36 protein-coding genes and 1 tRNA gene are annotated in these 42,993 nt (G+C 52.1%); 15 read left to right on the forward strand and 22 right to left on the reverse strand.

Translation table 11 applies throughout. The features are described 5' to 3' along the window. Window positions 1-153 precede the first annotated feature (153 nt). The 4 genes from RIC19_RS16105 to RIC19_RS16120 form a co-directional block, all read right to left on the reverse strand. Entirely contained in the window at window positions 154-2,433 is a 2,280-nt protein-coding gene (locus tag RIC19_RS16105) for a T9SS type B sorting domain-containing protein (RefSeq protein ID WP_350179369.1), read from the reverse strand. Window positions 2,434-2,555: 122 nt separating this feature from the next. After that, on the reverse strand, window positions 2,556-4,175 hold the full coding sequence (gene glgP / locus RIC19_RS16110; protein WP_350179370.1) for an alpha-glucan family phosphorylase: 1,620 nt from the start codon (window positions 4,173-4,175) through the stop codon (window positions 2,556-2,558). A 316-nt stretch (window positions 4,176-4,491) separates the two neighbouring features. Next, window positions 4,492-6,162, reverse strand: coding sequence for a DEAD/DEAH box helicase (locus RIC19_RS16115; protein ID WP_350179371.1), 1,671 nt, complete (start codon window positions 6,160-6,162; stop codon window positions 4,492-4,494). A 187-nt stretch (window positions 6,163-6,349) separates the two neighbouring features. Continuing rightward, window positions 6,350-6,607 (reverse strand): hypothetical protein, encoded by a 258-nt coding sequence (locus RIC19_RS16120; RefSeq protein WP_350179372.1) that lies wholly within the window; start codon window positions 6,605-6,607, stop codon window positions 6,350-6,352. A gap of 210 nt (window positions 6,608-6,817) precedes the next feature. On the opposite strand from RIC19_RS16120, the gene RIC19_RS16125 reads away from it, so the two are divergent. Continuing rightward, the gene (locus RIC19_RS16125; RefSeq protein ID WP_350179373.1) at window positions 6,818-7,363 is read left to right on the forward strand and encodes a hypothetical protein; all 546 of its coding nucleotides are present in this window, start codon (window positions 6,818-6,820) and stop codon (window positions 7,361-7,363) included. A 183-nt stretch (window positions 7,364-7,546) separates the two neighbouring features. After that, window positions 7,547-8,434 carry an RNA-binding domain-containing protein gene (locus RIC19_RS16130; RefSeq protein ID WP_350179374.1) on the forward strand — a complete coding sequence of 296 codons (888 nt, stop codon included), beginning with the start codon at window positions 7,547-7,549 and terminating at the stop codon, window positions 8,432-8,434. 21 nt (window positions 8,435-8,455) lie between these two features. Here RIC19_RS16130 and RIC19_RS16135 read toward each other — a convergent pair whose 3' ends face one another. The 12 genes from RIC19_RS16135 to RIC19_RS16190 all read right to left on the reverse strand — a co-directional run bounded on the left by RIC19_RS16135 (window position 8,456) and on the right by RIC19_RS16190 (window position 21,188). After that, a complete protein-coding gene (locus RIC19_RS16135; RefSeq protein WP_350179375.1) occupies window positions 8,456-9,403 on the reverse strand; it encodes a nucleoside hydrolase in 948 nt (315 codons plus the stop codon). An 86-nt stretch (window positions 9,404-9,489) separates the two neighbouring features. Further along, complete coding sequence (locus RIC19_RS16140; RefSeq protein WP_350179376.1) at window positions 9,490-9,963, reverse strand: RrF2 family transcriptional regulator; 474 nt, start codon at window positions 9,961-9,963, stop codon at window positions 9,490-9,492. A gap of 33 nt (window positions 9,964-9,996) precedes the next feature. After that, window positions 9,997-10,308 (reverse strand): SUF system Fe-S cluster assembly protein, encoded by a 312-nt coding sequence (locus RIC19_RS16145; RefSeq protein WP_350179377.1) that lies wholly within the window; start codon window positions 10,306-10,308, stop codon window positions 9,997-9,999. A gap of 54 nt (window positions 10,309-10,362) precedes the next feature. Next, window positions 10,363-10,788, reverse strand: coding sequence for a SufE family protein (locus tag RIC19_RS16150; protein ID WP_350179378.1), 426 nt, complete (start codon window positions 10,786-10,788; stop codon window positions 10,363-10,365). Next, window positions 10,789-11,268, reverse strand: a complete 480-nt coding sequence (locus tag RIC19_RS16155; protein WP_350179379.1) for a PIN domain-containing protein — start codon at window positions 11,266-11,268, stop codon at window positions 10,789-10,791. Window position 11,269: 1 nt separating this feature from the next. Beyond that, entirely contained in the window at window positions 11,270-11,521 is a 252-nt protein-coding gene (locus RIC19_RS16160) for a UPF0175 family protein (protein WP_350179380.1), read from the reverse strand. A gap of 13 nt (window positions 11,522-11,534) precedes the next feature. After that, a complete protein-coding gene (locus tag RIC19_RS16165) occupies window positions 11,535-12,773 on the reverse strand; it encodes an aminotransferase class V-fold PLP-dependent enzyme (protein ID WP_350179381.1) in 1,239 nt (412 codons plus the stop codon). A 6-nt stretch (window positions 12,774-12,779) separates the two neighbouring features. Beyond that, window positions 12,780-14,120 carry a Fe-S cluster assembly protein SufD gene (gene sufD / locus RIC19_RS16170; protein WP_350179382.1) on the reverse strand — a complete coding sequence of 447 codons (1,341 nt, stop codon included), beginning with the start codon at window positions 14,118-14,120 and terminating at the stop codon, window positions 12,780-12,782. 108 nt (window positions 14,121-14,228) lie between these two features. Continuing rightward, window positions 14,229-14,990, reverse strand: coding sequence for a Fe-S cluster assembly ATPase SufC (sufC, locus tag RIC19_RS16175; protein WP_350179383.1), 762 nt, complete (start codon window positions 14,988-14,990; stop codon window positions 14,229-14,231). 72 nt (window positions 14,991-15,062) lie between these two features. Then, the gene (sufB, locus tag RIC19_RS16180) at window positions 15,063-16,508 is read right to left on the reverse strand and encodes a Fe-S cluster assembly protein SufB (protein WP_350179384.1); all 1,446 of its coding nucleotides are present in this window, start codon (window positions 16,506-16,508) and stop codon (window positions 15,063-15,065) included. A gap of 358 nt (window positions 16,509-16,866) precedes the next feature. After that, a complete protein-coding gene (gene gcvP / locus RIC19_RS16185; RefSeq protein ID WP_350179385.1) occupies window positions 16,867-19,752 on the reverse strand; it encodes an aminomethyl-transferring glycine dehydrogenase in 2,886 nt (961 codons plus the stop codon). Window positions 19,753-19,892: 140 nt separating this feature from the next. After that, window positions 19,893-21,188 carry an NAD(P)/FAD-dependent oxidoreductase gene (locus RIC19_RS16190; RefSeq protein WP_350179386.1) on the reverse strand — a complete coding sequence of 432 codons (1,296 nt, stop codon included), beginning with the start codon at window positions 21,186-21,188 and terminating at the stop codon, window positions 19,893-19,895. A gap of 575 nt (window positions 21,189-21,763) precedes the next feature. Here RIC19_RS16190 and bamJ point away from each other — a divergent pair. The 3 genes from bamJ to trmD all read left to right on the forward strand — a co-directional run bounded on the left by bamJ (window position 21,764) and on the right by trmD (window position 23,548). Beyond that, window positions 21,764-22,348, forward strand: a complete 585-nt coding sequence (gene bamJ, locus RIC19_RS16195) for a BamJ family beta-barrel-assembly machinery protein (RefSeq protein WP_350179387.1) — start codon at window positions 21,764-21,766, stop codon at window positions 22,346-22,348. 148 nt (window positions 22,349-22,496) lie between these two features. After that, window positions 22,497-22,808, forward strand: coding sequence for a DUF6122 family protein (locus RIC19_RS16200; protein ID WP_350179388.1), 312 nt, complete (start codon window positions 22,497-22,499; stop codon window positions 22,806-22,808). A gap of 56 nt (window positions 22,809-22,864) precedes the next feature. Next, window positions 22,865-23,548: a tRNA (guanosine(37)-N1)-methyltransferase TrmD gene (gene trmD / locus RIC19_RS16205; RefSeq protein ID WP_350179389.1), complete on the forward strand. Its 684-nt coding sequence runs from the start codon at window positions 22,865-22,867 to the stop codon at window positions 23,546-23,548. 46 nt (window positions 23,549-23,594) lie between these two features. On the opposite strand, the gene RIC19_RS16210 is transcribed toward trmD, so the two are convergent. Both RIC19_RS16210 and RIC19_RS16215 read right to left on the reverse strand, forming a co-directional pair. Continuing rightward, complete coding sequence (locus RIC19_RS16210; protein ID WP_350179390.1) at window positions 23,595-25,175, reverse strand: choice-of-anchor B family protein; 1,581 nt, start codon at window positions 25,173-25,175, stop codon at window positions 23,595-23,597. 4 nt (window positions 25,176-25,179) lie between these two features. After that, window positions 25,180-25,662 (reverse strand): DUF6495 family protein, encoded by a 483-nt coding sequence (locus tag RIC19_RS16215; protein ID WP_350179391.1) that lies wholly within the window; start codon window positions 25,660-25,662, stop codon window positions 25,180-25,182. A gap of 98 nt (window positions 25,663-25,760) precedes the next feature. Here RIC19_RS16215 and RIC19_RS16220 point away from each other — a divergent pair, with 98 nt between their 5' ends. From RIC19_RS16220 to RIC19_RS16230, 3 genes are read left to right on the forward strand one after another with little or no spacing between them, the layout of a single operon-like run. Continuing rightward, entirely contained in the window at window positions 25,761-26,603 is an 843-nt protein-coding gene (locus tag RIC19_RS16220; RefSeq protein WP_350179392.1) for a TerC family protein, read from the forward strand. Window positions 26,604-26,643: 40 nt separating this feature from the next. Next, entirely contained in the window at window positions 26,644-27,654 is a 1,011-nt protein-coding gene (locus RIC19_RS16225) for a DNA cytosine methyltransferase (RefSeq protein ID WP_502930843.1), read from the forward strand. After that, a complete protein-coding gene (locus tag RIC19_RS16230; RefSeq protein WP_350179394.1) occupies window positions 27,651-28,511 on the forward strand; it encodes an NgoMIV family type II restriction endonuclease in 861 nt (286 codons plus the stop codon). The genes RIC19_RS16225 and RIC19_RS16230 overlap by 4 nt, the downstream gene beginning before the upstream one ends. 71 nt (window positions 28,512-28,582) lie before the next feature. Here the strand turns inward: RIC19_RS16230 and ilvN are convergent, their stop codons facing one another. From ilvN to ilvD, 3 genes are read right to left on the reverse strand one after another with little or no spacing between them, the layout of a single operon-like run. After that, window positions 28,583-29,122 carry an acetolactate synthase small subunit gene (ilvN, locus tag RIC19_RS16235; RefSeq protein ID WP_350179395.1) on the reverse strand — a complete coding sequence of 180 codons (540 nt, stop codon included), beginning with the start codon at window positions 29,120-29,122 and terminating at the stop codon, window positions 28,583-28,585. Window positions 29,123-29,179: 57 nt separating this feature from the next. Then, on the reverse strand, window positions 29,180-30,934 hold the full coding sequence (ilvB, locus tag RIC19_RS16240; protein WP_350179396.1) for a biosynthetic-type acetolactate synthase large subunit: 1,755 nt from the start codon (window positions 30,932-30,934) through the stop codon (window positions 29,180-29,182). A gap of 44 nt (window positions 30,935-30,978) precedes the next feature. Continuing rightward, window positions 30,979-32,658: a dihydroxy-acid dehydratase gene (ilvD, locus tag RIC19_RS16245; RefSeq protein ID WP_350179397.1), complete on the reverse strand. Its 1,680-nt coding sequence runs from the start codon at window positions 32,656-32,658 to the stop codon at window positions 30,979-30,981. 553 nt (window positions 32,659-33,211) lie between these two features. Here ilvD and RIC19_RS16250 point away from each other — a divergent pair. Then, window positions 33,212-33,928, forward strand: coding sequence for a hypothetical protein (locus tag RIC19_RS16250; protein WP_350179398.1), 717 nt, complete (start codon window positions 33,212-33,214; stop codon window positions 33,926-33,928). On the opposite strand, the gene RIC19_RS16255 is transcribed toward RIC19_RS16250, so the two are convergent. After that, window positions 33,896-34,588, reverse strand: coding sequence for a hypothetical protein (locus tag RIC19_RS16255; RefSeq protein ID WP_350179399.1), 693 nt, complete (start codon window positions 34,586-34,588; stop codon window positions 33,896-33,898). The two genes, RIC19_RS16250 and RIC19_RS16255, sit on opposite strands and share 33 nt — an antisense overlap. A 167-nt stretch (window positions 34,589-34,755) precedes the next feature. Between RIC19_RS16255 and RIC19_RS16260 the strand changes: the two genes are divergently transcribed. The 6 genes from RIC19_RS16260 to RIC19_RS16285 all read left to right on the forward strand — a co-directional run bounded on the left by RIC19_RS16260 (window position 34,756) and on the right by RIC19_RS16285 (window position 42,859). Beyond that, window positions 34,756-34,827 (forward strand) — tRNA-Arg (locus RIC19_RS16260). A gap of 1,099 nt (window positions 34,828-35,926) precedes the next feature. Further along, window positions 35,927-38,683: a pyruvate, phosphate dikinase gene (gene ppdK, locus RIC19_RS16265; protein WP_350179400.1), complete on the forward strand. Its 2,757-nt coding sequence runs from the start codon at window positions 35,927-35,929 to the stop codon at window positions 38,681-38,683. Window positions 38,684-38,972: 289 nt separating this feature from the next. Then, complete coding sequence (locus RIC19_RS16270) at window positions 38,973-39,980, forward strand: hypothetical protein (RefSeq protein ID WP_350179401.1); 1,008 nt, start codon at window positions 38,973-38,975, stop codon at window positions 39,978-39,980. 5 nt (window positions 39,981-39,985) lie between these two features. Continuing rightward, the gene (locus RIC19_RS16275) at window positions 39,986-41,446 is read left to right on the forward strand and encodes an AAA family ATPase (RefSeq protein WP_350179402.1); all 1,461 of its coding nucleotides are present in this window, start codon (window positions 39,986-39,988) and stop codon (window positions 41,444-41,446) included. After that, on the forward strand, window positions 41,436-42,230 hold the full coding sequence (locus RIC19_RS16280) for a hypothetical protein (protein WP_350179403.1): 795 nt from the start codon (window positions 41,436-41,438) through the stop codon (window positions 42,228-42,230). Before RIC19_RS16275 ends, RIC19_RS16280 begins: the two co-directional genes overlap by 11 nt. Window positions 42,231-42,439: 209 nt before the next feature. Then, window positions 42,440-42,859 carry a hypothetical protein gene (locus RIC19_RS16285; RefSeq protein ID WP_350179404.1) on the forward strand — a complete coding sequence of 140 codons (420 nt, stop codon included), beginning with the start codon at window positions 42,440-42,442 and terminating at the stop codon, window positions 42,857-42,859. The last annotated feature ends 134 nt before the right edge of the window (window positions 42,860-42,993 follow it).

Below are 42,993 nucleotides of genomic sequence, written 5' to 3' on the forward strand. Positions count from 1 at the left end.
CTAATATATAATTACGAGAGCTGCTTATTGTTTGGACGTTCAATAGTAATAAAGTCACAAGTCAGGGCCTGTTCTGGAAAGTACTGGACCGCAGAAGCTCAGCAAACCTAAGGCTCCAAGTGCGAAATACGCTGCACTATTTCCGACATGATGCTAGCGGAGCAAATGGATCATTCCGGACTGCACTTGTTTTTGGCCGGCTTGTTCGTAAGTTAGTTGCCAAATAAAAGCCCCGGGGTTCATGGGCTCGCTGCCGAACTGACCGTCCCACCCTTGTCCGGGTTGGTCGCTGCTGTACAGGAGTTCCCCCCATCGGGAAAAGACCTGCAACTGGTAGTTTTCCACCGGGCACAAACCGATGGGCATAAACCGGTCATTTACGCCATCTTCATTGGGCGAAAAGGCATTCGGCACATAGTAGCAGTTCTCGCACCCAATGGGCTGAAGGTCAACGCTATCGGTGGCCATGCCGCAAGTATTGGTTACGGTCACGGTGTAGATGCCGGGCTCCGTGAATGTAGATAGGGCCGCGGTGCTCCCATTTGACCAGGCTATTTCATTTTCAGGGGCTGTTGCGGCTTCGAGTTGTACCGTTCCACCCGGGCAGAGGGGGCTGTCCCCTTGTATTTCCAAAGCCGGAAAAGTAAGGCTATCCACCATAAATACGGTGTCAAACTCTCCGCAACCGTTGGTGACGGTAATGTGGTAGGTGCCGCCACCCGTGAGGCTGACACTGTCGCCCACGCTGCCATTAGACCAGGTATAGGCGGTAGCACCTTCCGAAAATACGGTAGCGGGCGCACTTTCATCCGGGCAGAGAGCTTCCGGGGCATCAAGCAGTATCGGGGGCACATCCAATACATTTAGCAGGAGGGTATCTGTAGCCTGCCGCCCGCACAGATCCGTAAACAGTACGGTATACAGCCCGCTATCGGTCACCTGAATACCCGGCAGGGTGTCGCCGGTCGACCACTCGAAAGCACCGGAAATATTAGCGACAGCGGTAAATGTAGCGGTGTCGCCGGTACAGAGGGTAGCCGGGCCATTGATGCTGACCACTACGCTATCTGTCAGTTCTTCTACTTCAATAGTATCACTGATCATGCCACAATCGGCAGTGACGGTCAGGCTGTATGTCCCAGGCTCGGTGACAGTCAGACTGGTATCCGTAGAGCCATCCGACCAAAGGAAAGTATCACCGTTGGTTTGGGGGATCAGTGTGATAGGCCCGTTGTCGCAACTGAAGGTTGTGTCTGTGCCGAGGTCAACGATAAGCGTTTCCTGGGTGTCAAAGATGTAGTCCATGAAGTTGGGGAGCCCCAGGAAGGGCTGATCCGGCGTCTGGAACGTAAAAACCTCTTCCTCCAGATTGGCTTGCTCGGAATTAGGGCAGTTGATGGCATGAAGGTGGGTAATCTCCGGCGCATCTTCATCGTAGGAGACGAAGTAAATCCGCCCATCCGGTGCCAGCTGCATTGCGCCCAGGCGCTCATTGGGCCCGGAATCCAGAATTGTCCTAGAGCCCAGGATACCTGCATTCAGGGGGTCATAGCGAACCAGTAGGGAGCCGCTTACAGTAGGCTCCATCACGTACAGGTAATTGCCGTTGGGCGAAAAAGAGTAGGTAATGGAATTCACCGCGCCCGGTATCGTCCGCGAATTGGAAATATTGCCATTGTTGGGGTTGAAGTTATAGAGTACGCCCCCTACAAAAATGCGGTTGCGCGCTGGTGATATTTTAATGGGGCCAGACAGAGAATCGACGACCTCCCGTGGCTCCAAAGTAGGCCCCAGCACTTCTGTTGGTGTAACGCGGTAATTGAAAAAGTCACCGGTGTTGTCATCTACGATAATCACCCAAAAATCGGTGTCGTTGCCATGCAGGGTGCCGCTCAGCGCCTCAAAACTGGGCACGTGCAGGCGGTCATCTTCAAAGACGGTGCCGCCCAGCCCGCCATTCAGGGTACGGTTGAGCAAAAAGTGCGTCAGGCCACGCCCTTGCAGCTGCCCGGAGGGGAGTCCATCACTGGCGTATTCCCGTTCTTCCATGGTAAAGAGGTAGTGCTCATCGGCATTCCCGGGGTTGGGGACAAACAGCGCAGATTGTACAGCTCCAAAGCCACCGCCCCGGAGCCCTTCCATATCGTAAAGCACCGTGTGGTTGCGGTTCCAGACGGTCCCTTTAGGCTGCCCGGCTGTCGTGCGACCGCCACCATTGGTGTAGTAAAGCAGGTTGCCTGCTTCATCGCAAACTGCAGCACAACCTTCGGTCGTCTGCAGGGCCCCATCGCTAATTAGTGCGGGGTCTCCGGAAGAGAAGTCAATACCTTGTTGGTTGCCAAAGTACCAGATGTTGCCTTCGTTTTGGCTCAGCGCGGCAAAAGACAGGAAAAGTAAGGGGAGGATCAGGCCAGCAAAGGGCGTTTTTTTCATACGGCACGGTTTTGCCCAAAAGTAAGGGTAACCGACCAATTTTTAGGTCGGTTACCCTTCAATACTGATTTTTGCAGGTTGGGACAGCGTTAAAAAAAACTGCTCTGTCGGCCTGTTTTGCGTTACGCGGTGTACAGCAAATCGTAGTATTCTTCCAGCATCCGCTTGACCCCAAAGGCATCGCGGGTACTCTGAATGCTGGCGTGCATCATCTTCAGCCATTTTTGGCGGTCATCGTAGTAGGTAGGGACCACTTTGTTGAGGAGCACATCGTAGAGTGCTTCCCGGTCGTTGTCATCCTGTTCTATCACGTTGTCGCTCTCAAAAGCATTGCCAATTTGCCAACCATTGACGCCATCTTCGCAAGCCTCGGGCCACCAGCCATCGAGCACGCTAAGGTTGAGGACGCCATTCATGGAAGCTTTCATACCGGAAGTTCCACTTGCCTCCTTAGGGCGGCGTGGGTTGTTGAGCCATACATCGGAGCCACGGGTGATGGCGGCACCAATTTCCATGTCGTAGTTTTCCAGGAAGACCACCGCATTGGGGTAGAGTTTGGACATGCGTACGAGATTGGCTGCAATCGCTTTGCCGGTATCATCCAGGGGGTGGGCACGGCCGGAAAAGACGAGCTGAATCTTACCCTCCTTCAGGTAAGGCTCAATAACTTCTGGCTTAGAGAAGATCAGGTCGCTTCGCTTGTAGGGCACGGAGCGGCGGGCGAAGCCGATGATCAGCTTTTCTTCGTCCAGGGTGACGCCGTTTTTGCGCTTCACCAGCTCAATGAGCGCCCGCTTATTTTGAAGGTGGGGTGCCCAAAGGTCCTTACCTGCTTCAGCAGCATCAAGCATGGCCTGGTCTACCCAGGTGCCCTGATGTATACCGTTGGTGATCGCGACGATCTCGGAACGGTCATGGATGTGCTTCCACATTTTATTGGCAGTTTGCCCATGCAACTGAGCGACTGCATTCGATTTTTTAGAAAGGCGCAATGCCCCCACGGTCATATTGAAGGGGTCGCCGGCCAGGCGGCGAAGTTGGCTGGGTTTCATGCCCAGGTTAGCGCCCATATACATCAGGCGGTCGATGGGGTGAGATTCGTTGCCCTGAATGACGGGGGTATGCGTGGTGAAAACGATTTCATTCTTGCTGGCTGCCCAGGCTTCCTCAAAGGTCATACCATCTTCCATCTTTTCGCGCATCAGCTCGAAGCCGGCAAAAAGCGCATGGCCTTCATTGAAGTGGTAAACATCAGTTTCTATGCCCAGCGCGCGTAATGCCCGGACACCACCAACGCCAAGCACCAATTCCTGTGCGATACGTTCTTCACCAAACCAACCATAGAGCTGCCCGGTAATCCAGGCGTCATCGTTGCCAGGTACATCGGTATCCAGCAGGTAAAGGGGGGCGTTGTCAAAGGCTTCCAGCTTCCATACTTTGCAGGCAACATTTCGTCCACGTATCTCTACGTTGACCATAATGCCTGTATCTTCCATGAAGTCGTACTCGTAGTTCTTGTAGGAGTCATAGGGCTTGCCATCCTCACCAATGAATTGATCGGTGTAGCCTTGCTTCCATTTGAGGCCAATGCCGACAATAGGATAGTCGTATTGTTTTGCGCCTTTCATATAATCGCCTGCCAGGATGCCCAGGCCTCCGGCGTAAGCTTTGAAGCGATTGTCAAGACCGTACTCCATACAGAAGTAGGCTACGCGTGGCATGCTGCCGTTGGGGTCTACCATAATACTATGTTTTTTTTCTGATTTAACACCAGTTTGGATTTTAGCCAGGATCATGGCCATCTGTACTTTTGCCTATACGCGGGCTGCAAAAAGAGCTCGTCGGCAGCAGATACCGTTCGGTCAGGATACCAAAACCCAAACAGGCTTATCGTTTATACAGTGGGGTACGAATACCCCATTAGTCCGCAACTAATATAGCAGAAAAGCCTGAACTTGTCTAAAAATTCACGTTTACTTCGTAGTGCTGCGATAGTAAAAATCTGGCTCAAAAGGACGATGCCGGACATCGCGATTGGTTTTTTAAGACCGATTCTTACTAGCTCTTTTTGCTGTACTTCTTTTTGCTTTTACCGTACTTTGGGTATTGCCGGCGTTTCTTGTTGGACGCTGTGGGTTGGGGGCCACCGTCATTGACACGGAGGGTACGGCCATTATAAGTATTGCCATCGAGGCGGTTGATCAATTGTGTGGCGGCCTGTAATTCGACCTGCACGAAGGCGTGCTTTCTCTGAAGGTCAATTTTACCTACCGCGGCACCGGTGATGCCGCCCTTTTCGCAAAGGTAGGAAAGGAGCTCACCTTTACCGTTGATATCAATCATGCCGATATTTACAAACACCCGCCGGGACTCGGAGGGCTTGAGGAAGCCTTTATCTGCACTTGCTTTTTGCCCGATTGGTTTGCTCTTAGCGTAAGCCTGCATTTTTTCAGGCATCGTTGCCGTGGCCATTTTCAGCAGCAGGTCTTCTCTGGATAGCCCTTCAAAGGTCGTCATGATCTGAGGGAGGTATTCCAGCAGTGCGGGGTTAGGCTCAACCGCATTGATTTTATCGAAAAACCGCAGTAGGCGGCGCTCGAAAATATCAGGTCCGGAGGGAATTTCCACAGACTCAAAGGAAATCTTAGACGTCTTTTCGAGCCTGCGCAGCAGGTGGCGGTCTTTGGGGTGGGCAAGGACGAGGCTGATGCCTTTATTCCCTGCACGCCCGGTACGGCCCGAGCGGTGGGTATAGAAATTGAGGTCGTCCGGGATATTGAAGTGGAATACGTGGGTGATATTGTCCACATCAATACCTCTGGCGGCCACATCAGTAGCCACAAGCACGCGTAGCCGGCGGTCTCTGAACCCCTGCATGACGCGGTCGCGCTGTGTTTGATTGAGGTCTCCGTGGATGGCATCGGCTTTGTAGCCGTCCCGGGAAAGGCTTTCGGCCACTTCGGCAGTCTCCCGGCGGGTGCGGCAAAAGACCAGGGCGAAAAGGTTGGGCTCCATATCGAGGAACCGGCGCAGGGCTTCGTAGCGTTCAGCGGGCCGTAGCACCACAAACTGATGGCTAATATCTACGTTACCTGAATTTTGGGTACCGACAGAAAGCTCAAACGGATTGTCCATATAATCTTCCGAAATCCGGCGGACATCCGGTGGCATGGTAGCTGAGAATAGCCAGGTGCGCCGCTGTTCGGGCACGGCTTCCAGTATTTCGTCAATTTCCTCCTTGAAGCCCATATTGAGCATTTCGTCGGCTTCGTCGAGCACGACTTGCTGCAGGTGCGTGTAGTCCACTTTACCGCGGCGCATGAGGTCTCTCAGTCGACCGGGCGTAGCTACGAGCACCTGAACGCCTTTCTCCAGGGCTTTGATTTGACGGCGGATATCTGCACCACCATAAACCGAAAGGATTTTTAGTTTGGGTTGATTTTTAGCGAAGGATTCCAGCTCGCGGGATATTTGCAGGCAAAGCTCCCGGGTAGGGGCTAGTACCAGGGACTGCACAAAGGGCAGTGAAACATCGGTCCGGTCCAAAAGCGGCAGGCCAAAGGCAGCAGTTTTGCCGGTGCCGGTCTGAGCCAGGCCAACAAAGTCTTGTTCACCCGCAAGTAGGTGGGGGATCGCTTGTTCCTGTATAGCAGTAGGGGTTTCGAAGCCAATTGCAGTTACGGCTTCCGTAATAGGCTGGGAGAGGCCCAGCGATTCAAATGTACTCATGTTCAGTTGTTAAGCTGCACTCCGTAGCAGCAGTAATGAGTAGCATTTGAGCTTACAGATAGGGGCGGAGCAACACCGTTCCTGTGCAGGTTTTTGGACCTGCGTTTTGAGCACAAACTCAACTTGTGCGGTCATTTTAAGCTTTCGCTACTCGAAATCGGGGACAAAGGTAAGTTTTTTTTGAAAATTAAACGGGCAATTGTTCAATCATTTGCCAGAGCCCCTGACTAAGCTGAAGCTTCAGGCGTTCGGTCTCCTGATCGGTGCGGGCTTGCCCCTGCATGCGGCGGTGGAGCTCCTGCCAGCGCTGATAGTAAAGAACAGCATCATTCATGAGCAGGTTGTTGCCGATTTGGTCAGACAGGGTAATGAGTGATTTGATGACCCCCTCAAAGTCTTCTTCCAGCAGTCGTTTTTGTAGCGCTTCCTTAAAGGTATGACGCATATCATTGTAGTTTTCCTGAATTATCTTTATATTTGTCGTAGTATTGTCACATCACATCACGCAAACACTATAATGACACCCCGGGTGTTTTGGTTTATCCCCAAACCACCGCTCAGCGCTTTGCACTGCCCTTACGTCTTTCAAGACAGTCGGGCAGGATGCTAAGTCTCCTAATACCCTTTTGAAAACTTCTGTCTACCCAAAACCAGTATGAAAAACCTATTTTGTATCATTTTGTTTGCATTGCTTGCCGCTATGCCGGAGCAAACGGTAAACGCGGCTAGTACGCCTGCCAGAGAAAAAGACAACAGTGCACCACTGGTCAGCGATCGTTTCTACGCTTCCACCAGCTCCCGACTGACGCGATCAGCCATGGGGTCCGAGGACCTTCTTCCACTGAGCAGCTTTGTCGCGAAACCTCATCATGTATCTGTCTTACTATCGTGGGTGATTGCACGCCCGGCAGAACATGCTTCCTTTATCATTGAACGGGCTCTTGAAAACGCTCCCTGGGAGAAAGTCGGCATCGTCCACGCCGCGGATGGGCAGCGTGAGTTTAGCTTCTGGGATGTCCGGGTACAGCCCGGTGCCGCTTATCAGTACCGATTGGTCAACGAGGCGGGCGAAGGGGGGATTCAGACTTCAAAGCCGGTGCTGCTTGAAGTGGATACACCACTAGACGAGTACCTGATAATATTGAGCCTTATCGGGTTTATTGGCTACCTGGCTTATCAGGGGCGTAAGATCGTGCACTGAGTACACAGTAAAGGAGGGTTAGATGCTCAACTCCTGCATTATGAAGGCAGTGGGAGCCTATCCTTTTTTCCTGATGTGCGGTAATGGTACCTTCAGTTTCATTTTTTTCATTAGCTTTATTGCGCAAGCGTTTGCTAAAGCGGCAAACTGTTTTTTGGAGACTGAAACAAACGATACCAACGAATGAATGACGAAATCATTAATACTCTGCGCAATTGCCAAGAGCTTTCGAATTTGAGCGACCCTGAGCTCAGCCAACTGTCGGGGGTGGTCCGTCTGGTTGATTATGAAGCCGGGCATGAGGTGTTTTCTATAGAACAAAAAGGAGAGTCTTTTTATATCGTCCACTACGGCCGGTTGATCCTTTATCTATCACGCAAGGAGCCCAAGTCTTACACCAAGGGGCAGCTGTTTGGCGAAATCGCCATCTTCAATAAAACTTCCCGTCTCGGTACTATCCGGGCTACAGAGCCTTCCAAACTTATCGTTTTCGATAAAGCCAAGGTATTTGATGGTAATAACATCCCGGAGGAACTGAAGCTTAAGCTATCCTGGGCACTGACCCAAAAAATTATCACTTATCTGGTGGCAGACGAATCGGCCAACAGCAAGCGGATTATCGATAAAGGCGAAAGCGATATGGTGGAGTTCAAAGAGTCGATTGACAAGTACCACCGGGACAAAATCATTCAGACCCTTTCGGCTTTCATGAACCTCAATGGGGGGACAGTATTCTGCGGCGTGAATGATGAGGGGAAGATCATCGGGCTGGATGCGACCACTTCTGATATCGATAATTTCAAGCGAAGCATCACGAGTGCGGTACAGCGCAACCTGGGGTCTTTCTTTGCCACTCAGCTGTCCTTTGATATTGAGAAGATTGATGACCACATGATTTTCCGGATTGATACACCGCCGGCCAAGTCTCCGGTCTTTTTCCGGGATGTGGACAAAAAGGGGAATGAACAGGAATTTTTTTACATCCGTACCGGCTCAGCGAATATCAAGATTAAGAAGAGCAGTGAAATCATTAAATACGTTGAGGACCGCTACCGCTTTTCCGGGCAATAGGTTCAACTTCCCTGCTTGCTGTTAGGGAGCCTGCCAGCTCAGTAGCGCCTCCCAAAAGTTGGCTTCCATAGCAGGAGCATTGATTTGCGTGTAAACCTTCACTCTGCGGCGGGTATTTTCCGGTGGCGTCCTGACCGATTTGGAGGTAGCGAACTCGGGGTGAATTACCGCTTCAATTAGAGCGAGGTCCCACATAATCCAACTAGTGCCTGCGCCGACTTCTTCCCACCGGCTTGTGAGCCGCCGGCAGAGCGGAGTGCTGCAGGATTTGATCTGCTGAAAGGTAGCTGCCCGCTGAAAAGTGAGCGCTCTAGCCACATTGGCAGGCATCACCCAGAGCTCCAGGTCTTTGTGGTTCAGCAGCAGGTCAAATGCATTTAAGTCATTCCGGATATTGAATTCATTTTTATCCCAGGCTTTTGTTTTAGCGTCGTACCGGGCACCGAGGAGGTAGACCTTTAGGTTACCGGCAATTTCCGGGGCTACAGCAAGAGCCGCCGCTACATTGGTGGAAGCGCCCAGGCAGATAACAGGGAGTTTGGCATCCGGGCTTGCTTTGCGGGCTTGCTCAATGATAAACCGGGTAGCCGGGCTGCTCGGTACCGGTGCGCCCGGATAGTACCCCCAGGCAAAACCCAGCATTTGATCGCACCCGCTGAGGGCGGGCAGCATCCATTGGCCACACTCGGCTTTGAGTTGTTCGTTGAGGCCTTGACTGATTTCCAGGGTGTTGATGCTGTCGGTAGGGTAGCTGTTCCAGTAAGGGTCGGTGAGCAGTTGTACGTTGTTGAAATGAGCAGACTGCAGGGACAGGACCTTCAAGCCATCTGGTGACAGGGCACGGGCAATGGCGTAGAGGTCGTCCATTTCATTGCCGGTATCAGCATCAAGGATATAAGCGGCAGGTTGGGCAGTAAGGGTAATGACCGATAGCATGGTCAGCAGGAATAGGTATAACCGGTACAGCATGGGCGTGTGTTTTCTCTGGCCCAAAGATAGGATTTTTGCTGTTTAAGAGCGGTTTGGATGTTAAGACAGCCTCCTCCAGGTATTTTTTAAGCCGGATTGGGTTGAATCTGTGCCAGTATTTGCTCCAGTGCTGAATTGGTGATTTGCTCGGAAGCCAGTAAGTCCTTTAGGCTGATTTGGCCCAGCACATGATCAAGCGATTGCTGTACCACCCGCCACAGGGACCGCACGGAGCAGTCTACCGAGTTGGTGCATATTTTGAACCCGGCAGCGTGCTTATTGCAAAACCCTTCATCAAAAAGGGCACCTCCAAGGGCACGAAGTACTTCGCCTACATTAATTACTTCGGGAGGTTGCGCCAGCACATAGCCGCCTTTCTGCCCCCGCGTACTCTCGATGAAGCCCGCCAGGCGCAGCGTACGGGTTAGCTTGCCTACGTAGCTGTCCGACATGCCTTCCAGTTCACTGATTTGGGGGATGCTAAGCCCTTCCTGCTCATCGGCTTGCGCGATGCGGATTAGGATGCGCAGTCCGTATTCATCTTGGGCTGAAATTTTCATATGCTTTTGCGATTAAGATGAAGGGACAGTGATTTAAAACATGTCTAATGCAAAGCGGGCTTCTTCGCTCATCATTTCTTTGTTCCAGGGCGGATCGTAGACGACTTCCAGTTCCACATCATTTACTCCTTCAACCATACCGATCTTCTGCTGTACTTCCAACGGTAGAGAATCGGCTACCGGGCACATAGGCGTTGTGAGCGTCATTTGCAGGTTAACGACGCCCTGATCGTTGATGCCGATATTGTAAATGAGCCCCAACTCGTATATGTCCACCGGGATTTCCGGGTCATAAACGGTCTTGATGGCTTCAATAATTTTAGCTTCAAATGCTGCTTTGTCCATGATTGATCTCCTTTGACGGTACTTGTGCTAAAGGGGGGCGGTTGACTTGCCGATTTACTGATTTTTCGAGTTAATAGCCAGCCCATACATTTTCATTTGCTTCACCATACTGACCAGACCGTTGGAACGGGTAGGCGAGAGGTGCTCCTTTAGTCCGATTTTGTCTATAAAGTACAAATCGGCACTGGCAATTTCAGCAGCTTGCTGCTCTGAAAGTACCCGGATCAGCAAAGCAATAATGCCTTTAGTAATAACGGCATCGCTATCAGCGGTAAACCGGACTTTGCCTTCCGCCTGATCGGCATGCAGCCATACCTGGCTCTGACAGCCCTTGATCAGGTGGCTTTCATCCTTGTATTGCTCTTCAATGATCGGGAGTGACTTGCCCAAATCGATGATATATTCGTACTTCTCCATCCAGTCCCCGAAGAAGGCAAACTCCTCGATGATTTCGTCTTGTATGCTGTTGATTGGGTTCATTTATAATTCATTTAACTGGAAGAGGACATCCTTATAAAGCTTTTCGCTTACAAAAAAGTTAGCCTTTTCAATAAGTTGTTCTAATAAGTTTCGAACCTCTTTAATAAGCCCTTTTCGTTTTGATTCAACTAAAATACCAACAAGACCAATTTTGCGTAAGCCATAATCTTCTGCGATTTTTCGCCCCTTTTTTTCATCAATAATGATAAAATCGGCGTCTAGTTTAAGGGCAAGTGTAATTGCCTCAGATTCTCCGGGGTCTAGAACCTCTTTGAGGTTTCTAGTGATGTCGTTTTCTTTGACTTCTTTTATTTTAATCCAGCTAAGTGATTCAATTATCACTTTGTTTTTTGTGTCTGAAACCAACTCATCGTACACTGCCTGAGGAATGATAATATTTTGATACACTTCTCTTAGCAACCAAAGATGATCTATTTGGATCAAGTTGGTAATTGCAGAGGTATCACTAACTACAATCATCTCAAGAAGAGGGTTTAGGATTAATGCCTAGCGTTTTTAGATCCTCGTGAAATTCATCTATATCATAGTTCAAAGATACCCCTCTGTCTTTCAATGCTTTTTGGAAACCTAAATGATCTAATCCGGCAAGAACTTTAGCTTGCCCAAAAGAAAGCGACCCTTTATCGTAAAGCAGTACTGCGAGTTCAACTTTGAGGTCTTCTTCTTTGATATTCATGCGTTCCAGCATGATATCAGGAATCGTTAATGTCATTGGTCGATATTTTTTACTTTAACATCAAAACCGCCCTGTTAATTCCCGCCACCAGCGCATCAATATCCGCTTTGTTGTTGTAGAAGGCGAAGGAAGCCCGCACCGTACCGGGGATTTCATACCGCGCCATGAGCGGCTGCGTGCAGTGGTGCCCGGTGCGTACGGCAATACCGAGCTTGTCCAGGATAGCACCCAGGTCATAGGGGTGCACACCTTCCACGATGAAGGATATCACGCTTGCTTTCTCCTTAGCGGTGCCAATGATGCGCAGGCCCTCAATTTGCTCCAGCTGTTCGGTAGCGTAGACCAGCAGCTCGTGCTCGTGCCGGCTGATGTTGTCGTACCCTACTTCCTGCATATACTTCACAGCTTCGCCCAGGCCAATGACCCCGGAAATATCCGGCGTGCCGGCCTCGAATTTATGGGGCAGTTCGTTGTAGGTGGTTTTCTCGAAAGTAACGGTTTTAATCATTTCGCCACCACCGTGGTAAGGCGGCATTTGCTCCAGCCACTTTTCTTTCCCATAAAGGACACCAATGCCGGTGGGCCCAAACATTTTGTGCCCGGAGAAGGTGTAGAAGTCTGCATCCAGCGCCTGCATGTCCACCTGCCCGTGAGGAATAGCCTGTGCGCCATCCACAAGGACCGGGATGCCCAGTTCGTGGGCCCGAACGATGATGTCTTTAACCGGATTGATGGTACCCAGTGCGTTGGAAATATGCACCAGAGATACGATCTTGACCCGCTCGTCCAGCAGTTCATAAAGCGCATCCATTTCCAGCTCGCCCGCATCGTTGACCGGCGCCACACGGAGCTCAGCGCCCCGCTCTTCGCAAATCATCTGCCAGGGCACGATATTGGAGTGGTGCTCCATCGCTGTAATCAGCACCGCATCGCCGGGATTGATGAACTTGCGCCCGTAGGAGGACGCCACGAGGTTGATCCCTTCGGTGGAACCCCGTACAAAGATGACCTCCTTTTCAGAAGGGGCATTGATAAACTGACGGACCAGCTCCCGCGCCTCCTCAAAAGCAGTGGTGGCTTCCTGACTCAACTGATAGACGCCCCGGTGCACATTGGCATTCCCGGTACGGTAATAATCATTGAGCCGGTCGATAACCTGTGCCGGCTTTTGGCTCGACGCTGCACTGTCCAGGAATACAATGGGCTTGCCATTCATTTCCTGTTCCAGCAGCGGGAAATCCTTCCGGATTTTATCGATATCAAACGCTTTTTGAGCGGTAACTTCCATGTTAATCTACTGTTCGAATTTCTTGTTGATCAGCATTTCCGCGAAATCACGGATTTGCTCATGCTTAAAGTACTCCAGTACTTCAGCAATAAAGGCATGCTGCAGCATGGCCCGTGCCTGATGATCGTTGAGGCCCCGGCTACGCAGGTAGAAGACAGAAGACTCGTCCAATTGCCCGATCGTGGCCCCGTGGCTGCACTTTACATCGTCGGCAAAAATTTCCAACTGCGGCTTGCTGTCCATTTCAGCTTTGTTGGACAACACCAGGCTGCTGCTTTGCTGGAAAGCATTGGTCTTTTGCGCATCCTTGCGCACCATCACTTTGCCATTGAATACGCCACGGGCGCTGTCCGTCACGATGCCTTTGTAGAGCTCGTTGCTCTGGCAGTGGGGTACAGCATGATCGATAAAGGTATGGTTATCAATATGTTGCTGCTCCTTGCCAAAGTAAACGCCGTAGTAGTTGGTGGTGAGGTTGGAGCCCTTGTGCAGGGTGTTCAGGTTGTTGCGCACGATACGCCCACCGAGGTCTACGGTATAGTTGGAGAACTGACTGTCGCGCTCCTGTTCGGCATCCACCCGGTTGATGACGTAGCCCTCTGCACCTTCCTGCTGCAGGCAATAGTGGTGGATATGGGCATTGGCACCTACGGAAACCCGGTTGTAGATATTGTTGAAGTAAGTGCCTGTTGCGCCTGGTTTCTCAAACTGCCCTTCGATATAAGCAAATTCGCTACCGGTCTCGGCCACAGCAATATTCATGTGGCTGTTGAGGATTGGCGTCTCCGCGTTGGTCGAAAGGTGCAGGATGTAAACAGGCAGTTCGCAGGCTACATTCTTTTCGCTGTACAGGAAAAGGCTGTGCTGAGAGAATGCCGCATTGAGCGCCACGAAGATGTCGTCCTGCCCTTCGAGAATGGCATCAAGTTGTGCGCGGGCGATTTGGCCGAATTGGTCGCTGTCCAACGCATCGCGCAGGAGCATTACATGCATGCCTTCCGGCAAGGCTTCGAAGTGGGACAGTTGTTCGCTGAGCTGCCCGTTTACAAAGACAATCAGGTGCGCATGCATGCCTTCCGGCATAAAAGACTTGATGGTGTCTGCGCTGATCTCCTGCAACTGCCCGATATGGTAATCCGGCTGCAAGATCCGGTTGACACTTGTGTATTTGTATTCCTCCCAACGACGGGTAGGAAAATCCAGCCGCCCGGCCAGGTCCATGGCACGCTGACGGTACTCGTCGAGCGGGTGGGAGGGTTGCTGATTGGCGGCTTCCGTTTGCTGAAACAGCGACTGAAATTTTTCTTTTTCAGCAGCATATCTGTCCTGAGCTACGGTTGATGACATGTCGTAAGCTTTTATTTGTAGTTCGGCTTGATGGCTGCAAGCCTACTGCATAAGTTCTTGAATGGATTCTGACGCTGTGCCCGGGTATTGCCGCCCGGGCAGGAAAGGTTATACTGCTAAGGCATCTACTTCTTCCTTGATCCAGTCGTATCCTTTGTCTTCCAGCTCCAGTGCGAGCGACTTATCACCGGACTTCACGATGCGGCCGTTGTACAGCACGTGCACAAAATCAGGCTCGATGTAGTTGAGCAGGCGCTGATAGTGCGTCACGATGATGAAGGAACGCTCCTGTGTGCGCAGCTTATTGACGGCTCCTGACACAATACGGAGGGCGTCGATATCCAAACCGGAATCGGTTTCATCCAGAATAGCCAGTGCCGGCTCCAGCAGCGCCATTTGCAGCATTTCGCTACGCTTTTTCTCTCCACCGGAAAAACCTTCATTGAGGGAGCGGCGCAGGAATTTCTCATCCATGCCGACCATCTCGATTTTCTCCCGGATAAACTTGAGCATCTGCATAGCGTTCAGCTCTTCTGCTCCGCGGGCTTTGCGATTGGCATTCACGATGCTCTTCAGGAAGTTGGAGGTACTTACGCCGGGGATTTCCACCGGGTACTGAAAGGCCATGAAGATACCCGCCAGGGCACGCTCGTCGACCTCCATTTCCAGCAGGTCCTGACCTTTGTATTCGATGCTGCCGCTTTCCACTTCGTAGTCTTCCCGGCCAGCGACAACGTTGGCGAAGGTGCTTTTGCCGGAGCCGTTCGGGCCCATGATGGCGTGCACTTCGCCCGGCTTTACTTCAAGGTTGATGCCGTTAAGGATGGTTTTATCTTCAACCGAAACTTTAAGGTCTTTTACAGTCAACATTATGGTTTAGTGTTTTTTTGTCGTGATCAAAAAGGGTGATGAAGAGCAGAACGCCCTTCCATAATCAGGGGTTTAGCCCACACTGCCTTCGAGGCTGATTGCGAGCAGTTTTTGCGCTTCTACGGCAAACTCCATCGGTAGCTCATTGAAGACTTCCTTGGCAAATCCGTTAACAATCGTATTGACGGCATCCTCTTCGCTCAGGCCGCGCTGCATGAGGTAAAACAGCTGATCTTCCCCAATCTTCGAGGTCGTGGCCTCGTGCTCCACCTTAGCGGTATTATTTTGCACTTCCAGGTAAGGGAAGGTATGCGCACCACACTTATCGCCCATCAGCAGGGAGTCGCAGACGGAGAAGTTGTGGGCATTTTCTGCCTTCTTACCGATTTTTACCAGTCCGCGGTAGGAGTTGTGGCTATACCCCGCAGAGATCCCTTTGGAAATAATGGTACTGCGGGTATTTTTACCGATGTGGGTCATTTTGGTGCCGGTGTCAGCCTGCTGCCGGTTGTTGGTAACGGCTACAGAGTAGAACTCGCCGACGGAATTGTCGCCCAGCAATACACAGCTAGGGTACTTCCAGGTCACCGCAGAGCCGGTCTCCACCTGCGTCCATGTAATCTTGGAATTGGTGCCTTTGCACAGCCCGCGCTTCGTGACAAAGTTGTAAATCCCGCCTTTGCCGTCCTTATCGCCGGGGTACCAGTTTTGTACGGTAGAATATTTGATCGTGGCGTCGTCCATCGCTACCAGCTCAACTACAGCGGCATGCAACTGATTCTCGTCGCGCATTGGTGCCGTACAGCCTTCCAGGTAGCTCACGTGGCTGCCTTCTTCGGCAACGATCAGGGTGCGCTCAAACTGACCGGTATCGCGCTCATTGATGCGGAAATAGGTGCTGAGCTCCATCGGGCACTTCACGCCTTTGGGGATGTACACGAAAGACCCATCGCTAAATACAGCAGAGTTGAGTGCGGAAAAGTAATTGTCGTTGGCAGGGACAACTGAGCCGATATATTTTTTGATCAGTTCCGGATGCTCGTGCACCGCCTCGCTGAACGAGCTGAAGATGATACCCAATTCGGCCAGTTTTTTCTTGTAGGTGGTTTTGACAGACACGGAGTCGATCACAGCATCTACCGCCACGCCCGCCAGCATCTTTTGCTCATCGAGCGGAATGCCCAGTTTGTTGAAGGTTTCGAGCAGCTCAGGGTCTACCTCATCAAGGCTGTTGAGTTTTTTCTTCTTTTTGGGCGCAGCATAGTAAATCATATCCTGAAGGTCTATCGGAGGATAATCTACGTTAGGCCACTTCGGTTCGGTCATTTCCAGGAACTGATGATAGGCTTTCACCCGCCAGTCCGTCAGCCACTCCGGCTCGTTCTTCTTGGCAGAGATGGCACGGACCACATCCTCACTCAGCCCTTTGGGCAGTTTGTCGGTCTCAATATTGCTGGTAAAGCCATATTTGTAGTCGCTCTTGGTATGTTGCTCCAGCGTCTGCATGGAATCGCTCATAATCTATGCGGTTTTTACTACTCGGGTTATTTAGACTAATTCTAATGCAAAGGTCTGGAATTTATACAAAAAAGTACAAATAAGGTTTAGGGAATATTACACCTTTTTAGGTATTGGGTGATTTGAGGTGTTTGGGGAGGTTAGGTATTTAAGAGTAGGCGTGGTACTTTATACGGCTATTAGTGCATCTGCCATCTATTGATTTGGTGTATTAGTGATTGTAAACCTATTGATTGGGGTTATTGAAAGTTCTTATTTTAGGATAGGTGATACCTATGATTAGGTAGTTTGCAATAATAAATCACCCCCAGATCTAACAAAGACCTGAGGGTGACCTGACATTCGTTGGAGGGTGACCTTACCTCATCGCATCTTCCTCATACGCCTCCATCGGCGGGCAGGTACAGACCAGGTTACGGTCGCCAAAAGCATTATCCACCCGACCAACGCTGATCCAGAACTTATGCTCGGTGCGCAGGTACGGCAACGGATAAGCCGCTTTAGACCGCGAATAAGGCAAAGTCCAGTCGTCAGTCGTGATGAGCTGCAGGGCGTGGGGGGCATTGACCAGCACGTTGTTGTCCTCGGCTGCTTCGCCCCGGGCAATCTCGTCGATCTCTTCCCGTATGCCGAGCATGGCATCGCAGAAGCGGTCGAGTTCGTCCTTGCTTTCGCTTTCCGTTGGCTCGATCATAATCGTACCGGGCACCGGCCAGGAAAGGGTAGGCGCGTGGAAGCCATAATCGATCAGGCGCTTCGCTACGTCCTCTGCGGAAGCAATAGACTTGTAAGGGCGCAGGTCAATGATCAGTTCGTGGGCAGAATGCCCTTTGGCACCGGTAAAGAGCACATCGTAAGCGCCATTCAGCCGCTCCTTGATGTAGTTGGCGTTCAGTATTGCCACCTTTGAGGCATCTGTCAGCCCTTTTTTACCCAGCATTTTGATATAAGCGTAGGAAATCAGCAGGATGCTGGCGCTACCAAATGGCGCAGCACTAACCGCTCCGATGCCCTGCTTGCCACCAGTTTGCAACATACTGTGGTTGGGCAGGAATGGCTTTAAGCTGTCATTTACGCAGATGGGGCCCATACCGGGGCCACCGCCGCCGTGCGGGATCGCGAAAGTCTTGTGCAGGTTCAGGTGGCAAACATCTGCATCGATGATGCCCGGGCTGGTCAGCCCAACCTGTGCATTCATATTGGCACCGTCCATGTAGACTTTGCCGCCGTTGTCATGGATGATTTTACAAATTTCCTGAATCTCCGTCTCGAACACCCCGTGGGTGGACGGGTAGGTCACCATCAGGGATGATAGCTCATTGCTGTGTTTTTCTGCTTTTGCGCGAAGGTCTTCCAGGTCAATATTCCCCTGGTGATCGCATTTTACAACCACTACTTTCATACCCGCCATTACAGCACTTGCGGGGTTAGTACCGTGGGCAGAATCGGGGATCAACGCCACATTGCGGTGGAAATCGCCATTGGCTTCGTGGTAGCCGCGGATCGTCAGCAGCCCTGCGTATTCGCCCTGTGCACCGGAGTTGGGCTGCAAAGAACAAGCCGAAAAACCGGTGATTTCGCTCAGCCAGGCTTCCAGTTCGCGGAAGATTTGGAAGTACCCGGCGGCCTGATCGACTGGCGCGAAGGGGTGCAGGTTGGCAAATTCCGGCCAGCTGACCGGGATCAGTTCCGTAGCAGCGTTCAGCTTCATGGTACAACTGCCTAAAGGAATCATGGAGTGCATCAGGGACAAGTCTTTGTTTTCCAGAGACTTGAGGTAGCGCATCATGTCGGTTTCCGTATGGTAGCTGTTGAACTTCGGATGGGTGAGGTATCCCGACTCCCGTTTGAGGGCAGCTGGGGCGTGTAATCCTTCCGCTACTTCGGTGGAGAAGACCAGAGACTGCTCTTTCACCTTAGCGAAAAGGGCAGTCAGGCGCTCTATTTCCTGCAAATTAACGGTTTCGTCGAGGCTGATCTGAATGCTGTCGTCGGTGTACCAGAAGTTGGTTTCCTGACCGAGGGCTTCCATTTTCATCGCCTGAATCAGCTCCGCATCAGCTTTGATGCTCAGGGTATCAAAGTAGTGTTCGTTTTGCTGCTCGTAGCCCAGTTGCTTCAGGTTGTGATCGAGTATTTTTGCCAGTTCGTGTACCCGGCGGGCGATAGCTTGTATGCCTTTGGGGCCGTGGTAGACTGCGTACATGCTCGCCATGACAGCCAGCAGCGCCTGTGCAGTACAGATATTGGAGGTCGCTTTCTCCCGGCGGATGTGCTGTTCGCGTGTCTGCAAGGCCATACGGTAAGCCGCATTGCCATGCCGGTCTACAGAAACACCAATGATTCGTCCGGGGATTTGGCGTTTGAATTTTTCACGGGTCGCAAAGAAAGCCGCGTGCGGGCCACCGTAGCCCATCGGTACTCCGAAGCGCTGCGTATTGCCGACTACCGCATCAGCGCCCCATTCGCCCGGAGGGGTGAGCAGCGCAAGGCTGAGGATATCAGCGGCAACGGTCAGATAGATCTCTTTGTCGTTGGCTTGCGCTGCCAGAGCGCGGTAGTCTTCCACCTTGCCTTCCCGGTCGGGGTATTGCAACAGCATACCAAACACCTTGTCGGTCAGCTCGAAGGACTGCCAGTTGCCCACGACTACTTCTATGCCGAGAGGCTTGGCACGAGTCATCAGCACCTCAATAGTTTGGGGGAGGACCTTATCGGAAACCAAAAACTGATTGACCGCTTCCTCTTTGTTGCGTTTGTTCTTTTGCGCATGGAACATCGTCATAGCTTCCGCTGCCGCCGTGCCTTCATCCAGCAAAGAAGCGTTAGCGATAGGAAGACCGGTCAGGTCGCTCACCATCGTCTGGAAGTTGAGCAGCGCTTCCAGGCGGCCCTGGGAAATTTCGGCCTGGTAGGGCGTATACTGAGTATACCAACCCGGATTCTGGAAGACGTTGCGAAGGATAACGGATGGCGTGATAGTGCCATGGTACCCCATGCCAATATAAGTCTTGAACACCTTGTTCTTAGCAGCGGTCTGCTTGAGTTCATTGAGGAAGTCGAATTCTGTCAGGGCTCCGGGCAGGTCCATTTCCCTTTTCAGGCGGATTTTTTCCGGTACGGTTTCGTCAATGAGCTGATCCAGTGATTTCACGCCAATGGTCTTGAGCATTTCCGGCAAGTCCTTGTTGGAAACCCCGTTGTGGCGGTTGACAAACTGATCGAAGGAGGTGGTATGTTTCATTATCCGTCGCTTGTGGTGTTTTGTCGGTTAGGTCCGGCATGCGAACCGTTTGGATTGAAGCCGCAAATGTACGACTTTTTTCTGTCCGCCTAACAAGCGATTTGGGTTTTGAGTTGGTCCTTTTTATGTAAAAAACCGGGCTAATCTTTCGCAGCCTTAATTGGCCCTTCTTTCGGACGGATAATTAAGCGCAGGGACTGATCGTAGGTCAGGTAATTCCATACCCAGTTGATGAAGATGAATACCTTGTTTTTGACACCCAGGATTTGGAACAGGTGCACGAATAGCCAGATCAGCCACGCAAAGGCGCCCTGGAATTTAAAGCCCGGCAAATCTGCTACCGCCCGGTTGCGGCCAATCGTGGCCATAGATCCCAGGTCTCGATAAGCAAAGGGCTGCATGGAGGTCCCTTTAGCCAGGCGCTTGAAGTTTTTGCCCAGGTTTTTAGCGTGTTGCATAGCTGCCTGTGCCACTTGCGGATGGCCTTTCGGGTAGTCCTCCTCTTCCATATAGGCGATGTCACCGATAGCGAATATCCGTTCAGTGCCCGCTACCCGGTTGAAGCGGTCCACGGCCAGGCGGTTGCCCTTAGCAAGGGCTTCTTGGGGCAGGCCCGGCATTTTGTTGCCGGTTACGCCGGCTGCCCAGATCAGCTTGTGGGCGGGGATCTGAGACCCATCGCTCAGGGTAGCGACTTCCCCATCAAACCCGGTAACCATGGTGTTGAGGCGGACTTTCACGTCCAGCCCTTCTAGAAACTCCTGTGCTTTGCCGGCAGCTTCGTCCGACATGCCCAGCAACAGGCGGTCAGCCCCTTCTACCAAGTGGATGTCAATTTCATCGGTAGGGAGCTGCGGGTAGTCTTTGGGGAGTACGTAGCGCTTCATCTCTGCTAGTGCCCCGGCTACTTCCACGCCCGTTGGCCCGCCGCCTACGATTACAATATCGATTAGTTGTTGCCGGCGCTCGTAGTCGGTCACGGACAGCGCGATCTCGAAGTCGGTCAGAATGCGGTTGCGTAGGCTTAGGGCTTCCGATACGGACTTCATCGGCAGCGCCTTGCGGGCAATTTCCTCGTTGCCGAAGAAGTTGGTATCCGCGCCAATAGCCAGTACCAGGTAGTCATAATTGCAGAGCCCCAGCGGGGTGTGGAGCTGCTTTTTTGCCGTATCTACTCGTTCTACCTCGGTTACCCGGATGAAGATGTTTTTTTCGCCCTGGAAAGCTTTCCGGAAAGGGAAAACGATAGAGCTGGGCTCCAGGCCCGCCATAGCCACCTGGTAAAACAGAGGCTGAAACTGATGGTAGTTGTTTTTATCGATCAGTACAACCTGATAGTCTTGCTTTTTGAGCTCACGGGCAAGGGTGAGGCCAGCAAATCCGCCGCCGACAATAACGATGCGCTCCTGATCTGATTCAGGGATATTGATTTTCATAAATGAGGTCTGTTGTGAGTAAGTCTGCACCTTTTATAAAGGCTTATTCCAGCCAATGTTTGCAGCTTCCCTACTTCGGGTTATGAATAATGTTTATTACGCGCTGCTAAAAACTCAAGATTACTATACTCCCCTCGGTCACGAGAGGTGAAATTTTGACGACTTTATTTTGTGGCCTGCAAGGCAAAACCACGATGGCACTCGCTGTGCAGAGCAAAGTAGACGCGAAGCGAAGGCGTAGCCACACGAAGAAAGGGGATTAAGAGGCCCCTTTCTGAAGTCGGCGTCCCGGTTAACCAGGATTAACGCCGCAGGGCGCAAAAAGAAAAAGTCAAAAACTAATTATTGTGCCCCAGGGGAGTGTATATGCATCCACCCGCTCGAAGCGCTGTCTCTTCAGACCGCATTTCCGGCGCTGCCTTCATTTTCCACGTAATTTGTCCAAGAAGGATAATTTTCTTTTCTTCGCAGCGTTTCAGCAAAAAAAGAAAATCAAGGAATTTATGAATAAAACAATTCTATCGGCCCTTATGTTAGCAGGGCTGTTCACAATGACTACAGCAAAAGCGCAAGAAATGGATTCACTTAGTTACGCATTGGGCGTACTTCTGGCTCAAAACCTGCAAAGCCAGGGCTTCGACAATCTGGACGAAGCATCAATGACCTCCGCCATCCACGATGTACTGGCGGGCAATGAGCCAAAATTCACTGCTGAAGAGGCCAATCAGGTCGTTCAGCAGTATATGATGAAAAAGCAACAGGCACAGCATGCCGACGCAATAGAGGCCGGCAAGGCTTTCCTGGCTGAGAATGCCAAGCGGGAAGAAGTAAAGGTCACCGAAAGTGGCCTGCAGTACGAAGTCCTCAAAGAGGGCAGCGGCCCTATGCCTGCCGAAACCAGCAAAGTGACGGTGCATTACCACGGCACGTTAATGGACGGTACGGTATTTGATAGCTCGGTGGAGCGGGGAGAGCCGACTTCCTTTGGGGTGAACCAAGTGATCAAAGGCTGGACGGAAGCGCTGCAGCTCATGCCACAGGGTTCTAAGTGGAAGCTTTTTATCCCGGCTGACCTGGCGTACGGCCCTCGTGGTGCTGGTGGGAAAATCGGCCCCTATGAGACCTTGATCTTTGAGGTGGAATTGCTGGAAATCCAGTAATCGGTCTGGTTTGAGCTTGTTGGGATTTTGCTTTTGGAGCGAACGCAGCCCGAAGTGTAAAACCCCAACAAGCTCCTGGTAAACAAAAGGCGTTTCCGGATAGACTGGGAGCGCCTTTTGTATGCCTATTGTCTTTATATCTTTCGATATGTCAATACTTCAACCGCTGGTCCACTACAGCATGCATTTTTTGGTCCCCGGGCTGCTGGCCTACCTCTTTTTCCGCTCGCAATGGCAGCGGGCCTGGCTTATTATGATTGCTACGATGCTAGTCGACCTCGACCATTTGCTGGCAGACCCGATTTTTGACCCCGGGCGCTGCAGCATCGGTTTTCATCCGCTGCATTCTTATCCGGTGATTGGGGCATATGTGCTGCTCTTGTTTTGGCCCAAGACCCGGATCATAGCCGTAGGACTGCTCTTCCACATGCTGACCGATTATCAGGATTGTTTATGGTAGCCGTTTGGTGAGTTTCACTTCCGCCCGAATTGCTACATTTGCAAAAAAAAGGGAACATGCGCATTGATATCATCACAGTACTCCCGGAATTGCTGGAAAGCCCCCTCAGCCACTCTATCATGCAGCGGGCGCAGGACAAAGGGTTGTTGGAAGTGCACCTACAGAACCTCCGCGAATACGGAATTGGCAAGCACCGGCAGGTTGATGACTACCAATACGGTGGCGGTGCCGGCATGGTGATGATGATGGAGCCCCTCGTCAACTGTATCGAAGATTTGCAGGCAGAGCGTACCTACGACGAAGTCATCTACATGACCCCGGATGGGGAACGCCTGCATCAGGGGCTGTCCAACCGCCTTTCTCTGAAAGAAAACCTCCTGATCATCTGCGGGCACTACAAAGGCATCGACGAGCGTATTCGTGAGCACTTCGTGACGATGGAAATATCCATTGGAGATTTCGTCCTTTCCGGTGGCGAATTGCCGGCTGCTGTGCTGGTGGATTCTATTGGCCGGCTGTTGCCCGGGGTGCTGAACGATGAGACCTCTGCACTCTTCGATTCCTTTCAGGACAACCTGCTGGCCCCGCCTGTATATACCCGCCCGGAAGAATTCAGGGGCTGGAAGGTACCGGCAATTCTCAAGTCTGGCAATTTTAAAAAGATTGAGGAGTGGCGCATGGAAAAAGCTATGGAGCGGACCCGGTCGCGCCGCCCTGATTTGCTGGAGGGAGAAGAGTAGGGGGTATGCAAAGTTCGCGGAGTGTTCCTGGAGCGTGGCTTTGGGATTATTGGAAGACTACGGGTTGCGTTGTCAATACCTGCCCTGTCGGGCTATACAGGACGAATAGGTATTTTCCGGCAGGGGTATGACCCCGCTCAATGAGGAGTAGATTGGTGTTCAGTTCCTGCCAGCTTTGTACGGGCTGCCCCTCCATTGAAAGTAAGATAGCGGTGGTGCCTTTGGGCAAATCAGGTAGGTTGACTTGGACCGATTGCTGAGCCGGAGTGGGGTAGAGTAGGACGGTTTGATCTTCGAGGGGCATTGTAGTTGCGGTAGCAATGGGGCGGAGGGCTACGGTGATATTCGTGCCGGTGCCCGATTGCAGGGACACTTCCACAGTTTTGCTTTCATAACCACTGCGCTCAACCGTAAGGGTGACAGCATCGGATAAGGAGCCGCCATTAAAGGCGCCGTCAAAGTCAGTGGTTTGAGCAAGACCGGGGTTATCGGCAAGTGTGACCACCGCATTCACGATAGGCGCGCCGCTCAGGCTGTCGATGACCTGACCGTAGTAGCGCCCGGCTTTGGTGTTGTTGAATGCCCAAACATAGAGCCCATCCTCTCGGTTGCCGCCCAGTATTTTGCCGGAAGGCAGATAGGGGCATGCTGACCAAAGGCCGCTGAACCCACCACTCTGCCCGGCGTAGGTGTCGAAATAGCCCACTTCCACCGGTACTGCCGGGTCGGTAATGTCGAGCACCCGCAGTCCCTCGGTATTGTGGGTAATGAACATGAAATCGCCCCGGATGTAGGGGTTGTGCACCAAGCTTTGCAGGTTAGCGGTATAGGTGGCCACCTGCACGGGCTCCGTGAGGTCGGTAATGTCGTACATTCGGGCGATAAGGCCGTCCTGCTCATCGCAAAGGAAAAGGTAGTCCATATCCAATGTAGTGGACATGCTGTGGGTATTGCCCCCCGGGTAGGACATGCGGTTGAGGAGCACAGGATTGGCAGGGTCGGAAATATCCAGGATATCCATAGTGCCTTCGTAGAAAGCAGCGGCAAAGAGGATGTTCCCTCTGACGTGGCAATCGTGGATGTAGTACCCCGGTTGGTACAAGCCCACTTGCTGCGGATTGGCGGGGTCGGAAACGTCAATGATGTGGACTCCTGAAGTCGTGGTGGTGCCGCAAACGTAGACATAGGGCTGATCTTCAAAAATAGCTTTCTGAATGATATGCCCCCGGTTGAACGCTGTATTGAAAGTGGTGGACAGGGCGGCACTTTGGGGCAAGTTGCTGAGGTCGATTACCTGCATGCCCGGGTGAGGGCTGCCACTGCCTTCGGTCACTACGTAGGCATGATCGCCGACAACAGTGATTTCACGCCAGTTGGAAGGCGGGCCCGGGATAAACGCCCGTTCGGCAAGGTCTCCACCGGTGCCAATTTCCAGAATAGCGGTCCCGGTTTGTGCGCCCAGGAGGGCATACTCCCTACCGTCAGCCCCCACATAACTCCAGGAGCCGGAAGCCCGGCCATCACCGGGGTTGTACTGTCCGAGCAGATCGACGTTAAGGGTGTTTTGAGCAGGCAGAGGGGCAAAGGCCCACCACAAAAGAGCAACAAACAGGGTACGGTACGGCATCAGGTTAAGCTTTTAGTGATTCCAGGGATTTGAAGAGGGCACCATCGCGGGAAATCAACGCGCCGTTTTCCATCAGGAGGAAAATTTCCTGCTTTTTGGACTCGGCATACTTTTTCTCAGCGCTATAGAGCTTGAGCTTGGCCCCGGTGAGCTGCAGCTGCTGTAACATCTGCTGTGGGTTCTGCTGCTCAGTCAGGTCTACCTGGGAGTCTCCTTCAATTTTCAGCCCATTCATTTCGGCCTGCGCTTCCCCAAAGCGGAAGGCTTTGAGATCGTGGGGTGTTTTGTGCTCCAGGTACTCCACATCTTCCAGGACCCGGTCGAAGACCATATCGCTGAAGATTTCAATCAGGCGGTCGGCCTTATCGTTTTCTTCCCCTTTAATGCGCTTCCAGTCCTCTGCGGTGACCTGATTGGCAGCCAGGAATTTGATGAATTCTTTTTCCAGTTCTTGCAGCTCGTCGCTTTGCAGGCGGCGGTACTTCATGGTATTGATTTTTTGCAAAGGTAACAAAATGAAAGAGGGCTGTTCCTACTTGCTTGCCCGGATTTTCGTAAACTTGCGGTCAGAAAAACTGACGCACCATGGATTTTATCATGCCCGATTTTGCCAGCGGAGCCGTTTGGATGAGCCTGCTGACGCTGACGTTCCTGGAAATTGTACTGGGGATTGACAACATCATCTTCATTTCCATTGCTTCCGGCAAACTGCCTGAAGAAGAGCGCCCCAAAGCCACCAATATTGGCCTGGTCCTGGCAATGCTGCTGAGGATTGTGCTGCTTTTTGGCGTGTCTATTCTGGTGGCGATGGAAGAGCCCTGGTTTGAGATCCATACTTCCTGGGTGCAGGGAGGCTTCTCCGGGCAGAGCATTATCCTCATCATAGGCGGGCTGTTCCTACTGTACAAGAGCACGACTGAAATCCGCCACAAGCTGGAAGAAGAAGACCCGCACGACACCGAACCCAAAGGCAAATCTTCGCTCACGAACGTTATCATTCAGATTACGCTGATCAATATTGTCTTTTCCTTCGACTCTATCCTCACTGCAGTTGGTATGACTAACGGGGTGAGCGGTGCGCTGATCATTATGATTATTGCGGTGGTGGTATCGGTGCTGATCATGATGCTGTTCGCCAACCCGGTCGCCAACTTTGTGAACAAGAACCCAACCATACAAATGCTGGGCATGGCCTTCCTGATCCTGATCGGCTTCATGCTACTGGCGGAAGGTGCCCACCTGGCTCATTTGTCGGTAGGCGGCTCAGAAGTGGGCACCGTACCCAAGGGCTACCTGTACTTTGCCATTTCGTTCTCCCTATTTGTAGAGTTCCTCAATATGCGGCTGCGGGCCGGGCGTAAAAAAGGGTCGGTGCAACTGCATGGTTATACGGAGGATGCGAAGCGGCAGGGTATATTGAAAGATTGATTTTTGAAACAAAAAGTGTATATTAGCCGAAATGTTTTAAATGAGCGCAATGGGTAACAGGCTAACCTCCTTGGAAATCTGTGCGGGTGCGGGCGGTCAGGCTATAGGTCTGGAAGCTGCGGGATTTGACCACCTGGCGCTGGTTGAAGTTGACCACCATGCCTGCAACACTTTACGTTTCAATCGTCCTTCGTGGAATGTTATTGAAATGGATGTCCGGAAATTTGATGGTAAACCCTACGAGGGTGTAGACTTCTTTGCAGGAGGAGTACCCTGTCCGCCTTTCTCTGTAGCAGGTAAGCAGTTAGGTTGGGATGATGAACGCGACTTGTTCCCTGATGCGTTGAGGTTGGTTGAAGAGACCCGCCCGAAGGCTGTAATGATCGAGAACGTAAAAGGTCTTATGAGTAAGAAGTTTGCCAATTATCGAAAGCAGATCTTGCGAAAGCTCAAAGAGCTGGGGTATTTTGGGGACTGGAAGCTCATTTACGCTGCTGATTTTGGCGTTCCTCAGTTGCGCCCGCGTGCAATCCTGGTTGCTCTTCAGGAAGCTTACTGGCCGTACTTTGACTGGCCTTGTGTTAAACCGGGGGAAAGGCTCACTGTTGGTGAGGCGCTGTATGATCAAATGGCAGCAAACGGATGGGAAGGTGCAGAAGCCTGGAGCGGAAAAGCCAATAGCATTGCTCCTACGCTCGTAGGAGGTTCTAAAAAACATGGAGGTGCCGATCTGGGCCCGACAAGAGCAAAGAAAGCCTGGCTGGAATTAGGGGTGAATGGGAAAAGCCTGGCCAATGAGGCACCAATGCCTGATTTTGAAGGTATCCCCAGGTTGACTGTTCAAATGACTGCTACGGTTCAGGGCTTCCCCAAAGATTGGGTGTTTACCGGAAAAAAAACAGCATCTTATCGTCAGATAGGAAATGCCTTCCCCCCTCCTGTTGCCAAAGGGGTGGGGCGGGCTATTGCGTCTGCACTCAGAAAGGAAAAATTATTTGATAAGCCAGGTATCGTATTGGAATTAGCTTTCTCTGAAACTACGAAGCGATGAGCCAAGGCTATCTCTCTTTAGCAAGAAGTGCTTTTCATCAAGAACTATTGGATCAGATCATCCACACTGATCAAGAAGGCGTGCCCAACTTCGCAGATAGTAGTCAGCTTTTCAGCAGAGAAGTTGCCAGGCATATTTACTCGGCCATAGGTGGAAAGCTGAGAAAAGGGCGACTTTCCGGTCAAACACTGGGCAATCAATTTGAATTAATTACTTCCAAATACATTGAAGAAACCTTTTTGAAGTTAGGTCACCTAAGACCTGGCAATTGGACCATAGAACAGATTCGTTCAAGGTCGTCAAATGCGATAGCCCGGTTTGAACAGTACACCCATTTGATTGACCTTAAAGCACTTGCTGACAGTAATCAGGTGTTGGCTGCTGCTTTGGGCAATGACTATGCTATTTCTCCGGATATTGTAGTCTTACGCGAACCTGAAGAAGACGACTCTATTAACAGAAAAGAGATTTTAGTAGATCGGGATTCCAGCAAGCAAAGTACAATCAGAAAAATAGCGAATGCGGTCCCGGTTTTACACGCAAGTATTTCTTGCAAGTGGACTCTTCGGAGCGATCGCGCTCAAAATGCCCGATCTGAAGCGCTCAATCTTCTGAGGAACAGAAAGGGACGCTCCCCTCACATCGTTATTCTGACCGCTGAACCAACGCCGAGTAGAATAAGCTCCATAGCCCTCGGGACTGGAGATATTGATTGCGTCTACCACTTTGCGCTTTATGAACTTCAGGAAGCGGTGAGAACCTATGGCAATGATGACAACAACCACCTGCTTGATATCATGATTGAAGGCAAACGCCTGAAAGATATTTCTGACCTGCCTTTAGACCTGGCGGTGTGATTGGTTATTTGCAGTTTCAAACTTGATAGAGCACTAGCCGAACTAGGGCGCTATATCTGCGCCCCCCCCCTTTACGATACAGCATTGTCCTCCTCCAGCTCCTGCAAATACCGGTTTAGCCGCTCCATAGGTTTTACAATAGCCACCCGGCCGGAGCGGACAAACTCGTAAATGCCGATTTTTTCCAGCTCGTGGAAGAATGCCGTCGTTTCATGCTCATGGCCGGTCTTCTCGAGTACAATGAATTCCGGCTCAATCACCAGCACCCGGGCATTGTGCTTGCGGATGAGGTGCTCCACGTTTTCGCTGTTGCTGAACACGTGGGTGGGTACTTTATACAGCGCAATTTCCTGGTAGACGACCTCCGGAGCGGTGTAGTAAAAGGCCTTCAATACGTCGATCTGCTTCTCGAGCTGGGCGACGAGCTTTTTGACCATCTCTTCCGTCACCTGCACCACGATGGTAAAGCGGTGGATGTCCGGTTGGGAAGATTGGCTGGTGGTCAGGCTTTCAATATTGATGTGGCGGCGGCTGAATACAGAAACCACCCTAGACATGAGGCCACTGTAGTTTTCTGTAAAGACCGTTATGGTGAATTCTTGCTTTTCCATAGTCATTTTGCTTGGCCGGGCAGCTGTAGCCGGGCAGGTTCATAAGGCGTGGGGGCGTCAAGATTTGGGCTGGGGTTCCAGGACGATCTCATCCACGGCAGCGCCTGAGGGCACCATGGGAAAGATGTTGGTTTCCTTTTCCACCTTCACATGCAGCAGGTAGGGGCCATCGTGGGCGAGCATTTCCGCAATCGCATCCGGGAGCACAGCCGGGTCTTCTATCGTTTTGCCCGCCACGCCAAACCCTTCCGCAATCTTGACGAAGTCCGGGTTCTGGAGTTCCACAGAGGAGTACCGGTGTTCGAAGAAGAGCTCCTGCCATTGCCGGACCATCCCCAGGAAGTTGTTGTCGAGCAGGACGATTTTCACTGCCGTGTTCATCTGAGCGCAAAGCCCCAGCTCCTGAATGGTCATCTGGAACCCGCCATCGCCCACAAAAGCAACCACCTCCCGTTCCGGTTGCGCCAGTTTAGCACCGAAAGCCGCTGGCAGCCCGTAACCCATCGTCCCAGCCCCGCCGGAGCTGACCCATTGGTTGGTGGACTCGTACTCGTAGTAGCGGGCGGCTACCATTTGGTGCTGGCCGACATCGGTGGCCACCACCGCCTGCCCTTTGGTCTGACGAGACACCTCACGTACCACCATGCCCATCCGGATTTGCCCGTCTGGCGAAGGCTGCATATCGTGCTGAATGACTTTCACTTCTTCCTCGGCGTCCATTTTCCGGAACCGCGCGACCCATTCCGGATACTGCTTCTCCTTAATCATGGGCAGCAGTTTTTCCAGGGCTTCTTTGGCATCCGAAAGGACCGGCACATCCGCCGGCACGTTTTTATTGATTTCAGACGGGTCAATTTCAATATGGATGACCTTGGCCTGTTTGGCGTATTTTTCAAGGTTGCCCGTCACGCGGTCATCGAAGCGCATACCGATGGCAATGAGGACATCGCAGCGGTTCTGCATCACATTAGGGGCGTAGTTGCCGTGCATGCCCAGCATCCCCATGTGGAGGGGGTGGCTGTTGGGAATGCTGCTCAGCCCGTGAATGGTGCAAGCCAGCGGGATGCCCGATTTTTCCACAAATTGCCGGAAGGCATCCTGGGCATGGGCGATCTGTATGCCATGGCCAGCGAGGATGAGGGGGCATTCTGCCGCGTTGATGAGTGCGGCAGCGGCGGTTAGCGCAGAAGTGGAAGGCTTGGGCTTTGGCTTGTACGAGCGGATAGGCCCTTGCGCTTTGTAGCAGAAATCCAGCATTTCAATCTGCGCATTCTTGGTCACATCAATGACAACAGGCCCCGGGCGGCCGCTATTCGCCACATAGAACGCTTTAGCAAAGACCTCTGGGATTTCCTTTGCAGAGGTGATCTGGTAATTCCACTTCGTGACCGGCATGGTGCAGTTCATCACGTCCGTTTCCTGGAAGGCATCGCTGCCCAGCAGGTGGTAGTAGACCTGCCCGGTAATGCAGACGAGGGGTACGGAGTCGAGCATGGCATCCGCCAGCCCGGTAACGAGATTGGCTGCGCCGGGGCCCGAGGTAGCCATACAAACCCCAGTTTGCCGTGTTACCCGGGCGTAGCCCTCAGCGGCGTGGATGGCGCCCTGCTCATGGCGGGGCAGGATATGTCGGAGCTCTTTCTCATAGTGGTACAAGGCATCGTATACCGGCATGATGGCACCGCCGGGATACCCGAAGATGGTGTCCACCTGCTCTGCAATCAGGCAGCGTAGTATAGCTTCAGCGCCAGACATATGCTCCGTCTTTGGTGGCTGCTCGATGGTGTCGGTTGAGGTCGCTTGCTGTTTCATACAAGGTCGTTTTTCATGGTCTGAATGGAAAGGGGCTGGTCGGACTAGAGTTGGTCAGTCACGCAGCCTTCACTAGCGGAAGTGACCGTCTTGGCATACTTGCGTAAAATACCGTGCTTCGCCCGCAGCGGTGGCTCCTGCCATCCGGCCCGGCGTTTTTCGATTTCGGCTGCCGAAAGTTCCGCTTTCAGGGAGTTGTTGACGGCATCGATGACGATGGTGTCTCCATCCTGCAGCAGGCCAATGAGCCCGCCGGCTTGTGCCTCGGGCGTAATGTGGCCCACCACAAAGCCATGCGTGCCTCCGGAGAAGCGGCCATCGGTGATGAGGGCGACCTCCTTGCCCAGCCCTTCGCCCATAATGGCAGAGGTCGGCTTGAGCATCTCCGGCATGCCCGGTGCACCCTTCGGACCACAGTAACGGATGACCACCACGTCTCCCGCTTTGATCTTTTTCTGGCTGATGGCTTCGTTGGCCTCCGCTTCGCTCTCGAACACTTTGGCGGTGCCTTTGAAATACTCACCTTCCTTACCCGTAATTTTGGCTACTGCCCCCTGTTCGGCCAGGTTGCCATAGAGGATGCGGATGTGCCCCGTTGGCTTGATCGGGTCAGATACGGGGCGGATGATTTCCTGCCCCTCCTTTAGCTCGTTGATGCCCTCCAGGTTTTCTGCCAGGGTCTTTCCGGTCACGGTCATGCAATCGCCGTGGAGGTAGCCCTCCTGCAGCAGGAGCTTCATGACGGCTGCCACACCGCCTACTTCGTAGAGGTCCTGCATCACGTACTTCCCGCTCGGCTTGAGGTCGGCGATAAAAGGCGTGCGGTCACCGATTTCCTGGAAGTCATCTATAGAGAATTCGACCTCCGCCGCCCGTGCAATAGCGATCATGTGCAATACCGCATTGGTGGAGCCCCCCAGGGCGGTAATAATAGTCACTGCATTTTCGAACGCCTTGCGGGTCATGATATCCCGGGGTTTAAGGTCTTCCTTCAAGAGGTGGTGGACCGCAGCGCCCACCCGGTGGCATTCCGCCTGCTTTTCCATGCTTTCCGCCGGGATGCTGGAATTGTGCGGCAGGCTCATGCCCATAGCCTCAATTGCAGAAGCCATAGTATTGGCCGTATACATGCCTCCGCAGGCGCCCGGGCCCGGACAGGCCTTTTGGATCACTGCTTTGAAATCGGCTTCCGCTATAGTGCCGGCAATCCGCTGCCCGTAGGCTTCAAAAGCTGAAACGATATCAAGCTTCTGATCTTTGTGGCAGCCCGGCGCGATGGTGCCGCCGTACACAATAAGCCCGGGGCGGTTGAGGCGCGCCAACGCCATCATAGCGCCCGGCATATTCTTATCGCAGCCTACTACGGGCACGACGGCATCGTACCACTGTGCAGAAACGACCGTTTCGATGGAGTCGGCAATAATATCACGGGAAGGGAGCGAAAACCGCATACCCTCAGTGCCCATCGACATGCCGTCGCTGACGCCAATGGTATGGAAGATCAGCCCCAGCAGCCCCTCGGCCTTAATGCCCCCTTTGATTTCGGTAGCCAGGTCATTGAGGTGCATATTGCAAGGGTTGCCTTCCCAGCCCGTACTGGCAATGCCTACCTGTGCTTTCTTTAGGTCTGATTCGGTCAGGCCAAGGGCATAAAGCATCGCCTGTGCCCCCGGGCGGGTATCGTCTTGCGTCAGTTCTCTGCTGTATTTGTTAATTGCTGCCATCTTTATTTTTACTTTAAAAAAACAAGCCGAAACACGGGGCTGAGCTTATGTTTGATTCTAATTACAAAGGATTTCAAATGTAAAGGGGGCAGGTGCCAAATGCGAATTAAAAAGGGCGTACTGCTACGGTTTGTTAGTGGAGGTTTTGTAGGGTAAGTGTATGGTTAGCAGTGTCTTGGGGTGTATTGGCTTACGAAATTGGGGAAGGCTGCTGCGCCAAAGTTGGAGGTAAACTGAGAAGGTGCAAACAGGCATTAGATGGCGCAGGGCAACCTGTCCTGTTGGAGCTTGTGCGGTTTGGTGCGCTCACAGCACTTTCCTGCACGAACGGCAATTCAGCGGGCTATCGTACCTTTGCGCCTCACCAAAATACAGCCCGATGCGGATATCTATGTTGGTTTCGTTACTATTTTGTAGTAGTCTTTTACTCAGCCAGAATTTTCTGAGCAATAAAAAATTTAAATTAAGCGAAGAAATTTATGAGGCATCAGGTGCGCATCTGCAGAGCGCTGACAGTTTGTGGTGGCTGAATGACAGCGGCAATGCGCCCGTTTTGTATCGAACAGATGGGGGAGGGGCGCTACTGGAAACGTACGCGGTAGCAGGTGCGGTCAACCGCGACTGGGAAGACCTGGCCGCTGCCCCGGACGGCCGTGTGTTTATCGGTGATTTTGGCAATAATGCCAATCGGCGGCAAGACCTGTGCATCTACATTTTGGAGCAAGACGGCAGCCTCGACAGTATCCGGTTCAATTACCCGGACCAATCGGCTTTCCCGCCACCGGAAGGGCAGTGGCAATTCGATATGGAAGGCTTTTTCTACCATCAGGACAGCCTGCACCTGTTTTCGAAAGACAAATCGGCGGACAGCTATCTGACCAAGCACTACAGTTTGCCCGCCCGCCCCGGACAGTATACCGCCAACCTCAGAGGGCAACTGCAATTGCCCAAGCGGATTGTCACCGGTGCGGCGATCAGCCCCGACGGGGAGACTGTTGTTTTGCTGGCCTACCGATTCAAGATGCTGTTGGGTTTTTTCCCACTCACGCCAGCTGACATTTTCGTGTTCCGGGGTTATACCGGCACCGACTTTCTGGACGGGAGTATGCAGCGCGTCCGTGGTGCCCGTTGTTTGATGCCCACACAGTACGAGGCGATCGACTTTACCGGGCCGCGCACAGTGTACATCGCCTCGGAGCGTACACCCTTATTCCACCAGAAAGCTAAGCGCAGGAAGCTACCGCTGGTCGAAACGGATGCCCAGCCGTAGCCCTACCCAGAACTGCCGGATCTCGCTTTCGGTTTCGAATGGTTCCGTTTCAATCGTAGGGAATACCTCACTGAGGCTTGCCCATTCGGACGGGAAGTAGTAGCGGAAACCCGCCATTGGGGTAAGGGTTAGGATGTCAGACAAACCGATGTCCAGGCCCACGGCAGCGCTCAGGCTGTAAGCCAGGGTATTGTCTTCCAGCCCTGCGGCGTCCGGGTTCTGTCTTTCGATAGTGTTTTGGAAATAGGAAACCCCAGGCGAGAGCTGTACAAAAAAGCCCTTCTGGAAAAAGTCGCCCGATTTGGAAAAGGTCGGGCAATCGCAATCGCCTTCCAGGTCCAGCAGGTAGAAATGGGTATTGAGGAAGAGGCTAAAGGCATTTTGGGTGAATTCAAACGGTGTACTGCCAACCGTCAGGCGCTGTGTGGCCTGCCCGAAGGACAGTTGCGGAAGCAAGTCGATACGCGTTTGCCCCAGAGGGATCCAGTAATCGGCTCCGACGGCCCAGCTATTGCCCAGCGGGCTCGCCGCATCCGTGAGGTTGGCCGACGGAGGCGCCCAGTTTGGCGCATCATTGAAGCGGTAGCCTCCGTAGAGCCCCAGTTGTGCGTTCAGGCTCAGCGACAGGAGTAGCGCACCGGTCAATAGGAAAAGTCTCATGCTTGTATTTTTTCAGGATTTGAATAGTGGTGTTTTCGTCAATAATAAAACGCACAAGTACAAAAAAGTTATGCCCATGAGAATTTTAAACGCCGGATTTGTGTTTTGAAAGCAGCTTTGCTATATTTGCATCCGCTTAGAAAAGAAGTTGCAAACAATTTAAGTTTGGCCCCATAGTACAAGGGATAGTATGTAGGTTTCCGGAACCTAAGATCCAAGTTCGAGTCTTGGTGGGGCCACTGAGAAAAAAGCCTGCCGCAAATGCGGTGGGCTTTTTTATTGTAGCGCAATCAGGGCGAGCGGGCTATCTTGCCCGTGAGCGAAGTTGGCTTTGATCTGAACTAAATACGGTAAGGGGGAAGAGATTGAGAGGACAATTTGCTAATCTATTTTGGAGAAGACTACGTCGTCCGGGGAAGGTTGAGAGCCTGGGCTAGGTCACCCGGGAGTAGACAGTGAGCTGTCTTGTCAGCGGTGCGTGTACTGCCAAGGCATGGTCAACTAGCGCTCTGTCAATGCTGAAAAGACGGGTGTTTGGAGATGGCAGCAGGAGCATTTTCCCTTGGCTGGGGGTAACATGCGACTTCTCCGAAGTCGGCTTTCTAGTCTATTGAGGGGTTATTAATGTGTAACTTCTCCGAAGTCTTCCGGTGTTAACGGGCTTGGCTTTGCTTACTTGAGGCGCACGCTCTGACTGCCTGGGAGCGGAGGCAGCTCGCTGCCGGTGGTGATGTCGCCCTGCTTGCCCTCAACCTTCTCCGGTCGACGTAGCGAAGCGTAGTTGACAACCTTAATCTCTGGGCTTTCTATTTTAATCTTAACTATAACGAAGCACATTCCGCACCTACGGCGCGGGGCGTCTTTGTGCGATTGAGGGTTACCGACATATAGTCCCTAGCGGGACTTCGAGAGGGGACTCTGCTGCTGGGGAAGGTGGCTTGGACCAAGCAGCGCCGGTCGATAGGGCAGCCACCTTCCGGTCAGCTTGGGCGTGAAGGCAGCTCGCTGCCGGTGGTGGTTGTCGCCCCCGCTTGCCCTCAACCTCAACCTTCCATCCTTCCCCCTTTACCCTTCCCCCTTTAACCTTTACCCTTTAACCTTTACCCTTCCCCTGTTTCTTATTAGAAGGAAATGGATTCGGTTCCAACTCCGGCCACAAGTAGGGTGCAGAATATCACCACTCCACATGACAAGCGTCTTTTCAGGAGTACTCGAATTGAGCTAGCTTTCGATGGTGCGACTCGTCTGAAGTACATCCGGAGGTATGCACCAGATCAATTTACCCCCGGGGCAATCGTTCGCAGACCAACCTTGCCTCGGGGATCAAAACTACTTTTCATGACAAAGCAAATCGACATGGATCAGCAACTCGTTTACCGTTTCGGGGGCGGCTCGGCCGATGGAAGCCAGGCTATGAAAAACCTCCTCGGGGGCAAGGGTGCCAACCTTGCGGAAATGGCCGGGCATCCTGACCTCCAACTGCCCGTCCCTCCGGGATTCACCATTACCACCGATACCTGCAATGCCTATTACGAAGCCGGGCGCCAATTTCCGGCTCAACTGGAAGCGGAAGTCATGGGGGCTTTGGAACGTATCGAACAACTCACCGGAAAGGTCTATGGAAATATCAAGAACCCGCTGTTATTATCGGTCCGCTCGGGCGCTCGGCAGTCGATGCCGGGTATGATGGATACTGTCCTCAACCTGGGGCTGAACGACGAAACCGTGCAGGGGCTTATTGCCCAAACCAATGACCCGCGCTTTGCCTATGATGCCTACCGCCGCCTCATTATGATGTATGCGGATGTGGTGATGGAAAAAGCAGCGGGCATTCCTCCGGTACAAGGTAAAGGCATCCGGAAATTGCTGGACGAACACCTGGAAAGCGTCAAGAAAGCCCGTGGTTTTCAACTTGATACAGAACTGACGGAAGCGGACCTGCGCCAGATCGTTACCGATTTCAAAGCTATTATAAAGCGGGAGATCGGCGAATCCTTCCCGGATGACCCAATGGCGCAGCTATGGGGGGGCGTTAGTGCTGTTTTTGATAGCTGGAACGGCAAACGCGCCAAAGAGTACCGCCGTATTGAAAAGCTGCCCGACGAATGGGGCACCGCGGTGAACGTACAAGCTATGGTTTTTGGCAATATGGGCGAGGACTGTGCTACCGGGGTCGCCTTTACCCGTAACCCGGGGACGGGCGAAAATCAGTTCTATGGGGAATTCCTGATCAATGCACAGGGAGAGGATATTGTGGCGGGTACCCGTACGCCCCAACCCATTAATGCTTATTCCAAAAATACGCAGAGTGAAAACCTGCCGACCCTCGAGTCGCTTATGCCTGAGATTTATGCACAGCTCAATGCGCATCAACAACAGTTGGAGGGCCACTATAAGGATATGCAGGACCTGGAGTTCACATTTGAAAAAGGCACCCTCTACATTCTTCAAACCCGGACGGGCAAACGTAACGGCACTGCCGCCGTCCGCATGGCCGCTGAAATGTACCAGGAAGGTATGATTGACGCCCCAACGGCGCTATTGCGCGTCAACCCCAATCAATTGACGGAGCTCCTGCTGCCCCGCCTCGATGCAAAGGCCGAAAGCGCCGCCACTCCAATTGCCAAAGGGTTGCCCGCCGGCCCGGGTGGAGCCAAAGGCAAAGTGGTTTTCTCCTCCGAGAAAGCAGTTGAATGGAAGCGGGCCGGTGAAGCGGTTATCCTGGTCCGGGAAGAGACTTCTCCTGAGGATGTAGAGGGCATGTTCCACGCGGCTGCGGTGCTGACTGCAAAAGGTGGCATGACGTCCCACGCTGCCCTCGTCACCCGGGGTTGGGGCAAATGCTGTATCGTAGGGTGCCATGACCTTGAGATTAGCGAAGCCGAGGGGCACTTCCTCACGCCGGACGGTCAGCAAGTCAAAGAAGGGGACTGGATCAGCCTCAATGGAGCTTCCGGGGACGTATACCTCGGTAAGATGCCGGTAGTAGATGCCGACCTCGCAGACAATGAAGATTACCAAACCCTGATGGGGCTGGTTGAAAAAACAAAGACACTGGGCGTAAGGGCAAATGCAGAGTCGCCCATTGATGCAGCCAATGCCCTCCGGTTTGGGGCCGAAGGCATCGGGCTGTTCCGCACCGAGCACATGTTCTACGGCAAGGGTAGCGAAAAGCCCCTGAGCCTCCTGCGCAAAATGATACTTAGTGATACGAGAAAGGACCGCCGTACGGCACTGAACGAGCTTTTTAGTTACATTAAGAGCGACATCAAGGAGACGCTTTCCGTTATGAAGGGCAAGCCGGTCACCGTACGCTTGCTCGATCCGCCTCTGCACGAATTTGTCCCCCACGACGCCCAAAGGCTGGAGGAGTTGGCAGATGAGCTTGGCGTAAAAGTCAGTGTGCTCGAAAAACGGGTACTGGCCCTCCACGAGAGCAACCCTATGCTGGGGCACCGGGGCGTACGCCTGGGGATTAGCTACCCCGAAATCACGGAGACGCAGGTCCGGGCGATCCTCGAAGCCGCTGCCGAACTCAACCTCGAGGGGGTGGAAGCTCTGCCGGAGATCATGATCCCGGTAACCTGCTCCCGCAACGAGCTGCAGCACCAGGAAAAAATCGTCAAGTGCATCTACCAGGAAGTCTGTACGGCGATGGGCGTGGAAGAGATCCCTTACCTCTTCGGTACGATGATCGAAACCCCGAGAGCAGCTCTGCGGAGTGGGCCGATGGCCGAAATCGCCCAGTTCTTCAGCTTTGGCACCAACGACCTGACACAGCTCAGTTTCGGCTTCAGCCGCGATGATATTGGCGGCTTCCTGCCGATCTACCTCAGGAAAGGCATTCTTGCCGCCGACCCCTTCCAGGTCCTCGACCGCAGAGGGGTGGGCGAACTGGTACGCCTTGCTGTAGAGCGCGGCCGGGCACAGCGCCCGGGCCTGAAGACTGGCATCTGTGGCGAGCACGGGGGCGAACCCCAAAGCGTGGAGTTTTGCCACCGTATCGGGCTGGACTACGTCAGTTGTTCGCCTTTCCGCGTGCCCGTAGCCCGATTGGCGGCGGCGCAGGCGGCGATTAAATATCCGCGGAAGTAAGCGCTGGTAGGGTGTTTTGGAGATGAAGCGCTGTTGGAACAAGCTTCAAACATAGCTTCGGAGCCTGCCTCTTTTTCGGGGTGGGCTTTTTTCGTGTTTGAAGTTGGCATTTCTGCTTTGGTTGATGGGGCTGGCGGTGCACTGGAATCAATCCTCTAATATTGATCAATGTACCCCATGTAACCTTTTGCAAACTTAGCGCGTAAAAGAAATGAAAGGAGCCGGAGTTACAAAGTTATGCACAAGGGTGTGCTTTCGGCTTTAATGAGAAAACTACAACACCCCGATTATGGAAAATGAAGCGTTGCGCGCTGACATTCAGGAGAATGTCTTGATCGAAGCGATAGAAGAAACAGAAGAGTTCCAGTGGATCGTGAATGAAGATTTACTGCGAGACGAAGGTGTGGTATACGGGCTCACTGAAGGTGATGCCAAAGAAAAGCTGCAAACCATTGAGCTGTATTACGCCCAAAAAGCAAAAAGCTTACAGGTACAGGCAGGGCAGGTATACGGACAAATCCAGAAAGAAGAAGGCGAGCTGCTACTGCTCGAAGAACGCATCGAACGGGAACAGGCCGTTCTGCAGTCCCTGGAGGAAGAACGGAACAACCAGATAACTGGCTTTCTGCGGCAAACGGTCAACCTGTTTTGCTACGCGGTGGCAGTTGTGCTGACCTTTTGGCTGACTTACAGTTGGATTGACGCCCATCTCGAATACCCGCTCCTCATCACCACCGGCGTTTATGTCTTCGGCAGCCTCAATTTATTTACTCCAGGCTCATTCTTATTTGCAACTGAGGCAGCCCATCAGGAAGAAAACCCCAGAGAGCGGTGGAAATTACTCGTTGAGGAATTAGCTGTCCCATTCGTTGCTGTACTTTTTGTGGTCACCTGGGGCTACAATGGGCAGGCGCTACACGAAGCACTCGCATTAGGCTTGTTACTGTATGCCCTTTTCTTATTTGCGGGCAAAGGCTTGCTCACAACGATTGGGAAGTGGACGATATCCAAGCGTGCTTTGCAGCATAAATGGGCGGATCAACGCCTGGTCAGGCAGCGGATTACAGAACAGAAAGATTTGCTTGCTGAGCTTGCCAAAGCGAAGGAAGAACTCGGGCAGCAGTTGTTGGAACGGTATGGGCAGAAGCATCAATTGGACAAAGACGCCACTGACCTGCTAGAGACTGGGGAAACCCGGAAAGCCTACTTTATGAGTGAGTTTGCGTTAGCGCGTTCTGCCCGAAACCAACTCTCCGGTGAACAACTGGTACAATTGAGCGCCTTCAAAAAAGCATAACCCCCATGGAAGAAATAAAAGGACCACAATTGCCCAGCCAGGCGCATCCGACCGAAACCCAAAATGGGGTAGAGCGGGTAGGAGATACTGAAATCATAGACTTGTACGAGTATGGCTTTACCAATGGCTTGCTCAAAGTAGATCCTGATTTTTTCGACCTGTGGGTGGAAGCTTTCGATCAGGAAAAGCTTTGCAACCTGAAGCTGCAGGCGTTGATTCAGCAAAAGCAGGAACTGAAAGCCCGTTTGTCGCAGACGGAGCAACAGCGGCGCGAGTTGGAAGAGCAGGCTATTGTCAATGACCGTTGGGCACAGGAAACGGAGCGTAAAATTGCGCAGACAAGCGAAAGGGTGGCTCAACAACAAGCGCAGGAAGAAACGCTGGAAAAAAGAATCGAAGAAACCACACCACATTACAAAGGAGCCTCTGTGGTATTATTTATTACAGGAGGACTTTTCTTTCTGTTTGCGGATGTGCTTTTCTCGCAAAATGTACTGACTAACGTACTGGACCTGCCCGGCTGGGAAGCCTGGATACTCGCTATAGCGGTAGGCGCAATGACTTTCGCCATAAAACCTGCTGTAGACCGGGTTTTTGAGCAGCCCTTCATCAAGGGGGAAAATAAAAGGCGCAACCATGTTTTCCTCCTGATTGTCAGCTTCTTTATACTCGTCGCCCTTGGGATGCTCGGCGCTTACCGCAATCAGGCCCAGTATCTAACAGAAGAGCGCATCAGCCAGCAGGATAAGATCGATGCAATAAAGTACCAGGAATCAATGGGTAATGACCTCTCAACTGATGACCGTACCGAAATCAAAAAATGGCCGGATAAATTGAGTGACTTCAACAAAGACCTTTACCTGGACTGGCGTGTACAAACCGGCTTTATCCTCATAAGCATTCTATTTGCTTTGGCCGGGGCTATTTGCTTTAGTATTGGCTTGCCAGCCGGTTCTCAACTGTTCGTCCGGCAAAAACACAGGCGGCAATTAAATAATATGCTTGCGGCGCTTGATCAATTAAAGCAACAGTTTGACCAATTGTACGAACAATTGGTGGGGCATCAAACTACCGCCAACATCGCAAGGCAGCAGCTTGCCCACCTCCCGGACCCCGATGATCTCCGGGCGGATGAACGGACGTTATTGCAAAAAGAAAGCCTGCTACAGGAGGAAAGGTCGAAGTTTAAGGAGCAAAGGCACCGGCTGTGGTACAAACTGGGCTATTTGAGGGGAGTGCAATACAAGCTATCGGATCAGCTGGTCGTGCATCCCCGGTTTCTTGGCTCAATGTTTAATAATGGAGGCAATAGAAAGGACTGGAACGGGAACCGCCCGAAAAGAAAGCAACCCAAATTGACGGAAGGGCCTAAACAGCGCCCGAACTACCTCCACGAGCAGCTACGGGAGATGATCGATTACAATTTCAACCAACAACAAAACCAGAACGGGAAACATGATGATTAAATATTTTACAGGGCTTTTAGGAGCAGCAGCGTTGTTACTGACCTCCTGCCCTGATGGGGGCGCTCCTGCTGTAATTCCGGGGCCCTCAAAAGATGCACTCCTGATTTTGATTGATAAGACCATCAGCAGTGCCCCGGATGCGGAACGGCAGGAAGTATTTAGGCGAGGCTCCGCTCAAGCTGTTTTGACAACCCTGCAAAATCCGGGCGATGTAGTGCAAGGCCACTTCATACAGCAAAATACAGCAGGCGCTACCGCTTTCCTGCAGTCTGAACCTGTCCCTGTTTTTAAAGCTCCGGAAAGAGGCGGTGGCAAGTCCCTTAAGGATGCGGAGCGCAGATACAAAGCGAAACTACAGACCATTCAAGGTATTTGCAACAAAAAACTACGAGAGGCAGTACAGGAAACCAACAACACGAAAACCCGCCTCTATACAGATTTGTGGGGCATCCTGGAAGTCGGCAGCCGAACCTTCAGCCGGGCTTCCTATGACACCAAGACCATTCACATCCTTAGTGATCTGGAAGAATCAATGCGTGGCGAGGGGCGGCGGGATTTCCACAACAAACCAATAACTTCTAAATCAGAAGCAATCGCTTTCGCCAAAGCCGATGCCCAAACCCTGCAGGAGGTCCTTGACATTGATCCGACGGTGCTAGCGGGCACAAAAGTCGTTGTGTATCCACCCTTCAACGCTCTGGAAGCTTCCGGTTTTGCCCTTAACCGCTACTATTGGGAAGCACTGTTTGAGGCGTTTGGGATCACAGAGGTGGTGGTGAAATAGGAGGGGGCTATTGGGAGCCATGGGTGAAATTACACTGCTTCAGTTCCTGAGCATGCGGATTTGGCTCCAAGTTGAGAACATTTCAACCCTTTTTAATATATTGCAATGTTTATTAAGGATCAGGGCAGCCGGCCTACAAGCGGCTCATCCTGTTGTATCTCAAACATCTCAACCACGGCGACTAAATTTATATCTAAAGAGAATACTTTATGAAAGTTTCATTTTCTGTTTTAGTAATCATATTTGTGATTGTATCTACTTCAACAAGTTATGAACCGCTATCAGCTCAAATTAATAGATACGATAATTCTTCAACACCATTAAATTTCAATTTGGGAGGTTCCAGTTCGGAAGGTCTTGGCCAGTTACTGTATGAACTGAATGAGTTGGAGAAGGAGCGTGAAATCAGCGCAATGAAGCGAAAATACCAGGGAAAGGTTCACCTATATGGAGGGACAAAAGGTCATGACATCTATCTGGGGTGTCTGAATTGTGATGCCTATGATGAATTGTCAGTCTGGAATGGGCGAGGGGCTTATGGATTGAAGTCATTTTTTCTGGCTTCAGATAATAACATCTGGAATAGCGAATCAAAATTTGGATCATCAAGTGGATCATATTCACTGTAACAGCCCCCTAAATACTCTGACAAAAGTCTAAAAACTTTTTTAGAGATTTAGATATGGAAAAGCAAGAAAACAGAGGCCGGAAATTCAGCAAAAAGGAGAAGCTGGAGATTCTGGATGAAGCTAAAGCTTATGGG

Source organism: Phaeodactylibacter sp., from assembly GCF_040219495.1.
In the GTDB taxonomy this organism is placed as follows: domain Bacteria; phylum Bacteroidota; class Bacteroidia; order Chitinophagales; family Saprospiraceae; genus Phaeodactylibacter.

What these genes read in the sequence shown, in the direction of transcription:
- sufC (WP_350179383.1), bottom strand. Translation starts at nt 14,990, where the DNA reads ATGTTGACTGTAAAAGACCTTAAAGTTTCGGTTGAAGATAAAACCATC.
- bamJ (WP_350179387.1), top strand. Translation starts at nt 21,764, where the DNA reads ATGGATTCACTTAGTTACGCATTGGGCGTACTTCTGGCTCAAAACCTG.
- RIC19_RS16155 (WP_350179379.1), bottom strand. Translation starts at nt 11,268, where the DNA reads ATGATTGTAGTTAGTGATACCTCTGCAATTACCAACTTGATCCAAATA.
- trmD (WP_350179389.1), top strand. Translation starts at nt 22,865, where the DNA reads ATGCGCATTGATATCATCACAGTACTCCCGGAATTGCTGGAAAGCCCC.
- glgP (WP_350179370.1), bottom strand. Translation starts at nt 4,175, where the DNA reads ATGGTAGACCCCAACGGCAGCATGCCACGCGTAGCCTACTTCTGTATG.
- sufB (WP_350179384.1), bottom strand. Translation starts at nt 16,508, where the DNA reads ATGAGCGATTCCATGCAGACGCTGGAGCAACATACCAAGAGCGACTAC.
- RIC19_RS16160 (WP_350179380.1), bottom strand. Translation starts at nt 11,521, where the DNA reads ATGACATTAACGATTCCTGATATCATGCTGGAACGCATGAATATCAAA.
- RIC19_RS16220 (WP_350179392.1), top strand. Translation starts at nt 25,761, where the DNA reads ATGGATTTTATCATGCCCGATTTTGCCAGCGGAGCCGTTTGGATGAGC.
- RIC19_RS16270 (WP_350179401.1), top strand. Translation starts at nt 38,973, where the DNA reads ATGGAAAATGAAGCGTTGCGCGCTGACATTCAGGAGAATGTCTTGATC.
- RIC19_RS16140 (WP_350179376.1), bottom strand. Translation starts at nt 9,963, where the DNA reads ATGAAAATTTCAGCCCAAGATGAATACGGACTGCGCATCCTAATCCGC.
- RIC19_RS16275 (WP_350179402.1), top strand. Translation starts at nt 39,986, where the DNA reads ATGGAAGAAATAAAAGGACCACAATTGCCCAGCCAGGCGCATCCGACC.
- RIC19_RS16150 (WP_350179378.1), bottom strand. Translation starts at nt 10,788, where the DNA reads ATGAACCCAATCAACAGCATACAAGACGAAATCATCGAGGAGTTTGCC.
- RIC19_RS16210 (WP_350179390.1), bottom strand. Translation starts at nt 25,175, where the DNA reads ATGCCGTACCGTACCCTGTTTGTTGCTCTTTTGTGGTGGGCCTTTGCC.
- RIC19_RS16120 (WP_350179372.1), bottom strand. Translation starts at nt 6,607, where the DNA reads ATGCGTCATACCTTTAAGGAAGCGCTACAAAAACGACTGCTGGAAGAA.
- sufD (WP_350179382.1), bottom strand. Translation starts at nt 14,120, where the DNA reads ATGTCATCAACCGTAGCTCAGGACAGATATGCTGCTGAAAAAGAAAAA.
- RIC19_RS16115 (WP_350179371.1), bottom strand. Translation starts at nt 6,162, where the DNA reads ATGAGTACATTTGAATCGCTGGGCCTCTCCCAGCCTATTACGGAAGCC.
- ppdK (WP_350179400.1), top strand. Translation starts at nt 35,927, where the DNA reads ATGACAAAGCAAATCGACATGGATCAGCAACTCGTTTACCGTTTCGGG.
- RIC19_RS16255 (WP_350179399.1), bottom strand. Translation starts at nt 34,588, where the DNA reads ATGAGACTTTTCCTATTGACCGGTGCGCTACTCCTGTCGCTGAGCCTG.
- RIC19_RS16145 (WP_350179377.1), bottom strand. Translation starts at nt 10,308, where the DNA reads ATGGACAAAGCAGCATTTGAAGCTAAAATTATTGAAGCCATCAAGACC.
- RIC19_RS16230 (WP_350179394.1), top strand. Translation starts at nt 27,651, where the DNA reads ATGAGCCAAGGCTATCTCTCTTTAGCAAGAAGTGCTTTTCATCAAGAA.
- RIC19_RS16130 (WP_350179374.1), top strand. Translation starts at nt 7,547, where the DNA reads ATGAATGACGAAATCATTAATACTCTGCGCAATTGCCAAGAGCTTTCG.
- RIC19_RS16165 (WP_350179381.1), bottom strand. Translation starts at nt 12,773, where the DNA reads ATGGAAGTTACCGCTCAAAAAGCGTTTGATATCGATAAAATCCGGAAG.
- gcvP (WP_350179385.1), bottom strand. Translation starts at nt 19,752, where the DNA reads ATGAAACATACCACCTCCTTCGATCAGTTTGTCAACCGCCACAACGGG.
- RIC19_RS16225 (WP_502930843.1), top strand. Translation starts at nt 26,644, where the DNA reads ATGAGCGCAATGGGTAACAGGCTAACCTCCTTGGAAATCTGTGCGGGT.
- ilvD (WP_350179397.1), bottom strand. Translation starts at nt 32,658, where the DNA reads ATGGCAGCAATTAACAAATACAGCAGAGAACTGACGCAAGACGATACC.
- RIC19_RS16135 (WP_350179375.1), bottom strand. Translation starts at nt 9,403, where the DNA reads ATGCTGTACCGGTTATACCTATTCCTGCTGACCATGCTATCGGTCATT.
- ilvN (WP_350179395.1), bottom strand. Translation starts at nt 29,122, where the DNA reads ATGGAAAAGCAAGAATTCACCATAACGGTCTTTACAGAAAACTACAGT.
- RIC19_RS16285 (WP_350179404.1), top strand. Translation starts at nt 42,440, where the DNA reads ATGAAAGTTTCATTTTCTGTTTTAGTAATCATATTTGTGATTGTATCT.
- ilvB (WP_350179396.1), bottom strand. Translation starts at nt 30,934, where the DNA reads ATGAAACAGCAAGCGACCTCAACCGACACCATCGAGCAGCCACCAAAG.
- RIC19_RS16190 (WP_350179386.1), bottom strand. Translation starts at nt 21,188, where the DNA reads ATGAAAATCAATATCCCTGAATCAGATCAGGAGCGCATCGTTATTGTC.
- RIC19_RS16105 (WP_350179369.1), bottom strand. Translation starts at nt 2,433, where the DNA reads ATGAAAAAAACGCCCTTTGCTGGCCTGATCCTCCCCTTACTTTTCCTG.
- RIC19_RS16280 (WP_350179403.1), top strand. Translation starts at nt 41,436, where the DNA reads ATGATGATTAAATATTTTACAGGGCTTTTAGGAGCAGCAGCGTTGTTA.
- RIC19_RS16200 (WP_350179388.1), top strand. Translation starts at nt 22,497, where the DNA reads ATGTCAATACTTCAACCGCTGGTCCACTACAGCATGCATTTTTTGGTC.
- RIC19_RS16125 (WP_350179373.1), top strand. Translation starts at nt 6,818, where the DNA reads ATGAAAAACCTATTTTGTATCATTTTGTTTGCATTGCTTGCCGCTATG.
- RIC19_RS16215 (WP_350179391.1), bottom strand. Translation starts at nt 25,662, where the DNA reads ATGAAGTACCGCCGCCTGCAAAGCGACGAGCTGCAAGAACTGGAAAAA.